Origin of the sequence: Weizmannia sp. CD-2023, assembly GCF_036225245.1 — a bacterium.
GTDB lineage: Bacteria > Bacillota > Bacilli > Bacillales > Bacillaceae_C > Weizmannia > Weizmannia faecalis.
Map to the genome: position 1 here is coordinate 1 of NZ_JARTJQ010000011.1, position 45322 is coordinate 45322.

The following is a 45322-nucleotide window of genomic DNA, read 5'->3' on the forward strand; positions in this document are numbered from 1 at the left end:
GTCAAATCTGGAATTTTTGCTTATTCAGCAAGCCCTACTTATTATATGGGGCGCAGTGGTTATATGAAAAGTGGAGAAAAAAGCGGCAAGTGCCGGCCTAAAGGGCGGTATTCTCTTCTCATCATTTGGACTGTGTCAGAGTAAAAGAACAAGGAAGGCTTTGGCTGCAGCAGCCGGGCGATGGGGACGGCGACCAACACTAGCACACGGAAAAAGTAAGAAAGATGGAAATGGGGAGGCATGCATTGAAAGTGGAGTCTTCACTCTTCAAGAGTGGGGATTTTTCAATGTCCATTACTTCCAGTCATATAAAAAATTGTAAGGAAATCTTGCAAAGTAAGATTGCTTTTAGATAAAGATTCCAATACGATAATGGTATACATTTTTTTAAAGGAGGTATACCAGTGGGAGAAGAAGCTTATATTGTTCGCCAAATTGGGGAATTTTCATTTATTGCTGATCTCGATTTCGCCAAAGAGCATTCAGTAAAATATGAAATATTAAGAAAAAACGTACAAGAGTGTAACCGATATATCAGTAAGATTTTAGAAATACCGCTCGCTTCAAAAATTTTTTATCTGGAAAGAGTGAGATACGTAGAGGAACAGCCAAGGGCAATTGAAAAAATATATATAGATTATAAAAAAGTTCCGGGCATCGAAGAAATGGACTTCAATCATGAACCGCTTTTTTTAATTTTAAAAAGAGAATTCGGACTGGAGATTTTACAGACGGATGAGGAGATCTTAATTGTCAATGCAAATGAAAAAGAGAAGCAGTTGTTGAATTTACCGGATGATGCGGAAGTTTTAATGTTAAAGGAAACAATATTGATTCAAAACCATGAACCGTTACAGTACACCGAGATCATCTCGGATCCGGACTTTTACCGGTTTAAAAGCGAGATGAATTTAAGATGACGAATGACACCCTGTACATTCAATTAATGAACAGCATTAAAGAGAAAATTATGAATGGGGAGTATAAAGTCGGTGATAAAATTATGTCTGAAAGGGAAATGGCAGAGTTGTACGGCATTAACCGGCTTACTGTAAGAAAAGCAATTAAATGCTTGCGGCAAGAAGGGTACTTGAAGGCGATTCAGGGAAAAGGCACCTTTGTCGAAAAAATACCTGATCTCCAGGATAAGGTTGAGCTTGGCAGCGGAGACGTCAGTTTAAGCATGTCAATCCGGAAAGGCGGATTAAACTCTTCCAGAATTGTGCTCTCATTAAAACAAATCGATGCAGTCGGTGAGCTGAAAAATGCGTTTCCGGATTCTCACCAAGTTTATGAACTGATCAGGCTGTCGTTTATAAATGGAAAGCCATATGCAGTGCAGGAAAGTTATTTCCCTTGCAGTTATTTCAAAGAAACCGACCGGTATGATTTTGCAAATAATTCTCTATATGATTATATGGATTTGCATGGCCATTATCCTGTTAGATTGACTTCTGATTTACAAATCAGGGATGTTCCGGATAACTATGCCCCGGCATTGGAAATCAAGAAGGGGAAAAAGGTCTTTTTTTTCACCTACTATGGGTATGACAAAGAGGGACATTTGGTGGAGTATACGTTGTCTTATAATAAACCGGAATTTACATCGTTTCAGTTTTCAACAAAAAGAAAAATATAGAATAAGAAGATAGATGGAAGAACGTCAGATGTTACAAACGGAACGCTCTTCCATTTTTTCTGAAATAAAATTTTGTAAACACTTACATACAGACTGAAATAAACTTTCAAAAATTTTTTATAAAAAACCATTGCTTTCTTTAACAAATGGATTATAATGATAGTAACTGGTATGGTATATATACCAGTTAACCAAACTCTGATAAAGGAATGGAATCTTAAAGCGGGGTGATTTACAGTTGTAAACGCTTAAAATGTGTACACTTTACTTTCTGAAATACTCTAAACAAAGGAGGAAGTGAAATGCATGTTACGCTGATCCAGGCAATTCTCATTGCCGGGGTTGTCGCATTGTCCAATCTGGATGGCAACTTTTTCGGTGAAATGAAGTTCCGCGAACCAATTGTTACTGGGTTCCTGGTTGGTTTGATTTTAGGGGATGTAAAACTTGGCCTTTTAATTGGCGCACAGCTCCAGATTATTTGGATGGGCGCAACGGGAATCGGACCGACCGCTCAGCTGGATATTGGCGCGGGAGGGACCATTGGAACGGCAGTGGCGATTTTAACCGGGAAAGGTGCGGAAGTTGCCATTACTTTCGGTTTGCCGGTTGCAGTGATTATGCAATTTTTGAATACTTTTCTCATGACTTCCTATTCTGTTTTGATGCACCGCGTTGATAAATTGATTGACGACTTGAAAGAAAAGCAAATGATTTTTATCCACATCATTTGCGGGATGATTACGGCATCCATGTATGCTGTTCTGACCTTTATTGTCATTTATTTTGGAAATAATGCAATTGAGTCCGTTGTAAAAGGATTGCCGGATTGGGCGAACAACGGCTTAAATGCAGTAGCGGTCATTTTGCCTGCATTGGGATTTGCCCTGCTGCTGAATATTTTAATGGAAAAAACCTTAATTCCGTTTTTTATTGCAGGGTTTGCTATTACGGCCTTCTCGGGGTTAAACACGATTGCAGTCACCCTTCTCGGGGTTGCGGCAGCACTGTTTGTGTACTTGCTTGGAACCAATAAAATTGCCGGTATCAGCAGTACTCATGCCGGAGGAGAGGAGGATGAAGAGCTATGAGCAATCAGGTTATCAGCGAAAAGAATAATATTACGAAAAAAGATTTTAGAAAAACATTTTGGCGCTCTTTTACGCTATTGAACTCATTCAACTATGAGCGGATGGAAGCCCTCGGTTACATGTTTTCCATCATGCCGGAGTTGAAAAAAATTTACAAAGATGATCCGGAAGGCTTAAAGCAGGCATACCATCGCCATATGGAAGCCTTTAATATGACGATTGCCCCCGCACCGTTTGTAATGGGAATTTCAGTTGCCATGGAAGAGCAGGCAAAAGAGGACCCGAATATGGACCGGTCTTCCATCAACGCTGTCAAAGTTGCATTAATGGGGCCGCTTAGCGGGATCGGCGACACCTTCTTTTGGGGGATTTTCCGGATCATCGCCTGTTCAATCGGGGTTTCATTTGCAAAGCAGGGGAATATCTTAGCGCCACTCATCATGCTGATTTTATTCAACATCCCGACATTTTTAACCCGCTGGTACGGATTGAAAATCGGATACGCCCAGGGCAGCAAAATCCTATCCGATTTACAGGAATCCGGAAAAATGCAGTTGTTTACTTATTGCGCTGGCATCGTCGGGGTAATGGCCATTGGCTGTATGATTGCATCACAGATCAACATTACTTCACCGCTGCATTTTGCCATTGCAGGGCAGAAAGTCGTGATCCAAACATATTTAAACCAAATCATGCCGAAGCTTTTGCCTTTATTGACAACTTTGGGGATCTTCTGGGCAATTAAAAAGCAAATAAAGGTCACGAAAATCATTTCATCTATTGTTGTTATTGGCTTTATCTTAGGCGTATTTGGGATTATAGGAGGTTAAATGAAATGGCGATTGTAGAAGTAAGAATTGATGACAGGTTAATCCATGGCCAGGTTTGCGGATATTGGATTCCTCATTTTAATGTTGACAAGATCGTTATCGCGGATGACAAAATTTGCAACGATGAACTGCGGAAAACGGCATTAAAGTTTGGCTGCCCGAGTAAAGTGAAGTTATCCATTTTAAGTGCGGCAACAGCGGCTGATAAGCTGAAAAGAAATTTGGACAAGGGCAGCAGAGTCATGATTTTGTGTGAAGGGCCGGCCCCGCTGAGAAAAATGGTGGAACTGGGTTATCCTATTTCTAAAATTACTGTCGGAAATATGGCCAATAAACCAGGTACAGAACATGTGAAAGGCACGGTATATGTTTCGGAACAGGATAAGGAAGATTTTAAATACTTATCCGGACAAGGGGTTCAATTGGTTTCGCAAATGGTGCCGAACGAACCGCCTGTGGATTTAAACCAACTAATCAAAGGCTTATGAGGTGAAAACAATGGAAAAAGCAACCGTACTTGGATATATCAAAGATCAGCCGAGGGCATTAAGAGAGGCACTGGAAAGAAAAGATGAATTTGTGGCCCCTTTTGTAGAAGTTTTTAAAAAGTATCCAATTAAGAAAGTATTGTTTTTTGGATCCGGCACTTCCTATAATGCTTCTGTGATTGCTGCCCACTATTTTAAACAAATTGTGGGAATAGATGCAGCGGGCAATTATCCGACTGTTTTTAAAAACTATGAAAAAGCGGACTGGACAAATACGCTGGGAAAAGAGGAAATTTTGTTTGTCGGCATCAGCCAGTCGGGGACATCGCGCTCGACGGTTGAAGTGATGGAGCATGCAAAGCAAAATGGGTATATCACCTTGGCATTAACAGAAAACCTGGAAAGCGAGATTACAAAACATGTAGACCATGTCGTCCACCTGCTCTGTGGCAAAGAGCTGACGCCGCCGGAAACAAGGGGATACACCGTTACGGTTCTCACCTTGTACTTGTGGGCTGTTTCAACGGCAAAAGAATTGGGCGTCTACAGCGGGGAACAATATAATCAGGCAATTGAGGAAGCAAAAGATCTAACAGACCGTTTTGAAGCGATGATTGAAGAAAGTGAAGCCTGGTATGATCGCAATAAAACCACGATTGTTAACAGTGACCGGCTTTATGTACTGGGGTATGGCGTAGACTTCGGCTCCGCTTTGGAAGGCATGCTGAAAATCGGTGAAATGCTCCGCATTCCTACGATCGGATACGAAATCGAAGAATATTCCCACGGACCGACGATGGCTTTGGACAAAAGGCAGACCATCTTTTTCATTGGCTCAGACGAAGCTGAGTTTGAAAGAATGCTGCTCTTTAGAAAAGCATTTAAGAAATATACGGACAGGGTCCATGTCGTCACTTATAAACAGATCGATGCAGATGAAAGAGACATCGTGTTTCATGTAAAAACCAATAAATACCTGGCGCCGCTCATGTTTACCGTTCCGTTTCAATTTGTTGCTGCAAAAGGGGCAAAAGATATCGGAATTGATACCAGTGTTAATCCTTTTGAGGAACCTTTAGCCCATTTGCCGGAAGAATAAATGATAGAGGGCGTAATCTTTGACATGGACGGCGTGCTTATTGACAGTGAAGTGCAGTACCGGCACCATTTTCATGAATTTCTGAAGTCCCAAAATATAGACTTGGAGATTACCGCGTTGAACTTTATTGCGGGCGCAAGCCCTCAGATGGAAGATGAATTTGTTGCCGGTCTGTTAAATATTTCTGCGGAGAAAGCAGGAAGGCTGAAAGATGCTTACTTCAGGGAAATTACGATTGATTATGCACAAATCCTTAAGCCTTATGTACATGAAACATTGGCATATTTGGCTTCATGCCACAAAAAGATCGGGCTTGCGTCATCTTCTAAAATGGAAATGATCCGCCGGGTGTTGGAGACATGCCATATTGATTATTATTTTCACACGGTTGTAAGCGGCGAAATGTTTAAAGAAACCAAACCGCACCCGGAGATTTACCAATACACTGCAAGAGAGATGCACGTCAATGTAGAGGCGTTGCTGGCTGTGGAGGACTCAAACTACGGCGTGCAAGCGGCAAAAGCTGCCGGCATAAAAGTAGCAGCGGTTCTCGACCCGGTATTCCGGTTTGATGTAAGTCTTGCGAATTACCAGGTTCATTCATTAAAAGATGTAATCGGGATCATAGAATTGGAAGAAAGGCGGTAGTCTGATGATTGGTATTATTGTAACGGGACATGGCGAATTTGCAACAGGCATTACATCCGCATTGGAGCTTGTTCTTGGAAAACAGGAATCATATGTCTGTGTAAACTTTCCAAACGGCGATACAGCGGTTGAATTGGAAAAAAACTTGGACCGGGCTGTTTTACAGCTGGAAGAATGTGATCATATGATTGTGTTTGCAGATTTACTAAGCGGATCCCCTTTTAATACAGCCATCATGAAGGCGATGAAAGATGACAGGATAAAAGTGATTTACGGCGTGAATTTAGGAATGTTAATTGAAGCAGTGATGACTCGGAATATGGGAACAAGCGTGGATGAGATTGTGCAAAATGCATTGGCAAACGGAAAGAATCAAATTGGGGTTTTTAAAACGGAAGCTGCCGGCAATATTGATGATGATGCATTGTAAAATTTATAGCAGATCTGTCCTATTGTAAAGGAAAATATTGCATATATAAATGGTATATACACTATACCATATAGTCCATTTGGAAATACGGAGGCTGGCTGGATGAAAAGCAGGATGTGGCAATATATAAAAGAAGAAGCGCAAGTTTTAAAGCATGCACTAGGAGCAGAAGATGTCCGGGAAGTGATGAGCCGGGTGGATACGGGGATAGAAGCAGTCTACTTCGTCAGCCACGGCAGTTCTTTTAACGCGGCAACCGTTGCTTCAAATTTTTTATCGTCTTATGCCAACGTGCGCGTCTACTGTTATACACCCGGAAATTTTTTGTCTAACTGTACGACGATCGATTTTGAAGACCGGGACAAAACATTGGTCATTTCCATTTCCCAGACAGGGACAAGCCGGGGGACACTCGAAGCGGTTGAAAAAGCAAGAAGGCTGGGATTTAAAGTTTTAGGCATAACGGATGTGCAGGCATCCCCTTTATATGCGGGTTCCGATTATCAATTGCTCCTCCATTGCGGAGAGGAAAAAAGCAATGCCAAAACAAAAGGATACAGTGCTACACTCGTTGTACTGCTGCGCTTTGCTGTGCATCTCGCCTGCAAAAAAAGAAAGATAAGCGCAAATCAATTCCATACTATTTACCATGAACTGTCGTCTTCCGTGGAGGAGCTGCCGGATATTTTTGCAAGCACAGTTGACTGGTGCAAGGCGACGAAATTCGGGAACGGGATGAAGAATGTGTTTGTAATCGGATCGGGAATGAATTACGGAACGGCTTTGGAGGGGCAGTTAAAATTAATGGAAACGATGTGCATGCCGGCTGCTTTTAACGATATTGAAGAATTTTCTCACGGAATGCACAGGGCAATCAATCAAAACAGCAGTGTCATCCTATTAAACAGTGAAGATTCCAACGCCCCTTTTATCGAAAAAACATTCCGCTATTTACGGACAAAAACAGATAAAGTCATGATGATTAATGCCCGGCGGAAAAAAATAAAAGATCCAATGGTGATCAATATACAGCATCACCCATATACCCAGTCCGTTTTAGGGATTACTATGGTTATTCAAATTCTTTCCGTATTCATTCCGGAAATCAACGGGTTTGATCCAAACAGAAATGCAAACAATGACTATACGAAATATATGAACATAAGGGTGAGCGTTTAATATTGGGAAACAAAGAAGGGGCTGTCCAAAAAGTCAGTCATTAGAGCTTGCTGAATAAGCGAAAATTTCAGATTTGACAAGGATCTCGGCTACTTTCGTCGAATATAAAGTGTAAGGATTTCATAGGAAACACGTAAAAAACCTTGCACTTGGAGGCCGTTACGATGTACAAAAAGACCGAGCATCAATTAACTTTTGTAGATGGTTTTTTCCTACTATTCGGTGGAAAATGAAATAAAGAAAATCGCTGGGTCCGTCTTGCTGAATTAATCCCGTGGTGGAAGGCCGAAGCAAAGTATGCCAAGTCCTTCAAGAAAAAATTCAAAGGAGAAAAGGCTTATTCTGTCAGAATCGCTCTTGGAGCTCTCTACATTAAAGAACGCCTTGGGCTATCTGACCGGGAAACGGTCGAACAGATCACAGAAAACCTGTATCTTCAGTATTTTATCGGTTTGCCTGAATTTCAGGAAAAAGCCCCTTTCGATCATTCTCTGATGACTCGTTTTAAAAAGCGAATATCATCAATGAACTGAATGAATGGATCGTTCTGGAAGAACAAGAACGCCAATTGGAAGAAACATCCAAGGAAAATGACAACGATGATTCTCATCAACCTTCCGGTTCTGCTTCTGAATAGAATAGAATTCAATTAAATCGGCTTCTCCCAAAACGAAGAACATAGGAAAGCTCATTTTGGACGCAACCTGTGGCTGGCTGATATTGTTTACCCCACAGACCTTGGGCTGTTAAACGAAGCCCGTGAGAAACTGGAACATATCATTGATGCCCTGCATGATAATTGCACTTTATTGAAGGAGTAAAATAAATGGCAAATGTTATTGGTATATTAAGCACCATGCTCGAACTGAACGAAAATATTACGAAACTGGAGGTATAACCGGATGGATGTCAAATATACACCTTCAGATTGGGAAAATACCAGAAGCGGGATTGGCAATTTAATCGGGCTTGGCGCAGTGGGCAAGGGCATGATCGGCAGCCTGAAAGACATCAGCGAAAACCTCGAGGACGCCCAGTCTGCCATCGCCAAATATGACGTCGACGGCGCCATTTCATTTTCCCATACCGGGCATAAAGGGGTTTACCAGGGGATTTACAAAGATTTCAAAGTGGATGTCGCTCCGGCATGATTCGCCCCAGCCGCCGTCATGGTTTTGTACCGATTGGATCCAGCCGGCTGCCCGTTTGAGTGCCGGGCGGGAAGCGGGGATCCCGGAAGCAGCCAAACCGGTGGATGCCGCCCATGTGCCGTACAAATAACAGATTCCCCAGCGGCCGTACCATGAGCCGTCTTTGCGCTGATGCCTGATCAGCCAGTCTGCGCCTTCTTCCATGGCGGGATGGCGATTTTCCAGATTCGTATAATTCCCTAAAAATTCAAGCGTCCTGCCGGTTAAATCAGCACTGGACGGGTCACCAAGCAAATATTCCGCTTTTTCAACCGGGATGAGTTTGAGCCATTTTCCGTGGACGTTTTTTTCAAATGCGGCCCAGCCGCCGTCCCGGTTTTGCATGGAAACTGTCCAGTTTACGCCGCGCTTCCATGCTTCACGCGTTCGTGTGTCACCCGACGCTTCCCGGATGAGCGCCCGCAAAGCCGCAGTGGTGTCGTCGACATCCGGGTTGATCGTGTTGATATCGGAAAAACCCCATCCCCCCGGCGCACTGTGCGGGTTATGGATTTTCCAGTCGCCGCTCCGGTTGTGCTGGCGGGAAAGCAGATACCGGTTGGCGGCAGCCACTGTCTCATCTTCTTTGGGCACGCCCGCATTTTGCATGGCGTAGCTGATAAGAGCCGTATTCCAGACGTTCGCGGTTGTATATTGCATATGGGGCAGGCCGTCAATCACTGTTGCCATGGACAGCAGGCCTTTTACGGCGTTTTGGATAATCGGGCCGTTTTTAAAATGGCCGAGTGAAAGGAGTGCGAAGATCATCAGAAATGTGGCGCTGAAATAGCTGTAAAAGGTGCCGTCCGGTTCGATGCGGGCAAGCATGTATTTTTTCGCGCGGTCGAGAGCTGATGCGTGCAATCTTTCCGGAAATTCGCTTATTTTTTTCAGTTCTTCTCCGATCAAATCCAGTAGGTCCCTGTTTTCCGGCCATGAATGCCCGGGGTGCCGCGCCGAAAATAGATCGCTTAAGTCCGGGCTGTTTTTCATTTTCATGCTGAATTTCCGGGATGCAAGAATCATGATGGGAATGAGGTTCGCCCGGCCGAAAATGGAAAATTGATAAAGGTTAATCGGGCAGGCAGCGGGCAGCAGGATCATTTCAACCGGAAAAGGCGAAAAAGCAGGCCATTTGTATTTCCCGGTGATGGCCAGCATGATTTTGGTGAACATGCTTGTATTTTGGATGCCGCCGTGTTCGAGAATGAATTTTTTTGCAGAAACAAGCCGCGGATCGTCCTTTTTGACAAATCTGGAGGCGAGCAGGGCGTAATATGCTTCAACTGTCGCAGAAAGATTGCCGCCGTTTTCTTCATCGGCGAAAAGCTTCCATGCCCCGTTATCGGACTGTTTGCTTAAAATTCTTTGCGCGAGCCCCCGGATCAATTGGTCTTCCTGAACCACCAGCGTCCTTAACAGAATGATCATGTAGGCATCGGTTGTGGTGCCGGTGTCGAACGGATAGGCCCATGAACCATCAGAAGACTGGTCCTGTTTAAGCCTGTTGATAAGCCAATCAATTTTTTGATCCCATTTTGTCATGGCGCCATTCCTTTCTTTTTTACGATACATATGCACAAAGCGGGGAAACATGATGGTTTTTTTGCGCGGTCTCTCCCGCAAAATGCATCTTTTCAGTCTGAAAAAATCTTCCCGCCGCCATCATCCAAATAAAAAACCAGCAGGACTGCGGTCGCCCTGCTGGTTTCTGTTAGTTTTTATTGACAGAAGCATCATAGATCGATTTTACTGCTTTTTCCAAAGCGGCATTAAATTCTTCATCTGTCTGGCTGGCGTTGAGTTCCCCGGTTAAAGCACGCGAAAAGCTTGCGATGATGCCATCGTTTTCTTTCAGTTTTTGATTGGCTTCATCGCGGGAATAGCCGCCGGAAAGGGCAACAACGCGGACAACGCGCGGGTGCTCAACCAATTCCTTGTATACGTTTGGCACTGTCGGAATGGTGAGCTTCAGCATCACATTATCATTTTCCGACAATTGGTTCAGATGGTTGAGCAGTTCTGTCTTCAACAATTCTTCGCATTTTTCTTTGTCTGCACTATGGATATCTACTTCCGGTTCAATAATCGGAACGAGGCCTGCCGCGAGGATTTGCTTTGCCAATTCAAACTGTTGGTCAACCACAGCTTTAATGCCTTCCGGGTTGGCTTCCTTAATGACAGAGCGCATTTTTGTTCCGAAAATATGGTGTTCATTTGCACGCCGAAGTGTGGCATCAAGATCCGGGATCGGCTTCATCAGTTGAACACCGTTTTCAAGATTTGCAAGCCCTTTGTCCACTTTTAAAAATGGGACAACGCCTTTTTTCTCAGCCAGGTATTCCGCAGTGTACAAGCCTTCAATCTGGCGGTCCATCGTTTGTTCGAATAAAATGGCGCCGAGGATGTATTTGCCGTCAAAAGCTGGCGAAGTGATGATTCTTGTCCGCATTTGGTGGATAAGATCAAACATTTCGTCTTCGTTTGAATAGGCATCTTCCGGCACGCCGTAGTTTGCCAATGCTTTCGGTGTGCTGCCGCCGCTTTGGTCGAGCGCCGCAATAAAACCTTTTCCGTTCTTGACTTTGTCGAACTGCGTTTGGTTCATCATGATCTCTCCTTATAAGGTTTTTTGAAGGGCTTCTTTTTCTTCATATCCCGATGAATGAAAAAGAAACCTCTATGCATAAGCATAACACTACTGATTGGGAGAAAAAAATAATATATTCATTCTAATTCGGATTCCTTTGCGTGCCCCTAAAAAAGAAGCCGGGCGGTTATCCCGGCACCCGGTTTTGCTCGCTGAATCTCATCCAGAAAACGAGCACAAGGCTTGCGAGGGCCACTTCCGAAAGGGACATAAAGCCGATCGCATAGCTTTTGGTTAGCCCGTGAACGAATGTTAAAAGGAGCGGGGGAAAGAAACCGCCGAGCCCGCCGGCAGCCGCGACAATGCCATTTACCGTGCCTGCCTGGTTTGAGAAATAAAGCGGAACAAGCTTGAAAACTGCACCATTGCCGACCCCTGCGCAAAAAGCGATGGCAAGGCAGCCGATCGTAAACAGCGTAATCCCGAGGCTGAAGGAAAGCAGGATGCCGGAAAGGGTCAGTCCTATAAAAGTAAACGCCAGCACCGTATACGGATTAAATTTATCGGACAGAAATCCGCCGAGTGGCCGCAGCAATGTTGCCAGCAAAATAAATCCTGCTGTCCGCATGCCGGCATCCACTTTGGTGAGGGAAAAATTCGACACCAAAAAGTTTGGCAGGTAGACCGTAAAGGCGACGAACGAACCGAATGTAATAAAGTAAAAAATACTGAGGAACCAGAGCCGCCTGTCACAGTACACTTTTTTAAATTCTTCCGCAAACGAAACTTTGACTTTTGGCTCATGCCGGTCTCCAAAGAAGAAATTCAGCAAAGCAAAGACGATCAAAAGAATGCAGAAAAGCTTGACAGTGGTTCGCCATCCCGCCATATTGGCAATGACCGGCGCGGCGAAGGTGGTGACAGCGGTGCCGAGATTCCCCATACCGTAAATCCCGTTGATCGTCCCGTGCCGCTCTTTCGGGTAATATTTCGGAAGGGAAGTGACACCGATCGAAAAAGTGGCGCCTGCAACCCCGATTAGAAATCCGCTGACCACAAGGCCCCAGAAAGACTGGGCAATGCTCAGGTAAAACACCGGAATCAAAAGGAACAGGAAACTGAATGTAAACAGCACCCTTGCTCCGAGCCTGTTTGCATAAAACCCGACCGGAACTCGGAACAGCGATCCGAGAATAACCGGAATAGAGGTCACCCATGAAGTCTCGCCCGGTGTCAGCGGGATGTCCCCTTTTATATAGGTAAGAAGAGAAGAGAGGATGACCCAAATCATAAAAGCTGCCACTAAACTAATTGTCTGTAATGGGAGTTGAATCTTTTTCATATGCTTATCCTTTCATCTCATTTTTCCGGTATACGCTTGTAACCGGCGCGGGACCGGTATTGCTGTGGTGCGCGTACCGGATAGCGCGCCGGAAAGCTGAACAGGTGGACAAGGCGCGTAAACGGGATCGAAGCGAACAAGAGAAACGCCGCAATAACATGCACTTTAAAAAGCGTTGGCACATCGTTCATCAGTTCATGTTTCGGCCGGAAGACAAATAAGCTCCGGAACCATGGGCCGATGGTTGTCCTGTATTCATATGCCGTGACCGTCGTATTGTACACAATGGTCATATAGGCGCCAAGCCCGCCGACTACAAGCAGGGCAATGATGGAAAAAAATTCGGCGAATGTGGCGTGGATTCGCACCCGTTCAAATTTGATTCTCCGGATCAGTAAAATGACAAGCCCTGCGACGACCATCAGCCCGGCAATGCCGCCGCCGATAATGGCACCCGTGTGGTAAAGCTCATCGCGTACGCCAATGGCTTCATAAAATCGCTTCGGGATAAGGACACCCATGAGATGCCCGATAAAGGCAAAGACAATGCCCCAATGAAAAAGGGGAGAGCCGATGCTGAGCCATTTTTTCTCGAAAATTTCAGTGGAGGGTGCCGCCCAGCTGATCTGTCGGAACGCATACCGGTACAACAGCCCGAAAATCATGATGGTGCCCATTACATAGGGGAAGATGACCCATAAAAAGATAGAAGCCATGTATGTACCTCCTTTAATACATGATCGGGTAAGGCAGATTTTCAAGATCGGCCTTTTCCCTCTGTTGTTCCAATGCTTCAATCTCTTCTTTGCTCGGTTGTTCAAAAATCTGTTCCATCAGCACGGAGAAAACCGGCATATATAAGCTTTCCTCTGATAAATGGCCGGCAATCCGCTGGACGGCATAGGCGAGCCTTTTGCACAGGCGTTCCGTTTCGCGTGACGGCTCCGATACGGCCAGAAATTCAAATAGCATTGGCATATAATCGGCCAATTCCCCGTCGTTGCGTTCAAAACCGGCCTCGTTGATCATTTTCTGCAGTTTAATGAAAGCGGCGCCGCGTTTCGGGCTGTCACCAAATTCATGGTACGTTAAGTACAGTCCGTTTTTCTCTTGAAGGTCGAATGTGGACACATACAAAGACTGTATTTCGGAAAGTGGGAGGCAAAACAGGGCGGCAGCAGCTTTTTCAAGCGCCGCGTCTGTTTCTTTCGCCGCCGCGATGACCGCCTCTTTTTCCTCGTAAAGCGTCTCTGTCGGATAGGTAAGCATCCGCGAAGCAATGGCCAACATCAGTTTTTCACGATCATTCATTGCTTGCTCCCCTTTCAAACGGATACGTAACCATGCCTTCCGGTGGGGCGAGTTCTTCAATGCTGCAGGAGCCTTGCTTGTAATACAGGTCACCGTTCATTTCGCGGCGGCCGGTCGGGATGACGAACCGTTCCCTGTATTTGGCAACGGCAAGCAGGCGTGCCATATCTTCCACTTCTTCTGCAGTCATGCCGGCTTCTTCAAGCAGTTTGCTTTTGTTCAGTTCATCCACGCCGCCGACCGTTTTGGCGCGCATATGGACGCGCATCGCCGCCATTTTCAGCAGCACCTTCCGAATCACTGCCGTATCGCCTGCCGCAAGCAGTGAAGCAAGATATTCCATCGGGATCCGCATCTGGTCAATGGCCGGGATGTAGCCGTCCGTGGTTAACTCGTTTTCATTTTCAAGATGGTTCATAATCGGGCTGAGCGGCGGCACGTACCATACCATTGGCAGCGTCCGGTATTCCGGGTGGAGCGGAAGCGCAATTTTCCATTTCATCGCCATTTTATAGACCGGGGAATCCTGCGCGGCTTTCACCCATGCGTCGGTTATGCCGGCTTTATGGGCTTCCTCTATCACTTCTGGGTCAAACGGATCAAGGAAGACGGACAGCTGGGATTCGTACAATGCTTTCGGATCCGGGGCCGATGCAGCTTCCTTCACTTTGTCCGCATCGTAAAGCAACACGCCGATGTAGCGGATCCGGCCGACGCATGTTTCCGAGCAGATCGTCGGCAGGCCGGCTTCAGTACGCGGATAACAGAAATTGCATTTTTCCGCTTTATGCGTGTTCCAGTTGTAATACACTTTATGGTACGGACAGCCGTTCATACAAAAACGCCAGCCGCGGCATGCTTCATGGTCGACAAGGACAATCCCGTCTTCATCGCGTTTGTAGAGCGCGCCGGTCGGGCAGGAAGCGACACACGACGGGTTAAGGCAATGTTCGCAAATGCGCGGCAAGTACATCATGAACGTTTTTTCATACTCGCCGGTGATATGGTTTTGCAAATTTTCCATATTCGGGTCAAGCGCCGTCGTCTCGCTCCCGCCGGCAAGGTCATCATCCCAGTTTGAACTCCACCGGGGCTTGTCAATCGGTTTTCCGGTGATCATCGAGCGCGGTCTCGCAACAGGAATATGGTCGCTTTTCGGACTATGGATCAGATGGTCATAATCATATGTCCATGGTTCGTAAAAATCATCTATTTTAGCCATGTTCGGGTTGTAAAAAATTTGCGCCAGTTTCGTGACGGGGCCGCCTGCGCGCAGCTTCAGTTTCCCGTCTTTGTACACCCAGCCGCCTTTAAAACGGTCCGTGTTTTCCCATTGTTTCGGGTAACCGGCACCGGGCCGGGTTTCGACATTGTTAAACCAGATGTATTCCATCCCTGGCCGGTTTGTCCACATGTTTTTGCAAGTGACGGAACAGGTGTGACAGCCGATGCATTTATCAAGGTGCATCACCATTGCGACTTGTGCTTTTACTCTCAAAGCCAGTTAACCTCCTTTAGCGGCCGGATGATGGCGATGGTATCCCGCTGGCTTCCGGTCGGGCCGTAGTAATTAAAACCGTAGCTGAGCTGGGAATAACCGCCAATCATATGAGTCGGCTTTAGCGAAATGCGTGTGACGCTGTTATGGGTACCGCCGCGCTTTTGGCTGACGGCCGTGCCCGGAACGCCCAATACCCGGTCCTGGGCGTGGTACATATATGCCATCCCCTGCGGAATCCGGTAAGTGAGGACGACCCGCGCGGCAATCGCGCCGTTCCGGTTGTACACTTCAATCCAGTCATTGTCTTTAATGCCGATGGACTGCCCGTCACGCTCGTTCATCCAGACCGTCTGGAATCCCCTGAACAAATGGTTCATCTGGGTCGTATCCGTAAACATCGTATGGATGCCCCATTTTTGGTGCGGTGTCAAGTAGCGGAGCGTGATCGATTTGCCGTTTTCAGGTGCCGCTGTTTCGCCTTTTAAATACGGCCCGTGCCGAAGCGGCGGCAAATAAAGCGGCAGCCCTTCACCGAAGTCGAGCATGACTTCATGATCCAGGTAAAAGCTTTGCCTTCCTGTCAGTGTCCGCCACGGGATGTTGTATTCCTTGTTCATCGTAAACGGCGCGTAACGGCGGTTATCATTTTCAAGCCCGCTCCAGACCGGCGCGGAAATCGTATGGCGCGGCTGGGCGGTAATATCCAGCAGGGTGAAGTCTTCGTCTTCGCGGCCTTTGGCAATGTGTTCCAGTTTTTGTCCTGTTTTCTTTTCAAGTGCTTTCCATTCTTCAACCGCTCGTTTTCCGTTGGTGGCGCCGGACATAAAGAGAATTGCTTCAATTGCCTGCTTATCGGACGATAAATCCGGGAGCCCTTTTCCAACCCCTTCCCGCCGCGATTTTCCAAGGCGGGAAAGCAAATCTTTATAAACGCCTTCACCGGGTATCTGAATGCCTTTGCTGCCGTATCCGTTTTGAATGTTCGGGCCGAGGGTGGTCATTTTTTGAAAAACGTTCGGGTAGTCGCGCTCGACAATGACGAAGTTCGGCATCGTTTTTCCCGGCACCGCTTCGACTTCGCCTTTGCGCCAGTCTTTCACTTCTCCGAACGGCTGGCCGATTTCATTCGGTGTGTCTTTGCCGAGCGGCGTCATGACAAGGTCTTCGCACGCCGGCAAATGCTCTTTTGCGAGTTCCGAAAATGTTCTTCCGATCTCTTTAAACGCTTCCCAGTCGCTTTTCGATTCCCACGGCGGGGAGATCGCCGCGTTAAACGGGTGGACGAACGGGTGCATATCGGTGCTTGAGAGGTCAAATTTCTCATACCATGTGGCAGCCGGCAAAACAATATCCGAAAACAGGCCGGAACTGGTCATCCGAAAATCCATGCTGACAAACAAGTCGGCTTTTCCGCGCGGCGGCTCACCCTCTGTTTTAATCGTTTCCGGCTGCCACGAGTTGGCCGTATCGGTCATTACGGCATCGTCACCGCCAATAAAATGTTTGACGAAATATTCATGGCCTTTTCCACTGTCACCCAAAAGATTCGAGCGCCAGTTGAAAAATACCCTTGGAAAATTGCGCGGATCATCTGGGTTTTCAATTGCCCATTCGAGTTTTTCCTGCTTTAACTGCTCCACCACATATTGGATGACTTCCTGGTCGTCTTTTGCGCCGTTTTCGCGGGCTTCTTTGACAAGGTCAAGCGAATTTTTTGTAAACTGCGGGAAAGAAGGGAGCCAGCCAAGCCTTGCTGCAAGGGCATTGACGTCTGCCGGATGCATGTTTTTAAAACGGCCGCCCCAGCCTTCCTGGTTGTCGTTGATGCGCGCTTCATACCGGTACTGGTCGGTTACAAAGTAGAAAAAGGATGTACCGTTTTGGAAGCGTTGCGGTTTTGTCCAGTCATTGGCAAAGGCGATTTGCTGCCAGCCTTCGAGCGGGCGCACTTTTTCCTGCCCGACATAATGGGCCCAGCCGCCGCCGTTTACGCCTTGTGATCCCGTCAGCATGACAAGGTTTAAAATGCAGCGGTAAATTTGGTCGCTATGGTACCAGTGATTGGTCCCGCCGCCCATGGCAATCATTGATTTTCCGTTTGTGCGGGCGGCATTGTCGGCAAACTCGCGCGCGACCTGGATGACGTGCGCTTTTTTCACGCCGGTAATGCTTTCCTGCCAGGCCGGGGTGTACGGTGCGTTTGCGTCATTGTAATCCGCCGCGAAATCGCCGGGCAGGCCGCGATCCACGCCGAGGTGCGAGCAGAAAAGATCAAACACAGTGGTAAACTTCACCGTCTGCCCGTCTTTTGTCTTTAACCGTTTAGCTGGCACCGCCCGCTTGATCGTGCCGCCTTCTTTATCAGCAAAGTAAGGGAACGTAACCATGACGGGTTCATCATAGTCATCGATAAAACTTAACTTCGGATCGATGGCACTGCCGTCGTCTTTTGTCAGCTCGAGATTCCATTTGCTGCTGCCGTCCCAGCGGAAGCCCTGGCTGCCGTTCGGAACTTGGGGGCTGTTTGTCGCCTTGTCCCAGACAAGCGTTTTCCATTCGCCGAGTTTTTCGCCGTCCGTGAGATCCGTTGCCCGCAGAAAACGGCCGGACCGGGCATCCCCGTTTTTTTCGTCAATTTCAACGAGAAAGGGGAGATCCGTATATTTTTTTGCGTAATCGGAAAAATATTGCGTTTCGCGGTCAATGTAAAATTCTTTTAAAATGACATGCGTCATCGCAAGGGCAAGCGCCCCGTCCGTGCCGGCGCGAGCAGGCAGCCAAATATCCGCAAATTTGTCGTATTCGGCGTAGTCCGGGCTGATGCCGACAATTTTTGTCCCATTATAGCGGGATTCCACCATAAAATGGGCATCCGGCGTCCGCGTTTGCGGCAGGTTTGTGCCCCAGATGATGAAGTATTTGGCATTATACCAGTCCGCGCTTTCGGGAACATCCGTCTGTTCTCCCCAGATTTGCGGGGAAGCGGGCGGGAGGTCGGCGTACCAGTCGTAAAAGCTCAGGATTGTACCGCCGATCAAGGATAAAAACCGGGTGCCGGCGGCATAGCTGACCATCGACATCGCCGGGATCGGACTGAAGCCGGCGATCCGGTCGGGACCGTATGTTTTTATCGTGTAAATCGAGGCGGCACCGATGATTTCGCACGCTGTTTTCCAATCGGTGCGGACAAAACCACCTTTTCCTCTGGCTTTGACATACCGGGCGCGTTTTGCTTCGTCTCCGGCAATGTTCGCCCACGCCGTGACAGGGTCATAGCCTTTTTCCTTTTCCGCCCGCCACAGTTCGATTAAGTCCTGGCGAATATAGGGGAATTTTACGCGGGTCGGGCTGTACGTATACCAGGAAAAACTCGCTCCCCGTGGGCACCCTCGCGGCTCGTATTCCGGGAAGTCGCTGCCGGTTGTCGGATAGTCGGTGTGCTGCGTCTCGGCTGTGATGATCCCGTCTTTCACGTAGATCCGCCAGCTGCAGGAACCGGTGCAGTTGATCCCGTGCGTGGAGCGGACAATGTTGTCGTAGCCGTAACGCCTGCGGTAATATTTTTCTGCATCACGCGAGCGCGGGCTTTCTTCCGTCCAGCCGTCGTTGATCCGTTTTCCGCGTTTTAAATGTCGCAGCCGCTGAAGCAGCTTGTTGTCTTTATACATGGCCGTCATTTCCTTTCCCGAATGGATTGAAGCGTTCGCCCGTTAACCGGATACTGCCGGATTCGGCCCGGAGTTCTTCTGCCACAATTTCGAAGTCCGGGGCATTGGCGCTCGCCAGAATCAGCCGCTGCAGGGTATTCGGATCGTTCAATTGATAAATGGTTTCAATGAATGCCGGGGGGATATCGCCGAAACGCATGCGCATGATGGCAATCAAATCTTCGCGGTCTTGGATTAAATCTGCGTCTTCAAACTGGAACATGTTTTCACCTTTCCTTATCAGCTTTTCATCATTTTGTAGTAATCTGCAATCAGCACTTCTTTGCATGATTCCGCCGCTTGTTTGAAAAATTCCGCCACTTCCGGCGCTTTGTTTTCAATATCGGAGAAGGAGAAGCATTTTCTTGTTTCATGTTGAAAACGATCGCCGTAGCGTAACACCACTTCAATCCCGTTTTCCTTTTCAACGCCCGCCGGATCTGCGTCATACAGATGAATATGATGCAGTTCAAATGTCTGCATGAACGTATGGTAAAGTGGCGGGGAGACGGAAAACAGCGGTTTTTCCTGCTGTTCTTTCATGACTTCACCTCTTTAATGATGGGGGAGTACGCTTTCTTCTTCGTGATTATGTATTTCATCGATACAAATCAATGCATAAAATTGACGGACGGTTTGCCGGCCCAGCTTTTCCTGCTGCAAATCCTTTTTCACTGCCTGTGCCAGTTTCCGCATCAGATCATGGTCGCGGGCAAGGGCGGTGAGCTTATCTTTCATGTTTTCATTTTCGGCAAGCAGTTCCGGGTACAGGCCTTCCTCTTCTGCCTGGGCGTGCGCGAGCGTCCTTGTTTCCCAATGTTCAAGCAAAATCAAAGCGGTTTTCAGCGCCTCCGCGTGCATCTTTTTCCCGAGCAGCTGTGCAAGCAAATCCGTTAAATCGCGGGCTTCATTTAAAGCCGCTTCATGGATGGACGAATGGCTGTCGGCGCGCCTTAAAGATGGTCCTGACATGTTTTCGCTCCTTTATGTTGGATGTGGAATCGTTTCCCATATTCTAATGTTAAGATTGTCCTAAAGGCTCCAATAATAAACAAAAAAATGGAGAATAGGGCGGATTTTTGCAGGTTTTAAAGAAAAATGAAAGTGACCACTCACTTTTTTATTGACAGCCAACTTTCATCATGGCAATATAATAAGTGAGTCATTACTCACTTTTCTAAAAAGAGGGAGGCCCAGGGATGGAAGCTGCGGTTGTGATGGAACATATAAGCAAGCAGTTCGGGAAAAAGCCTGTGTTAAACGACATCCGTTTGGAAATCGAAAAGGGCCGGATTTACGGTTTGATCGGGCCGTCGGGGGCAGGGAAAACCACTTTGGTCAAAATGATGGTCGGGATGGAAAAAACGGATGCCGGCACGGTCCATGTGCTGGGAGAAAAAATGCCTGACCTTGAAGTTTTACAGCATATCGGCTATATGGCGCAGTCAGATGCATTGTATATGCAGCTGACCGGGAAGGAAAACCTGAAATTTTTCGCATCACTTTATAAAATGGGGAAAGCGGAACGGCATGAGCGGATTGCCTACGCGGCGGACCTTGTCCATTTGCAGGATGACCTTAATAAAAAAGTGTCTGCCTATTCCGGCGGGATGAAACGGCGGCTGTCGCTTGCGATTGCGCTGATCCAGGATCCGGAATTGCTCATTCTGGACGAACCGACTGTCGGCATTGACCCGGAATTAAGGGCGAGTATCTGGGATGAACTGCTCCGCCTCAAAAACGAAGAAGGCAAAACGATGATCGTCACGACGCATGTGATGGACGAAGCGGAAAAATGCGATACGGTCGCCATGATCCGGGAAGGAAAAATTTTGGCGCACGGCTCACCGGGCGAGTTGAAAGCAATGTATGAAGCAGCCGACTTGAATGAAGTGTTTTTGAAAGCGGGGAGGACCAGGCAATGAGGACAGCCGCACTCATCAAAAGAATTATGTTGGAAATGCTGAGGGACAAACGCACATTGGCGCTGTTGTTTCTCGCGCCGCTATTGATTTTGACGCTCATGTACTTTTTCTTTAACGGCAGCTCAACCAGCCCGAAACTCGGGATCAGCCATGTGGACGCAAGCCTTGTAAAAGTGTTGGATAAAGCGGATATGAAAATCAAACACTATGAAACGGTAAAAGATCCGGAGCAAACCGTACTGGATGGAAATCTTGACGGGCTGCTTGTGAAAAAAGGCGGAGCGTACGTCCTCACTTTGCAAAACAATGATCCGTCTACTGCCAAATCGCTGCAGATGAAAGTAAAGCAGGCAATCGCGGCGGAATCCGGGCAGCAGCTGGCCAAACAAATCGAAGCACAGGCAAAGACGCTCCAAGGTGTGCAGAAAATCATTGCCTTGCAAAATGAGGCGCAGCATATATTGATGAAACAGGTTCCCGCGCAGTCACCGGCCTTTGGGAAAGTGCAGCAGCTGGAAGAACAGGCGGAAAAAACGAAACAACAGTTGCAGGCGCCGGTCAAAGTGGCCTTTTCTAAACCGGATGTATCGGCAAAATATGTATACGGCAGCAGCCATACGGTATTTTTTGATGTGCTGAGCCCAATTTTGGTTGGTTTCTTCGTTTTCTTTTTCGTATTTTTAATCTCCGGCATCGGACTTTTAAAAGAACGGACATCTGGCACGCTCGACCGCCTGATGGCAACGCCGGTCAAGCGGGGCGAAATTGTGGCTGCTTATTTGGCGGGTTTCGGCATTTTTGCCGTCATCCAGACCGTGATTGTCGTGTTTTACGCGGTGAACGTGCTGGATATGGTGCTTGCCGGTTCACTCTGGAATGTCTTGCTCGTTAATTTGATGCTCGCGCTTGTGGCACTGTCTCTCGGGATTTTATTATCGTCTTTTGCGGCTTCAGAGTTTCAAATGGTACAGTTTATTCCACTTGTTGTGGTGCCGCAGATCTTTTTCTCCGGCATCATTCCGTTAAAAGGGATGGCCGTCTGGCTGCAGGCGCTTGCAAAAGTGATGCCGATTTATTACGGTGCCGATGCCTTAAAGCGGGTCATGTATGAAGGCATGGGCCTTGGGGATGTATGGAAAGACTTGACGGCGCTTGTTGTTTTTGCAGTGATTTTTATTCTGCTCAATATTGTCGCGTTGCGGCGTTACCGTGCGCTGTAAAGGGGGAGAAAATTTGCCAAAATATAATCTTCTGGAAGCAATGAAGGAACAAACGAAGACGGACGCAAAGCTGACGGATAAAAAACAAAAAATCATGGAGGCAGCAATTTCTCTGTTTGCAGAGAAAGGATATGGCAATACGCCGACAAGCGAAATCGCAAAAGCGGCCGGCGTTGCAGAAGGGACGATTTTTCGGCACTTCGGCACGAAAGACCATTTGCTCGTTTCGCTGATTGTCCCGTTTTTAAAAGATTCGATTCCTTTGATGGCGGAAGAGCTTTTTCAAAAACTGCTGTCAAACCAAGACCTCCGTTTTGAGGACTTTTTGCGAAACCTGCTCCGAGACCGGCTTCTTTTTTTAAAACAGAACAGGGAGATTTTCCAAATTATCGTAAAAGAATTTTTTTATAATGAAGAAATCCGCCATGAACTGATGCCGTATTTTGCGGAAAATATCGGTTCCCGGTTGGTGCAGGTGATCCGCGCTTTCCAGGAACGCGGGGAACTGGCAGACCGGCCCGCGGAAGCGATGGCAAGGCATATCTTTTTTTCAATCGGCGGCACATTTATTTTTAAGTTTGTTTTCGGGCTGAACGGATCCCAGGATGAAGAGGCTGAGATTGAATCCGTTGTCCGGTTTGTGATGGACGGGGTGCGGAACAGATAAAGGAGGGCGGTCCCTGAATACCTTGTGCACCGTTCGCTCCCTTATGCAGAACAGATAAAAGCGCACGTTGTGGTCCGGATGCCCGGATCGGTGAAATGTCTAATTAGGGCTTGCTGAACGAATCCGATTCTGAGTTTGTACTCAATTTGTCAGCAAGCTCTGTCTTAAAATATAGAAGAATCCATCTTTGAAAATGCGATTCTTTCTTCTCTATACATTGAATCAGCTTTCAAGCGTAAGCTTTTCTCTGGATTTTTCTAAAACCCTTGCACCTTGCATTAAATTTTTCCAAATCTAGGAATTTTGGTTATTCAGCAAGCCCTATGTTAAGGAAGTGTGGAAAATTGAAGGTCTTCCTTCACATAGGAGGCGTCTACGTTAAGGAAACGCGAAAAAAAGTGTTGTTCCTTCACATAGAGACCGTCTATGTGAAGGAAGCATGAAAAAATGACGTCCTTTCTTCATATACGGTGCGTTTCAAGTGCAAGCTTTTCCCTTTTTTATAAAAGTATGTTCATCCGGAGCTGCTAAGCCTGGGACTTTAGAGCCCGGTTTATTCATTGGGTTCTGTAATCTCATGGAAATCGTGTGCATCAAGCGGCACGATTTTTGTTTTTCTTGCGATTTTGTATCCGAACCACAATACGAGAAAGAATGGAATGCCGAGATAGGCCGCAATGACATTTCCCCAGTTGATATGCGGGGCGAGGAATGCCTGGTAGTCCTGGGCGAGTGTCACAATCAGGCAAACGGCAATGGCAAATATCGGACCGAACGGATACCATTTCGCTCTGTAAGGAAGTTCAGCGAGCGAGTGCCCTTGCGCGAGAAAAGCTTTGCGGAACCGGTAATGGCTAACGCAGATGCCAAGCCAGAAAATAAAGCCGGTGATGCCGATCGAATTCATAAGCCAAATATACACAACACCGTCCCCGAAAATGGAAGTGAAAAACGCAAGCATGCCGACAACTGCGGTTAAAATCATGGCCGGAACAGGGACGCCGCGCCTGTCAAGCTTTGAAAAAATGCGCGGGGCCTGTCCTTCTTTTGCCATTGCGTAAAGCATGCGCGTGGATGCGTACAGGCTGGAATTGCCGGCTGACAGAACGGCGGCCAGGATCACGGCATTCATCATCGAAGCAGCAAATGAAAGGCCGGCTTTTTTAAAGACAAGAGTGAACGGGCTGACGAGAACATTCTCGCTTTTCAGACTGCTGTTTGTATACGGGACAAGGAGCCCGATGACAAGGATGGCAAGCACATAGAATAATAGAATTCTCCAGAAAACATTTTTAATCGCTTTCGGCACATTTTTCGCCGGATTTTCGCTTTCCCCGGCGGCAACCCCGACAATTTCCGTCCCCTGGAACGAAAAACCGGCCGCAATAAAGACGAGAAAAGTGCCGAGAAACCCGCCCGGAAACGGTGCATTCCCTGTTGTGAAATTTTTTACGCCGGTTGCTTCCCCACCAAGAAGGCCAAAAACCATCAATAAGCCGACAACGATGAAAAGAATAATCGCCGCCACTTTAATGAAAGAAAACCAGTATTCCCCTTCGCCGTAACCTCTGACAGTCAAATAATTAAGTAGAAAAATAAGTACAAAAAAAGACATGCTCCATAATAGTGACGGGCTGTGCGGAAACCAGAATTTCATGATCATAATTGAAGCAGTCAGTTCGGCGGCAATTGTCATCGCCCAGTTGAACCAGTATGTCCAGCCGAGTGCAAATCCGAAAGCGGGATCGACGAATTTTGTCCCGTATGTGCTGAATGCGCCACTTGTCGGCATGTAGGCGGACATTTCCCCGAGGCTTGTCATGACAAAATACACCATTGCGCCAACCAGTGCGTATGCCACAAGTGCTCCGCCCGGTCCCGCCGAATGGATCGCCGCGCCGCTCCCGAGAAACAGGCCGGTTCCGATGGCGCCTCCGATTGAAATCATAGTTAAATGGCGTGCCTTCAATCCTTTTCGGAGTGTTCTGCCCTGCTGCTTTGGAAGATGGATGTCCTGCTGTTTTTCCAATTCCATTTTTCTTTTCCCCCTTCGTTCGTTTCATGAGAACGATTGCAAAAATGTATATATTCTCATATCAGGACTTTTTGCAATTTTCATGCCAAAGGCGGAGGAGCTGTTTTTCGTGAAGCAAACGCGGCGCATGCAAAATTTTTTTGCACATGCGCGAACCATGATTTGGCGCCGGCATGATTATGTTGCGGGCCGCGAGTGCATTTCCCTTCAGGATGCAAAATCCATTTGCATGCGGCTAAAATAATGTCAAAAAGAGGGTCACACACAGACGTGGCGAACATGAGACCCCGGCGGCCCGATTTCTGCCGGGATGCTAATAAAAATGCCATTGTGTTTGTAAATCAGGGGGCATTTTGTACACCTTAAAGTTGAGCACAGTTGAAAACGTCATCACAGACTCTCTTTTACGCAAAAATAAAGGGGATATATGTTCAGCCACCCAGTATTTTGATTCAACCCAATGACAACGTTTCCCTGTGCGCCCAAAGTATAAATAGTTTGTTGTATAATAAAAGCAAAGTAAAAAGAAAACGGTGATGAAAGTGAAAAGCAACTTTTCATTTTTTAAAGGGAAATGGGATGTGCTTGCAAATTTGGGCGAGACGGCTGAGAGAAATATTTATCAGGATCCCCATACAACGATTATGAAGCTTAGGTTGTTTGCCGAGACGTTGACCAAGTTCGTACTGGCAGCCGAAAATATTAAGGAAGCATACGGGACATCCCAAGTGGATCGTATCAATACGCTGCGCAGAGAAGGTTTGATTGAGCCGGAGCTGGTGGATATTTTTGAAACGCTGCGCCGCAAGGGCAACCAGGCGATGCACGAAGCGCTGAAATTTACAACGGAGGAAGCAAAAGCACTGCTTAGGCTCGCTTTTCGATTGTCCATTTGGTTTATGGAAGTATACGGAGAATGGGATTTTCAAGCGCCGGAATACATAGAGCCGAAAGAGCAGAAGAAAGTCGATACGGAACAGCTTCAACAGGAATACGAAGAGAAGCTGAAAAAGCTTGAAGACGAGCTAGAATCCATTAGAGCAAAAGCTTCTGAAGAGAATGCGGAAGAGAAAACGAAACGGAAAAAGAGAGCCGCAACTTTTATGCGCCGCCACGAACTGACGGAATCGGAAACACGTGCCATTATTGATGAGAAGTTGCGTGCGGCCGGCTGGGAAGCAGATACAACGTTGTTGAATCATTATACACATGGTACAGTGCCTGAAAAGAACCGGAATATGGCCATTGCGGAATGGAAAGTGGGCAGCGGCAGAGCGGACTATGCTTTATTTATCGGTTTAAAATTGGTCGGGCTCATTGAAGCAAAGGCGAAGAAAAGAACGATTCCAAGCGCGCTGGAAAGCCAGACAAAAGCGTATGCAAGGCAAGTGCGCCAAATTGAAAATGAAGAGATTTTGCAAACGCGAAATGAATATAAGGTGCCTTTCCTATACGCAACCAATGGCCGGCCTTTTCTCAGGCAGCTTCAAGAGGAATCGGGCATTTGGTTTTGGGATTCCCGTAAGCCGCTTGAACACGCCCGCCCGCTTGAAGGCTGGCACTCTCCCGATGATTTGCTAATGTTACTGGGCCAGGATGATGAGGATGCCAATCAGCGGCTCGAAGAAGAAAGCATCTCGATATTCGGATTGCGCCCGTATCAGGAAAAGGCGGTGCTGGCTGCCGAAGAAGCGCTGAAAGCCGGACAAAGAAGGATGCTCATCGCCATGGCAACAGGGACCGGGAAAACCCGTACCGCGATTGCGCTCATGTACCGGCTCATTAAATCGAAAAAATGCAGACGCATTCTTTTTCTTGTCGACCGCAACTCACTCGGGAAACAAACGGAAGATGCCCTGAAAGATACCAAGATTGAAGGTTATTCATTCTCTGATATTTATGATGTGAAGTCGATCGGGGACATTTCACCGGAAGTGGCAACAAAGGTGCATATTGCAACGGTGCAGGGAATGGTGCGCAGGCTTTTCTACAGCAATGAAGAAAAGATTCCGAGCGTCGGGCAGTACGATTTTATCATTGTAGATGAAGCGCACCGCGGCTATACAAGCGACAGGGAAATGTCCGAAGAAGCGCTTTTGTTCAGGGATCAAAATGATTATGTCAGCCAGTACCGGCGCGTTCTTGACTATTTTGATGCAGCCTGTTTAGGGCTGACTGCGACACCGGCGCTTCACACGACGCAAATTTTTGGCATGCCGATCTTTAAATACTCGTACAGTGAAGCGGTACTGGACGGCTATCTGGTTGACCATGAGCCGCCTTATGTATTCAAAACGGAACTTTCGCAAGCGGGGATCACTTTTGAGAAAGATGAAGAAGTCGAAGTGTATGATGCAGAAAACGGCGAAATTCAATTGGAAAAAATGGAAGATACCCTTCATTTTGAAGTGGAACAGTTTAACAAAAAAGTGATCACCGAATCTTTTAACAGGGCGGTGCTGCATAAACTGGCGGATTATATTGATCCGTCCGGCAAAGAAAAAACCCTGATTTTTGCTGCTACCGACCAGCATGCAGACCTGGTTGTCCGTTTATTGAAAGAGGCATATGCCGAACGCGGCGATGAGATAGAAGATGACGCCATTATGAAAATTACGGGGTATATTTATAAGCCGCTCGATGCCATTAAACGTTTTAAAAACGAAAGGCTGCCGAATGTTGTTGTGACGGTTGACCTGCTCACGACCGGTGTAGATGTGCCGGCCATTACGAATCTCGTCTTTCTGCGCCGCGTTCAATCCCGTATTCTGTATGATCAAATGCTCGGCCGCGCCACCCGCCTTTGCCCTGAGATCGGGAAAAGCCATTTTAATATTTATGATGCTGTTGGGATTTACGATAAACTTCAGCCTTATACAGAAATGAAGCCAGTCGTGAAACAGCAACATGACAGCATTGGCGAGCTGTACGAGTCGCTTGTGAACGCGCAAACGGAAGAAGAAGCCAAATTTTACCGCGATCAGTTGGGCGCAAAAATCCAGCGGCGCAAACAAAGGCTCAGTGAAGAAGCAAAACAGAAATTTGAAGAGCTGTCCAATGGCAAAAATATTGAAGACTGGGCGAAAGAAATTCAATATTACACGCCGCAGGAAGCAAAGCAAAACAGCCTCTTGTTTGAGTACATGGAAAATTACCGGACAGGTGGAGATAAACGCTATATTTCCAATCAGGCAGACCGGGTAACAGCAGTCATCCGGGGCTATGGTGAAGGGAATGAACGACCTGAAGATTACCTGGATGGATTTGTAAAATTTATTAAAGAAAATATCAATGAAATTCCCGCACTCCACCTCGTTTGCACGCGCCCGAAAGATTTAACAAGGCAGGACTTGCGTGAATTAATTACGATACTGGAGACAAAAGGGTTTAAACAATCCCACTTGCAAACGGCCTGGAAACAAACGAAAAATGAAGATATTGCGGCCGATATCATCAGTTTCATTCGCCAGGCTGCATTAGGCGAATCGCTTATTGACCACGAAACCCGGATCAGGCGGGCGATGCAAAAGGTGTACGCCCTGCATGACTGGACGCCACGGCAGAAAAAATGGCTGGAGCGGATTGAAAAGCAGTTGCTGCAAGTTCCCGTGCTGGCGCCAAACCCGGAAGAGGCGTTTGGGGAAGAACCGTTCCGCAGCCAAGGCGGGTATAAGATTTTGAAACGCGAATTTGGTGATGAAATTGATAGGATTGTGGATACGATTAATGACAATCTGTATGTGATATAAATACACCCAGTTCATCCATTTGGATTTTGGCAGTTGGATGAACTGGGTGTAATTATTTTGGAAGACCCGATATTTAAAGCTTGTCGGGAAAAACTTGATAGAAACATGGACTTTTTGAGGTTTGTGCATATATAATTAATTACATGCAATTATTTATATGCTACGGAGGTGATTGTAGTGTTCAATAAACCCCCAATAGAAATTGAATTTGAAACAAGGCAGGAAAAAGTAGCTTTTATCAAATAGGTTTTGTTTTGTTGGAACCAAGTGTGCCATCAGAAGAGCGAAAATGCCTGAGTCAAATTCGGGAAAAACAAAAACAGTACAAATGCTGCAAAACCAATCCGTGCAAATTTTTCAAACCAAAAATGAACGAAAGTAAAGGCAGCCTATATCATATACAGGCAGAACCCAGCTCCTTTGAATGCAAGCTCCCAAAAAGTGACTGGGTTCTTTTCTTTGGAATATAGAAGGGTTTGTTTCATTGCAAGTAACATGTGCAGTAAAAACAGGAGGAGAAAAATGAACAACCAGGAAATCGTACAAAAGCTTTGGAACTTATGTAATGTTTTGCGGGATGACGGGATTACATATCAGCAATATGTGACGGAATTAACGTATCTGCTGTTTTTAAAAATGATGAAAGAACAAGAAAAGGAGTCTGCCATTCCGGAAGGCTATCGCTGGGATGACCTTGTGGCCAAGGAAGGAACGGAGTTAAAAACATTTTATCAGCATTTGCTGCTGCATTTGGGCACAAGCGGCAATGAAATGCTGCGCGATATCTACAGCGATGCAGCGACCAGCATTTCAGAGCCGAAAAACCTTGAAAAAATCATTAAATCGATTGATGCCCTCGACTGGTACAGCGCAAAAGAAGAAGGGCTCGGTAATCTGTATGAAGGACTGCTGGAAAAAAATGCGAATGAAAAGAAATCGGGAGCAGGGCAATATTTTACACCGCGCGTCCTGATTGATGTCATGGTGCAGCTGGTCGACCCGAAAATCGGCGAGCGCTGCGCGGATCCGGCAGCCGGCACTTTTGGCTTTATGATTGCAGCGGACCGTTATGTAAGACAGAAAACGGATGACTATTTTGATCTGGATCCGCAAATGGCGGAATTCCAGAGGAAGGAAGCTTTCTCCGGGATGGAGCTGGTAAAAGACACGCACCGTCTTGCATTAATGAATGCCTTGCTCCACAGCATGGAAGGACGCATTGAGCATGGCGACTCTTTATCCAACAACGGGAAATGGATGAAAAATCTGGATGTCATTTTAACAAATCCGCCTTTTGGCACAAAAAAAGGCGGCGAACGGGTATCGCGTGATGACTTGACGTTTGACACATCGAACAAGCAATTGAATTTCCTGCAGCTGATCTACAATGCCTTAAAAGATGATGGCAAAGCGCGCGCAGCAGTCGTTTTGCCGGATAATGTGCTGTTTGAAAGCGGCGTTGGTGCGCAAATCCGCCGCGACTTAATGAATAAATGCAATCTGCACACGATTTTAAGGCTGCCGACCGGCATTTTCTATGCACCAGGCGTCAAAACAAATGTCCTGTTCTTTACGAGAGGAAAAACCGACCGGGACAACACAAAAGAAGTGTGGGTGTATGACCTCCGCACGAACATGCCGTCATTCGGCAAACGCAACCAGTTGACGATGGCGCATTTCGAAAACTTCATGAAAGCCTACGAAGCCGAAGACCGGTCGAAAGTGGAAGACGAGCGCTGGAATGTATTCACACGGGAAGAAATTGCGAAAAAAGGTGACAGCCTCGACATCGGCCTGATCGCGGATGCGTCATTGTCCTCCTACGAAAACTTGCCAGACCCGGTTGAATCGGCAGAAGAAGCGATCGCAAAACTGCAGCAGGCGATGGACTTACTGGGCGAAGTGGTAGACGAACTGCGCGCTGTGGAAGCGGATGAGGTGGCTGTGAAGTGAGGAAGAAGCAAAAGACCATGGAGGAGTTATTGGAAGAAGCATTGGTGCCGGAAGAAGAGCAGCCGTATGAAGTGCGTAAAAATTATAAATGGGTAAAATTGGGAAGTGTCATTTCTCTTATATCCGGGAGAGATGTAAGTTCAAAGCTTTGTAATAATGATGGTAAAGGTATTCCTTATATTATGGGGGCAAGTAATATTATCGATGGAAAGTTGAACGTTGAGAGGTGGATTGAAACTCCTACTGTTGTTGGATTAAAAGGAGATGTTCTAATTTCAGTCAAAGGCACGGTAGGTAAAACTGTAATTCAAGAGATAGAAAAAGTGCATCTTAGCAGACAAATAATGGCACTAAGATGCACTGGTATTGTCTGTAATAGATATCTGTACTATTACATTAACACTTATGTAAAACAATTAAAGGAGAATTCAAAGGGTATCATTCCCGGAATATCCAGAGAAGATATTTTAAATGCTCCATTCCCTCTGGCATCATTAAAAGAGCAAAAACGGATTGTTGACAAAGTAGAGCGGCTTTTAAGTAAAATCGACGAAGCAAAGCGGTTGATTGAGGAAGCGAAGGAAACGTTTGAACTTCGCCGGGCGGCTATTTTGGATAAGGCATTTCGTGGGGAGTTGACGAGGAAGTGGAGAGAAGCTAATCTAAGTACCACTATCACTAACAATGAACTAAACGAGGAACGCTATATCATTCCCAAAGAATGGAAATGGACAACCATAGGTGAAATAACTACTTTTGTTGGGAGTGGTAGTACCCCTAAAGGTGGCAGTGATATTTATCAAACAGAAGGTATTCCTTTTATAAGAAGTCAAAATGTGCTTAGAAATAAGATGGACATAGAAAATATTGTATATATATCAGAAGAAATTTATTCTAAAATGAAACGCACACAAATGTGTGGAGAAGAAACATTATTAAATATTACTGGGGCGTCTATTGGTCGTGCAGCAAAGCTTAGCATTAATTTAATACCTTGTAATATCAATCAACATGTTTGTGCATTAAGATTTGTGGATAATATAAACAAGGACCTACCACAGTATTGGCTGAACTCCCCATATATTCAAAAAATCATTCGTGAGTGGCAAATTGGGGCAACAAGGCAAGCACTTAACTTCCCTCAGGTTAGAAGTTTACCTTTTCCTCTAATGCCTAAAGAAGAGCAAGATGAACTCGTTAAAATTATTTCAGGATTATTAGGTAAGGAGGATAAGATGAGAATCTTAACAGAACTGGATAAAAGTATTAGCCAGCTAAAAGATTCTATTCTTTCAAAAGCCTTCCGCGGCGAGCTTGGAACGAATGACCCGGACGAAGAAAGTGCAATTGAATTATTAAAAGAAGTGCTGCAAGAGCAAACCAATTAACGAGTTAGAAAGGCAGGGGCTAGTGAGCAACCCCTGCTTTTTTTGAGAATCTCTCCGAATCAACAGATATGTTTGGAGTCATTTTTCTGGTACGTGTATTTGATTCGTTCAGCAAGCCCTTACGCAGATCTATTTTGATTTCTCCATCATGAAGTATTTCAATGGCCAGTTTTAGCCAGCACTTCTTCGATTTCTTGATCATAATTAGCCTTGTCCCTATTCATTTCTATTAACACAGAGTCCTCATCAGTCGCAGGCTCATACCCAATAAAAATTTTGGGAATATCGTAAGTTTGTTGAAGGGAAACAAGATAATTTACTAGTTTTTTTAATCTTAACTTCATATCAGTTTTGTCACCGATTAACAATTCATTTTCGGGAAAGTTTAAAACAATATCACCATATTTTTCATCAAAAGAAAGCAAAATAACCACATTTTTTAATAAGATACCTAACTCCAATTCCGCTAATACAATATTCCCAGTGCCTTTAGGGACTAATGTTTGTTCTATGCTCTTTAACTCACAAAAATCCAAATCCTTCTTAGAAATATTGTCAAAAAAATGCGAAGACACTGGTTTCAGTCTATCTAATTTAAGATCATTGTAAATAAATTTATCAATTTTACTTTTATTAAAACCAAATAAAATAATTTCTAAATTTTCCACTTTTGCTTCCCCTTTTTTAGTTTACTGATCAATAAACCCTTTAAATGTTCCATCCAGATTTAAGCGCACTCCACGACCATCAGGCAGTTTTTTCTCTAAAAACTTAATTCCTCTTGGATTTTTAACTTCCATAAATTCCCCAGGTCCTTCTAGTATTTCTTGAAGATGTTTTAAAGCAGTTTGATTAATTTGATTAGGTCCGCCTTTTATCTCTCCCCATATATCCGGCCTTCTTCCAGAATGTTTTTGTAAAGCATGGCCTGCAACAGTCTCTCCGCCCTTTTTGGGTACAGTTGCTGAACTTATTATTTTTTTGTTATTAACGTTCACAAATTTATCTTGTCTTTTACTATCATTCCAATTTTCCCTAGTTGTTTTCTGTAATCTTGCCCCTAGCTCATCCCAAACATTATAAGGAATTTTTTCGGGGCCGGCTCCGGCTGCCTGAAGTGCTGGCATTCCGGCGGTATTCACCCGCAGTTTCCCGGCTTTTTCCGCGAGTCTTCCTCCTTTTACAGCTGGACCGATTTTGCTAATTCCTTTGTCGCCCAAGAGAGACAGGCCGATTGTGCCGATGCCGTGGGTGAGAAATTCTGTCCGGGTTTCGGCGTTGCCGTGAAAGAAGTCACGTTCGAAAGCCAGTTCAACTGCTTGGCGCATGTATTTTGCCATATCGATGCCTTTGTGGACGGTGCTGTATAAATATGTTTTTGGCGAGGGGGAGGAGAGAAGGTGATCTGCAAATTCTGCCCCCTTGTAACCGATCGTATAAGCGAGCTTTGGCAAGCCTGCAACCGTTTCAATGAGATCTCCAACTACTTCGCTGGCCCCTTTGTAAAAACCATTCCAAATTTCAAGCAGGAGCGGGTCATCCGGCTTTTCTTTCGGGATAGCGGCTTTCGGGATGCTGTCCACCCGTTCATAAAAAACCTGGCTGGACCCAGGCTTCCGGAATGCCATGATAACCGTGCCGTCTTCGTAAAAATGGAACTTGACGGACAAATGGCCGTTAAAATCCTGTCCCTTTACTATGCGGGCAGGCTTTACACCGGCTTTTTCGATCAGTTCGCCCTCAAGGCTGCGGTACGCTTTGGTAACGGTAAACTTGTTCGGGCTGTAGGTGGTGATGTCCACGCTGTTGAACATGGTGTCCATCTGCTGGACAAATTTATTCATTGCGTCCAGGTTATGTTCAAGTTTTTCAAGCGTATTCACGGCTTTATTGTCAAAGTCGTACAGGTCTTCAACGGTTTTGTTTACCCTCTTCCGTGCTTTCACGATTGGATGCAGTTTTTCGTCGATATCAATGGTTTTTATGTCGACCAAATCTGAAACTTTTCGGATGGCCGCATTGGCATCTTCCAAAATTGCGCCAATCGTGTTTTCCAGCTTTTTCAGGGCGGGGGAGAGGCTGCCGGTAAGAAAAGTTTCATCGATATAGCCGTTTGGGTCAGGTTCGAATGCGGACAAGTCTTTCCGGATTTGGTCCAATGCCTCGTTGTAATCCGCTAAAAATGTCTGTAGGTACAAAAGAAACGGCTGGTGGAAATCGCGGAAATAACCGCGTATCGCGTTGCCGGCTTTGCCTTTGAAATCATCTTCCATATTTACAAACGCATCGATGACCTTCTGGATGCCTGCAATTTGGTCGAATTTTGACTGCAAGTTTTTTGCGTGTCCGCTATGACCTGTTCAAAGAACTGCACATCAAGAATTTTCATCATTTCACCTGCTCATTGGGCGGCCTTCGAAGCTTTCTCCGAGCTGTTCATCGTATGCCTTTATCTCCTGCACAGCTTTTTTGGCCGCGGCTTCGTTTTTCAGCGTGACAGATTGGTAGGATGCAAGAATTTGTTCCAGGCGTTGATCTACTTCTGCAATATGATTTAATGCAGACAAATGATATTGCGCACCGGCCTCTTCCAATTTAGAAATTTCAAGGCTCTGTGACTTGGAACGGATGTTTGCAAGCGATATTTCAACTGCATCAAAGTGAATTTTTACTTCCATGCTCATTGCCCCTTTTTCTGTATTTTCAAGCGTTCGGCCAGAATAGCTTTTTTTAATGTCTGCATTGGTGGAAGCTAATTTTTTGATTTTCTCGTCCAGCAGTTGGATGGTAGTGCTGATTTGATTTTCAGTATTTTGATAGCCTTCAAGCACTTGCGGATGCCCTGTAATTGGCAGTGGAAATTCGTTGAATCCCCTGCCTTTTTGTTTTCTTACTCTCTGGCTAGAGGTGATCTCAAAGCCGGCCAAAAAGCCGGCAAGCATAGTTGTAGTGACATGCGTCAAATCCCGAGCCGTTTCATCCGGTACTGGAGACTTTGCCGGCTTAACCCGAGCTGTTCTGCTGCTTTTGATATATTCGACCCGTTTGCCTCAAGCGCTTCTAAAATACAATGCTTCTCGTATTCAAACAGCCGGTCTTTTAAAAGCGGTGATTTTTCCGCCGGCGAATTGAAGTGGCCGGACTGCCGGTACTGCATGGGCAGATGGCGGAGTTCAATCATGTCTTCATCGAGCATGACATTCATCGCTGCCTCAATCATATGCTCCAGCTCGCGTATATTGCCAGGCCAGCGGTACGACCGGAAGAAAGTGAGCACTTCCGGTGTGATCCCCCTGACATTCATTTGAAAAAGGGGATTGTATTTTTGAATAAAATGGCCGGTGAGAAGGGGCAAATCTTCCAGCCGGTCCCGTAACGGCGGGATAAACAGCGTCACGACACCAAGCCGGTAATACAAATCTTTGCGCAGCCGGTGATTTGCAATCGCTTCGTAAGGCGTTTCGTTCATGGTGGCGATCACGCGCACATCCACTGGCTTTTCCTGCGTGCCCCCGATCCGTTTCACTTTTTTCTCTTGCAGCACGCGCAAAAGCTTTGCCTGCAAATGAATGTTCAACGCATTGATTTCGTCGAGCAGAAGCGTGCCGCCGTCCGCCTGTTCGAACAGCCCTGCGCGGTCAACAGCACCTGTAAATGCCCCTTTCTTCGTGCCAAATAAGATACTTTCAATGAGATTGTCGGGAAGCGCAGCGCAGTTTTGCGCGATGAACGGTCCCCGGCTTCTTTCGCTTTCATAATGGATGCTTTGCGCGAACAACTCTTTTCCCGTCCCGGTTTCACCGATAATCAGCACATAGGAGGAAGTGCGGGCGGCGCGCCTTGAAAATTCAATGACTTCGGAAATCGCCTTGCTTTTCCCGATAATATGGTGAAATGTATATCCGGTATGGGGCTCGTGGTTTCGGCGGATGAGGCGCTCAATTTTCGTAATGTCCTCCGCAATTTCAACAGCGCCCGCCAATTTTCCTTTATAATAAAACGGATACGTATGGTTGACGGAAGTAATTTCGCGGCCTTTATTATTAAAGTACGTCTGTTTGACAAGATGGCTTTCTTCTCCGGTTTTGAGCGCCTTTAACAAGGTGCTTTCTTCACTGCTGCGAAAGCGGAAAACATCTTCCAACTTTTTATACAGTACTTCACGGCTGTCCATCCCCTCAATATCCCGCATTTTTTGATTGTAAATCATCGTGCGCCCTTCTTCATCCACTGCATGAATGCCGGCATCGACGAGATTCATCATTGTTTCGTACAACGCGAGGAGTACATCTTTTGTTTCTTCCATGTTGCGTCCACCCCCTTCGATGATAAAAATTTTAAAATATTTTGCGGCTTTATGCAAAAATTTTTTGCATTTTCACTGAAAAAACCGCACGAAGGCCTTTTTTTCATGATGGCATTCTTTTTGCATATGAATGGATAGGGACATTGAAAAGAAGGGAGAAACAAAATGGCACAAGTAAAAGAGCAAGCGAAGCAAGTAATTGAAAAAACGGAACAGTTCGGTGCGCATAATTATGCGCCGCTTCCGGTTGTCATTTCGGAAGCGGAAGGGGTGTGGGTGAAGGATCCGGACGGCCGCCGCTATATGGATATGCTGAGCGCTTATTCGGCACTGAACCAGGGGCACCGCCACCCGAAGATCATTCAGGCATTAAAAGACCAGGCGGACCGTGTGACGCTCACATCACGCGCGTTTTATAACGACAAACTTGGCGAATGGTACGAAAAAGTGTGCCAACTGACGAAAAAGGATATGGTGCTGCCGATGAACACCGGGGCGGAAGCGGTGGAAACGGCGGTCAAAGCTGCACGGCGCTGGGCATATGATGTGAAAGGCGTGCCGGACAATAAAGCGGAAATCATTGCCTGTACCGGAAATTTCCATGGCCGTACGTTGCTTGCGGTGTCGCTCTCATCGGAAGAAGAATATAAACGCGGCTTCGGGCCGATGATTGAGGGCATCAAGCTCATTTCGTACGGGGATGCGGAAGCGCTGCGGGAAGCCATCACTCCGAATACGGCAGCGTTCCTTGTTGAGCCGATCCAGGGGGAAGCTGGCATCAACATTCCGCCGGCCGGGTTTTTAAAAGAAGCAGCGGATATTTGCCGCGCGTCCCGGGTGCTTTTCATGGCAGACGAGGTGCAAACCGGGTTAGGCCGGACCGGCAAGTTGTTTGCGGTTGACTGGGAGGGTGTTACCCCGGATGTGTTCATTCTTGGGAAAGCGCTTGGCGGCGGTGTCATGCCGATTTCCTGTGTAGCTGCAAATAAAGAAATACTGGGTGTATTCAACCCGGGGTCGCACGGCTCAACGTTCGGCGGCAATCCGCTTGCATGCGCGGTATCGATCGCAAGCCTTGAGGTGATTGAAGAAGAAAAACTGGTGGAACGCTCGCTCCGGCTTGGACAGGTGCTCCTGGAGAAACTGCGTGAAATCAAGCACCCGTCGATTAAGGAAATCCGCGGCCGCGGCCTTTTCATCGGCGTGGAGCTCACGGAACCGGCGCGCTCCTATTGCGAAGCATTGAAAGAGGAAGGGCTGCTTTGCAAAGAAACGCATGAAAATGTCATCCGCTTTGCCCCGCCGCTTGTCATAACGGAAGAAGAGCTGGAATGGGCAATTGAACGGATCCGGAAAGTTTTCGAGGAGAAAAAATGATCAGGAGCCTGCTCTGCCAAACGGCGGGGCGGCTTTTTTAATTGGGAAGTATATAAGAGGCGCCCGCACATGCGAACTGTTTTTTGATGGCATGCCAAAAGTCACTATACATTGCCGGCAGGGCCACGCCATACATTCATTTGGGAAATCATATGCCGTTCGAGTGGGGTACTCGAAGGACATTTAAAGGTTTGTCTCCTGGGTAGCAAAAAGTATTTGAAAGCGGCGGTTCGCTTATGATTTGTCTTTCATAACCGTGATGAAGGACATTTCATTGCAAGGGAGCTGTTCATTTGTCCTTCATGACCGTGATGAAGGAGAATTCACTGCAAGGAAGTTGTTCATTTGTCTTTCATCTTCTCAACCATGAAAGAAAATGGCGGAGCTTTTGTGCGCAAATTTCGGCACAACGAATGGTCTCTTAGAAACTATTAAACAGATTTATTTCATACGTGCTGTACTTTAAAATCCATCAAAAAAGAGGGACTCCGCGTAAAATGCCTACATATTAGAAGTACTGCCAAAAAGACAAAATGAAATGCAAAGCTCTGCATGTGGAACGACCTCCCCTGCCGTCCATGCAAAGACGGTTGATTGAAAACGCCAGGAAAGGTACAATGAAATATGTAAACGCTTTCAAAAATCAAGTCCGTAACTTCAGCATGGAAAAGGGGAATGGCATGATCAGTGAAAAATTTCTCAACACCAGGTTGTTGGACATCGTGTTTGAAAAAACATATTCTGGCACATTGATCGTGGACCAAGAAGGATACATCCGTTACATGAGCCGCAATTTTTGCGATTTTTTGAAAGTGGAACGAAACGAAGTGATTGGCGAACACGTGACCCATGCAATTGAAAATACGAGAATGCATCTTGTGGTGAAAACGGGAAAAGCCGAACTTGCCCAGCTGCAGTTTTTAAGAGGCGAATATGTCATTGCAAACCGGATTCCAATTATTGAAGATGGAAAGATTCTTGGGGCTGTAGGGATTATCATTTTCAGGGATCTGTATGATTGGAAAAAGCTGAACACCCATATCCGGCATATGCTGTCGCAAAGCCGGTTTTTACTTGAGAAGCAGCCCCGTGCAGCCGGCGTGAAATATATGCTGGGCGATCTGATCGGCGGCTCAGGGCAAATGGCGCTATTGAAAGAAAAAATCAAAAAGGTGGCGCGCGGGGATATCACCGTTTTGATTACCGGGGAGAGCGGAACCGGAAAGGAACTGGTTGCCCATAGCATTCACAGCTGCAGCGACCGGAGCGGCGGGCCGTTTATCAAAATCAACTGCGGCGCGATTCCCGAACACCTCATGGAATCCGAGCTGTTCGGGTATGAAGAAGGATCGTTCACCGGCGCAAAAAAAGGCGGCAAGCCCGGCAAGTTCCAGGCTGCGGAAGGAGGGACGGTTTTTCTCGATGAGATTGGCGACATGCCGGTGATGATGCAGGTAAAACTATTGCGCGTTCTGCAGGAAAAAGAAATCGAACCGGTCGGCGCGATCCATCCAAAACCGATCGATGTCCGTATCATCGCGGCGACAAACCAGCCGCTTAAAGAACTGGTCGGGCAAAACCGTTTCAGAAAAGATTTGTACTACCGCATCAATGCCGTCCAGCTGGATATTCCCCCGCTCCGCACCAGGGCGGAAGATATCCCGCTCTTGGCCCGGCATTTCTTAAAAAAAGCATCATCCGGCCTCGGCAAAAGGGTCACCGGCTTCAGCCCTGAGGCTCTTTCTGCACTCGAAAGGTACAATTGGCCGGGAAACATCCGCGAACTGGAAAATGCCGTTCATGCAGCGGTCTACATGGCCTCTTCGGACAGGATCGGGTTAGAGGACCTGCCTGACGGAATCCGCGAACATGCAAACAGAAAAAAAGAATACAGTTTGAAAGAAAGGATGGAGGCAGCAGAGAAACAGATCATTGAGGAAGCGCTGCGGGCTGCCTGTTTTGATAAAAAACAGGCGGCTAAAGCCCTCGGGATTGGCCACTCCACGCTTTACGACAAAATGAAAAAGCTTCGTATTGAGGTAAAATGAACGCAGTTTTTCACGTCAAACGATCAGGATAGATATTGCTTCTATGTAAGTTTTGACATCAAGCCCAAACATCCACTTGCATGAGCACTATTTTTTGCGCCAGACAATATTTTTTTAGTCATGTTTCGTCCAGCTGATATAGATCCGGAAATCCGGATTGGCCTTCTGAAATTCCGAATCTGTTTTTCTGCCATAAAGCCGCTGTTTGCATCATAAATTGGTAAAGGAACGTTTCGGAAATCGGGAAACCCGGCCGCCTTTTCCAACACGTACATGTTGTTTTCCGCTTCTTTTCAAGCTGGCATGGTTCTTGCTTTTTACAGGGCATCAACGTGTTGGAAAGGGGGAAGATGGTTGCACGTAGGCTGGATGATCAAGAACATTGCAGAAGATCCGGATCCAGCTGTTTCCGGAAAAACTGCGGTGCAGGAAGAAACCGGAAGAGCATGGACTTTCAAGGAATTGCACGCGATTTCCAATGCTTATGCAAACAGGCTTGCCCGGCTTGGCGTCCGGAAAGGGGACCGGGTCGGTATTTTGCTCTACAACTGCCTTGAGTATTTCGGCCTTTATTTTGCGGCGGCGAAAATCGGGGCAATTGCAGTCCGCTTGAATTTCCGCTTGTCAAGCCCCGAACTGGTCTATTGCTTAAACGACTCCGGCACAAAAATATTATGTTTTCACGCAGGTATGACCGGGCGGATTGAGCCGATTCAGCACGAGGTGCCGGTTGAACAATTGATCTGCCTTCAGGATGGAGCATCAGCCGTTCCGGGATGGGCGCAGCCGTTTTCCGTGCTCGGGGAAGGGGAGCAGGAAGACCCCTTGGTGCCGTCCATCCACTTAAATGACCCGGTGATGCTGATGTATACGTCCGGGACGACGGGAAGGCCAAAAGGTGCAATTTGGACGCATAATACGGCATTCTGGTTTTCAGCCATTCAAGCTTTGAAATGGGGGTTTTCAGCCCGGGAAACGGCCATGACAACAGGGCCGCTCTACCATGTCGGCGCAATGGAAGACATTGCTTTGCCGGTTCTCATGCGGGGCGGAACCGTCATCATTACAAAAAGCAAAAACTTCGAGATCCGGAGAGTCCTGTCCGTCATGGAAAAGGAAAGGGTAACATGCTGTTTTTTATTCCCATTTATGATCTATGAAATGCTGCATTTGCCGGATTTGGCGAAGTACCGGCTGGAAGCGCTGAAGACGATTTACACCGGCGGAGATCCGCTCATGCCGTGGGCTTTGGAGAGCATCCGGGCGCATTTTCCGCACATTGGCGTCGTCCAGGTGTACGGTTTGACAGAAGGGCAGCCGATTGCCGCTTCACTCGACCCGCAGGATGCCGCAAGAAAAGGCAGTACAGTCGGAAAACCGATGCCTTTGACTGCGATTCAAATTGCAGATGATGCCGGGAACCCGCTTCCTGCAGGAGAAGTAGGGGAAATTCTCATTAAGAGCCCTGCTGTTTCAGAAGGATATTGGAAAAAACCGGAAGCGACAATGGAGACGTTTGCGGATGGCTGGTGCAAAACAGGGGATCTCGGCTTTTTTGATCCGGAAGGGTTTTTGACCGTTGCCGGCAGGAAGAAAGATATGATCCGGAGCGGCGGGGAAAACATTTATCCTGCCGAAATAGAAGATGTGCTTTACCGCCACGAAGCGGTGAAAGAAGTCTCTGTGATCGGCATCCCTGATCCGAAGTACATTGAAGCGGTTTGCGCCATTATTGTAAAAAAAGATGGCGCGCGGCTGACAGAAAAAGAAGTGGCCGAATTTTGCAAACGCCATCTTGCAAGCTATAAAAAACCGCGCAAGGTCATTTTCGTGAAAGAAATTCCGCGCACGCCTTCCGGAAAAGTGCAGAAATTCAAACTCCGCGAACAGTTTGGCGCGGGATAAAGATATAAAAAAGATTTTTAAAAAAATTAAATTCATTTTTCCGACCGATCACCGGAAAGGAGCATGTCCATGGAACAAAGCGGCATTGCCAAAAGCAAACTCGTTTATCCAAGTGATGATAAAATCCGTTCAACCGAAATCGGTTCAAGTGAAGCATTCGAGGAACTGCTGCGCCTGTCGCAAACGGATCCGGCAGTATTTTGGGGGCGCGTTGCCAATAAGCTCACCTGGTATGAACCGTGGAAGGAAACAATGGCAGGCAGCCTCCCCGGGTTCCGCTTTTTTGAAGGCGGGGTGAGCAACCCGTGTGTGAACCTGCTTGACCGCCATGTCGAAAACGGCGCCGGCAATCGGACGGCGCTCATATGGGAAGGGGAAAACGGCGATTCGAAGTTTTTCACTTATCATATGCTGCTTGCAGAAGTAAACCGGTTCAGCAATGTGCTGCGCGGGTTCGGCGTAAAAAAAGGCGACTGCGTGGCGATTTTCCTGCCAAACTTAGCGGAAGCGGCAATCGCCGTGCTTGCGTGCTTCCGGATTGGCGCGATTTACAATACCATTTTTTCCGGATACTCGGAAAAATCGCTGAAAGACCGGCTTGTGAATTTTGAACCGAAAGTCATCGTGACGGCCGATGCAACCGAACGGAGAGGGAAAAAGATTTTTCTCAAGGAAAAAGTCGACCGGGTTGTGCCGGACATTCCGTCTGTCAAAGCGGTCGTCGTGGTGGACCGGCTCAGGACGGATGTTAATATGCAGGCGGGACGCGACTATTGGTGGCATGAAGAAACAAGGAAGGCAAGCATCCATTGTGAGCCGGAGCGGCTGGAAGCAAATGAGTACGGCATTGTGTTCTACACAAGCGGCACGACCGGGAAACCAAAAGGTGTAGTCCATTCCGGCATGGCGTTTGTTGTGCAAAATTACATTTACGCCAAGTACCATATGGACCATCGCGATGACGATGTGCTCTGGTGCTCGGCGGATATCGGCTGGCTTACGATGCATATTTGGGGCATTGCCGGCGCGCTTTCAAACGGTGTCACAACCGTCTTTTACGAAGGGGCGATTGATTATCCGGAAAAAGACCGGTTTTACCGGATCATTGAAAAGTACCGGGTGAACAAATTGTTTACAGCTCCGACCGCACTGAGGATGTTGAAAAGCATGGGGGAGCATCCGCTTGAAAAATATGATTTGTCGTGCCTGGATGTCGTCTCCCTTGTCGGCGAGCCGTTTGATGCGGAAACATGGCAGTGGACATATGAAGTGCTCGGGAGAAAAAAGATTTGCGTGAATAACACATGGGGGCAGACGGAAACAGCCGGATCGCCGCTTGCCGGTGCCGCCTGGCTGACCCCGATGAAACCGGGTTCTGCGGGCAGGCCGTTTTTAGGCGCTGTAATCGATGTCGTCGATCAGGAAGGAAATCCGGTGCCGCGGGGGACGCTCGGAAACCTTGTCATTCAAAAGCCGTTTCCGATGCTGTGCCGCACGCTTTGGAAAGAGCCGGAACGTTATCTCGGCTCGTATTTCAGCCAGGTGGACGGCTGCTACTATGCAAGCGACCTGGCGATGATTGATGAGGACGGCTACGTATGGGTCACCGGCCGTTCGGATGATGCGTTCAATGTTGCAGGGCACAGGCTGAGCACGATGGAAATGGAAAGTGCGGTGCTCGAAACCCCGGGTGTATCTGAAACCGCTGTCATTGGCGTGCCGGATGAAATCAAGGGCGAGGTGCCGGTCTGCTTTGTGCGTTTGAGCGACGGGACGGAGGAAAGTGAAGAACTGAAAGAAGCGATCAAGGCCCGGATTGTCGATCAAATCGGGAAAATTGCCGTGCCGAAAGCGATTTTGTTTACGGACACGTTGCCCAAAACAGTGAGCGGGAAAATCATGCGCCGCTTGTTAAAGGAAATTGTCGTAAACGGTGCGGCTACAGGGGATATGACCGGCCTCGAGGATCCCGCAACCATTGCGCGCATTGAACAGCTGGTGGCCAGCCGCAGGGCGGAAAGATAAACAATGCTTAAAAAGGAAGGTTTGCCCTCCACATTTTTGACAGGAAACCGGCCGGGCCGCCAGTAAAAAGAAGGGCGTTACTGTTTGCCCGCCGGTCCCTTGCAGCGTTTTACAGGGAATCGGAAGCGAACTGGAAAAAGGAGTATGCGGCGGTTGATTTTTTCGCAATCCCGGCGGCTGCACCTGAAAAGTCAGCAAGAATGCAAAAAAACCGGCGCACCGGATTATCCTGCGCCGCAAAAGGAGGAAGCCTATGGATTTCGAATTGTCTAAAGAACAGATTATGCTGCAGGAGATGGTTCGGGACTTTGCTGAGAAGGAGATCGAACCGTATGCAAGAGAAGTAGACGAAACCGGGAAAATGCGGATGGAGACGTTTCAAAAGCTCGGCAATCTCGGCCTTTTAGGCATCCCTTTTCCGGAAAAATACGGCGGAGCAGGCGGGGATACCATCTCTTATTGCATCGCGGTCGAAGAAATCGGCAAGGCATGCGGGGGAACAGGGCTCAGCTATGCCGCAAATACAAGCCTCGGCGCAAGCCCGATCTACTATTTCGGCACCGAAGAACAGAAGCAGAAGTGGCTCGTTCCGATGGCAAAAGGCGAAGCGCTCGGCGCATTCGGGCTTACGGAACCAAACGCCGGATCCGATGCCGGCGGAACAAGGACAAAAGCGGTGCTTGACGGCGATGAATGGGTGATAAGCGGCGAGAAATGCTGGATTACAAACGCCGAATACGCCCGCCAGGTGATCGTGACAGCTGTAACCGGCAAAAGGGAAAACGGTCGTAACATCATTTCCGCCATCATCGTGCCGGCCGATGCACCGGGCGTGGCGATTACAAGCCCGTATGAAAAAATGGGCGTCCGCGGATCCAACACGTGCCAGATCGTGCTCGAAAACGTCCGTGTCCCGCGTGAAAACCTGCTTGGCGACGAAAACAAAGGATTTAGCCAGTTTTTGTATACGCTGGACGGTGGGCGCATCTCCATTGCCGCATTATCGGTCGGGATTGCCCAAGCTGCATTCGAAAAAGCACTTCGATATGCGAAAGAACGGATGCAGTTCGGCCAAGCGATTTCAAAATTCCAGGCGATCCAGTTCAAACTTGCCGATATGGCGATGGAAATCGATCTTGCCCGAAATGCCGTGTACAAAGCGGCATGGCTGAAAGATCAAGGAAAACCGTTCAGCAAAGAAGCCGCTTATGCAAAACTGTTTGCGTCGGAGATGGGATTCCGCGTCTGCAACCAGGCGATCCAGATCCACGGCGGGTCCGGTTATATGCGCGAGTACGACGTGGAGCGTCATCTTCGCGACATCAAACTGATGGAAATCGGCGAAGGCACATCCGAAATCCAGCGGCTTGTTATTGCCAGAAAGCTTGGCTGCTAGGATAGAAGAGAAGATTGGAAGACTTGCGTCGCACAAGTTTGCATTCGAATGGAAAGGAGCGTTGCCATTTGTTCAAAAAAATTCTGATTGCCAACAGGGGAGAGATTGCGCGGCGGGTAATCCGTACGTGTAAAAAGCTCGGTATTAAGTCCGTAGCGGTGTATTCCGAGGCGGATGCGGGGGCCCTTTTTGTCCGCGAGGCGGATGAAGCATATTGCATCGGCAAACCGCCTGTCAATCAAAGCTATTTAAATGCCGATGCGATCATCCGGGCGGCCAAAGA

The 45322-nt window shown here is 47.2% G+C and carries 37 protein-coding genes and 1 pseudogene; 23 read left to right on the plus strand and 15 right to left on the minus strand.

Features of this window, described 5'->3' with window-relative positions; all coding sequences use genetic code 11:
• The first annotated feature begins 404 nt into the window (after positions 1-404).
• From P9687_RS01385 to P9687_RS01435, 11 genes and pseudogenes are all read left to right on the plus strand, one after another.
• Entirely contained in the window at positions 405-920 is a 516-nt protein-coding gene (locus P9687_RS01385) for a GntR family transcriptional regulator (RefSeq protein WP_061574214.1), read from the plus strand.
• Complete coding sequence (locus tag P9687_RS01390) at positions 917-1639, plus strand: GntR family transcriptional regulator (RefSeq protein WP_328228494.1); 723 nt, start codon at positions 917-919, stop codon at positions 1637-1639. The genes P9687_RS01385 and P9687_RS01390 overlap by 4 nt, the downstream gene beginning before the upstream one ends.
• Before the next feature lie 302 nt (positions 1640-1941).
• The gene (locus tag P9687_RS01395; RefSeq protein WP_168985600.1) at positions 1942-2730 is read left to right on the plus strand and encodes a PTS mannose/fructose/sorbose/N-acetylgalactosamine transporter subunit IIC; all 789 of its coding nucleotides are present in this window, start codon (positions 1942-1944) and stop codon (positions 2728-2730) included.
• A complete protein-coding gene (locus P9687_RS01400) occupies positions 2727-3560 on the plus strand; it encodes a PTS system mannose/fructose/sorbose family transporter subunit IID (RefSeq protein WP_161655819.1) in 834 nt (277 codons plus the stop codon). The genes P9687_RS01395 and P9687_RS01400 overlap by 4 nt, the downstream gene beginning before the upstream one ends.
• Before the next feature lie 5 nt (positions 3561-3565).
• Positions 3566-4048: a PTS system mannose/fructose/N-acetylgalactosamine-transporter subunit IIB gene (locus P9687_RS01405; RefSeq protein WP_168985599.1), complete on the plus strand. Its 483-nt coding sequence runs from the start codon at positions 3566-3568 to the stop codon at positions 4046-4048.
• A 10-nt stretch (positions 4049-4058) separates the two neighbouring features.
• Positions 4059-5147 (plus strand): SIS domain-containing protein, encoded by a 1089-nt coding sequence (locus P9687_RS01410; RefSeq protein ID WP_168985598.1) that lies wholly within the window; start codon positions 4059-4061, stop codon positions 5145-5147.
• Complete coding sequence (locus tag P9687_RS01415) at positions 5148-5795, plus strand: HAD family hydrolase (protein ID WP_168985597.1); 648 nt, start codon at positions 5148-5150, stop codon at positions 5793-5795.
• A gap of 4 nt (positions 5796-5799) precedes the next feature.
• The gene (agaF, locus tag P9687_RS01420) at positions 5800-6225 is read left to right on the plus strand and encodes a PTS galactosamine/N-acetylgalactosamine transporter subunit IIA (protein WP_168985596.1); all 426 of its coding nucleotides are present in this window, start codon (positions 5800-5802) and stop codon (positions 6223-6225) included.
• A 102-nt stretch (positions 6226-6327) separates the two neighbouring features.
• The gene (locus P9687_RS01425) at positions 6328-7404 is read left to right on the plus strand and encodes an SIS domain-containing protein (RefSeq protein WP_168985595.1); all 1077 of its coding nucleotides are present in this window, start codon (positions 6328-6330) and stop codon (positions 7402-7404) included.
• 239 nt (positions 7405-7643) lie between these two features.
• Positions 7644-7925: pseudogene (locus P9687_RS17280) on the plus strand (transposase); the annotation flags it as partial.
• A 381-nt stretch (positions 7926-8306) separates the two neighbouring features.
• On the plus strand, positions 8307-8555 hold the full coding sequence (locus P9687_RS01435; RefSeq protein WP_168985594.1) for a hypothetical protein: 249 nt from the start codon (positions 8307-8309) through the stop codon (positions 8553-8555).
• On the opposite strand, the gene P9687_RS01440 is transcribed toward P9687_RS01435, so the two are convergent.
• From P9687_RS01440 to P9687_RS01485, 10 genes are all read right to left on the minus strand, one after another.
• A complete protein-coding gene (locus P9687_RS01440; protein ID WP_237340419.1) occupies positions 8478-10139 on the minus strand; it encodes a terpene cyclase/mutase family protein in 1662 nt (553 codons plus the stop codon). The genes P9687_RS01435 and P9687_RS01440 overlap by 78 nt on opposite strands.
• 169 nt (positions 10140-10308) lie before the next feature.
• Positions 10309-11202: a fructose bisphosphate aldolase gene (locus P9687_RS01445; protein ID WP_168985592.1), complete on the minus strand. Its 894-nt coding sequence runs from the start codon at positions 11200-11202 to the stop codon at positions 10309-10311.
• Positions 11203-11371: 169 nt separating this feature from the next.
• The gene (locus tag P9687_RS01450; protein WP_061577157.1) at positions 11372-12526 is read right to left on the minus strand and encodes a nitrate/nitrite transporter; all 1155 of its coding nucleotides are present in this window, start codon (positions 12524-12526) and stop codon (positions 11372-11374) included.
• A 17-nt stretch (positions 12527-12543) separates the two neighbouring features.
• Positions 12544-13242 (minus strand): respiratory nitrate reductase subunit gamma, encoded by a 699-nt coding sequence (gene narI / locus P9687_RS01455; protein WP_014097119.1) that lies wholly within the window; start codon positions 13240-13242, stop codon positions 12544-12546.
• A gap of 13 nt (positions 13243-13255) precedes the next feature.
• On the minus strand, positions 13256-13837 hold the full coding sequence (gene narJ / locus P9687_RS01460; RefSeq protein ID WP_026684107.1) for a nitrate reductase molybdenum cofactor assembly chaperone: 582 nt from the start codon (positions 13835-13837) through the stop codon (positions 13256-13258).
• Entirely contained in the window at positions 13830-15335 is a 1506-nt protein-coding gene (narH, locus tag P9687_RS01465; RefSeq protein WP_046720894.1) for a nitrate reductase subunit beta, read from the minus strand. Before narH ends, narJ begins: the two co-directional genes overlap by 8 nt.
• Positions 15332-19006 carry a nitrate reductase subunit alpha gene (locus P9687_RS01470; RefSeq protein WP_046720895.1) on the minus strand — a complete coding sequence of 1225 codons (3675 nt, stop codon included), beginning with the start codon at positions 19004-19006 and terminating at the stop codon, positions 15332-15334. Before P9687_RS01470 ends, narH begins: the two co-directional genes overlap by 4 nt.
• Entirely contained in the window at positions 18999-19268 is a 270-nt protein-coding gene (locus P9687_RS01475; RefSeq protein WP_035183524.1) for a hypothetical protein, read from the minus strand. Before P9687_RS01475 ends, P9687_RS01470 begins: the two co-directional genes overlap by 8 nt.
• A gap of 17 nt (positions 19269-19285) precedes the next feature.
• Complete coding sequence (locus tag P9687_RS01480) at positions 19286-19588, minus strand: hypothetical protein (RefSeq protein WP_035183526.1); 303 nt, start codon at positions 19586-19588, stop codon at positions 19286-19288.
• A 12-nt stretch (positions 19589-19600) separates the two neighbouring features.
• Positions 19601-20017, minus strand: a complete 417-nt coding sequence (locus P9687_RS01485) for a hemerythrin domain-containing protein (RefSeq protein ID WP_014097125.1) — start codon at positions 20015-20017, stop codon at positions 19601-19603.
• 227 nt (positions 20018-20244) lie between these two features.
• Between P9687_RS01485 and P9687_RS01490 the strand changes: the two genes are divergently transcribed.
• From P9687_RS01490 to P9687_RS01500, 3 genes are read left to right on the plus strand one after another with little or no spacing between them, the layout of a single operon-like run.
• Entirely contained in the window at positions 20245-20970 is a 726-nt protein-coding gene (locus P9687_RS01490) for an ABC transporter ATP-binding protein (protein ID WP_046720896.1), read from the plus strand.
• Positions 20967-22190, plus strand: coding sequence for an ABC transporter permease (locus tag P9687_RS01495; protein ID WP_017551825.1), 1224 nt, complete (start codon positions 20967-20969; stop codon positions 22188-22190). Before P9687_RS01490 ends, P9687_RS01495 begins: the two co-directional genes overlap by 4 nt.
• 13 nt (positions 22191-22203) lie before the next feature.
• Complete coding sequence (locus P9687_RS01500; protein WP_276210568.1) at positions 22204-22857, plus strand: TetR/AcrR family transcriptional regulator; 654 nt, start codon at positions 22204-22206, stop codon at positions 22855-22857.
• 553 nt (positions 22858-23410) lie between these two features.
• Here P9687_RS01500 and P9687_RS01505 read toward each other — a convergent pair.
• The gene (locus tag P9687_RS01505) at positions 23411-24892 is read right to left on the minus strand and encodes an amino acid permease (RefSeq protein ID WP_328228495.1); all 1482 of its coding nucleotides are present in this window, start codon (positions 24890-24892) and stop codon (positions 23411-23413) included.
• A 536-nt stretch (positions 24893-25428) separates the two neighbouring features.
• Between P9687_RS01505 and hsdR the strand changes: the two genes are divergently transcribed.
• From hsdR to P9687_RS01520, 3 genes are all read left to right on the plus strand, one after another.
• On the plus strand, positions 25429-28641 hold the full coding sequence (hsdR, locus tag P9687_RS01510) for a type I restriction-modification system endonuclease (protein WP_035188606.1): 3213 nt from the start codon (positions 25429-25431) through the stop codon (positions 28639-28641).
• A 522-nt stretch (positions 28642-29163) separates the two neighbouring features.
• The gene (locus tag P9687_RS01515; RefSeq protein WP_211062233.1) at positions 29164-30594 is read left to right on the plus strand and encodes a class I SAM-dependent DNA methyltransferase; all 1431 of its coding nucleotides are present in this window, start codon (positions 29164-29166) and stop codon (positions 30592-30594) included.
• 17 nt (positions 30595-30611) lie between these two features.
• Positions 30612-31982: a restriction endonuclease subunit S gene (locus P9687_RS01520; protein ID WP_328228852.1), complete on the plus strand. Its 1371-nt coding sequence runs from the start codon at positions 30612-30614 to the stop codon at positions 31980-31982.
• Positions 31983-32140: 158 nt separating this feature from the next.
• Here P9687_RS01520 and P9687_RS01525 read toward each other — a convergent pair whose 3' ends face one another.
• The 4 genes from P9687_RS01525 to P9687_RS01540 are packed head-to-tail and all read right to left on the minus strand — an operon-like array spanning position 32141 to position 36288.
• Positions 32141-32650 (minus strand): hypothetical protein, encoded by a 510-nt coding sequence (locus P9687_RS01525; protein WP_211062235.1) that lies wholly within the window; start codon positions 32648-32650, stop codon positions 32141-32143.
• Between the two features lie 21 nt (positions 32651-32671).
• Positions 32672-34315, minus strand: coding sequence for an LXG domain-containing protein (locus P9687_RS01530; protein ID WP_328228185.1), 1644 nt, complete (start codon positions 34313-34315; stop codon positions 32672-32674).
• Between the two features lie 60 nt (positions 34316-34375).
• Entirely contained in the window at positions 34376-34945 is a 570-nt protein-coding gene (locus tag P9687_RS01535; RefSeq protein WP_247664008.1) for a DUF5344 family protein, read from the minus strand.
• A complete protein-coding gene (locus P9687_RS01540; RefSeq protein ID WP_211062237.1) occupies positions 34942-36288 on the minus strand; it encodes a sigma-54 interaction domain-containing protein in 1347 nt (448 codons plus the stop codon). The genes P9687_RS01535 and P9687_RS01540 overlap by 4 nt, the downstream gene beginning before the upstream one ends.
• Before the next feature lie 165 nt (positions 36289-36453).
• On the opposite strand from P9687_RS01540, the gene P9687_RS01545 reads away from it, so the two are divergent.
• The 6 genes from P9687_RS01545 to P9687_RS01570 all read left to right on the plus strand — a co-directional run.
• Positions 36454-37665, plus strand: coding sequence for an ornithine--oxo-acid transaminase (locus tag P9687_RS01545; RefSeq protein ID WP_211062238.1), 1212 nt, complete (start codon positions 36454-36456; stop codon positions 37663-37665).
• A gap of 680 nt (positions 37666-38345) precedes the next feature.
• Positions 38346-39713: a sigma-54 interaction domain-containing protein gene (locus tag P9687_RS01550; RefSeq protein WP_211062239.1), complete on the plus strand. Its 1368-nt coding sequence runs from the start codon at positions 38346-38348 to the stop codon at positions 39711-39713.
• Between the two features lie 354 nt (positions 39714-40067).
• Positions 40068-41618 carry a class I adenylate-forming enzyme family protein gene (locus P9687_RS01555; protein ID WP_211062240.1) on the plus strand — a complete coding sequence of 517 codons (1551 nt, stop codon included), beginning with the start codon at positions 40068-40070 and terminating at the stop codon, positions 41616-41618.
• A 69-nt stretch (positions 41619-41687) separates the two neighbouring features.
• Positions 41688-43643, plus strand: coding sequence for an acetate--CoA ligase (locus tag P9687_RS01560; RefSeq protein ID WP_035188623.1), 1956 nt, complete (start codon positions 41688-41690; stop codon positions 43641-43643).
• Between the two features lie 253 nt (positions 43644-43896).
• A complete protein-coding gene (locus P9687_RS01565; RefSeq protein WP_035188626.1) occupies positions 43897-45039 on the plus strand; it encodes an acyl-CoA dehydrogenase family protein in 1143 nt (380 codons plus the stop codon).
• 68 nt (positions 45040-45107) lie between these two features.
• Positions 45108-45322: biotin carboxylase N-terminal domain-containing protein (locus P9687_RS01570; RefSeq protein WP_328228853.1), on the plus strand; the 215-nt coding region annotated here is incomplete at its 3' end.

Coding starts and splice junctions, on each gene's coding strand:
- P9687_RS01390 (WP_328228494.1), top strand. CDS start 917: ATGACGAATGACACCCTGTACATTCAATTAATGAACAGCATTAAAGAG.
- P9687_RS01395 (WP_168985600.1), top strand. CDS start 1,942: ATGCATGTTACGCTGATCCAGGCAATTCTCATTGCCGGGGTTGTCGCA.
- P9687_RS01400 (WP_161655819.1), top strand. CDS start 2,727: ATGAGCAATCAGGTTATCAGCGAAAAGAATAATATTACGAAAAAAGAT.
- P9687_RS01405 (WP_168985599.1), top strand. CDS start 3,566: ATGGCGATTGTAGAAGTAAGAATTGATGACAGGTTAATCCATGGCCAG.
- P9687_RS01410 (WP_168985598.1), top strand. CDS start 4,059: ATGGAAAAAGCAACCGTACTTGGATATATCAAAGATCAGCCGAGGGCA.
- P9687_RS01415 (WP_168985597.1), top strand. CDS start 5,148: ATGATAGAGGGCGTAATCTTTGACATGGACGGCGTGCTTATTGACAGT.
- agaF (WP_168985596.1), top strand. CDS start 5,800: ATGATTGGTATTATTGTAACGGGACATGGCGAATTTGCAACAGGCATT.
- P9687_RS01425 (WP_168985595.1), top strand. CDS start 6,328: ATGAAAAGCAGGATGTGGCAATATATAAAAGAAGAAGCGCAAGTTTTA.
- P9687_RS01435 (WP_168985594.1), top strand. CDS start 8,307: ATGGATGTCAAATATACACCTTCAGATTGGGAAAATACCAGAAGCGGG.
- P9687_RS01440 (WP_237340419.1), bottom strand. CDS start 10,139: ATGACAAAATGGGATCAAAAAATTGATTGGCTTATCAACAGGCTTAAA.
- P9687_RS01445 (WP_168985592.1), bottom strand. CDS start 11,202: ATGAACCAAACGCAGTTCGACAAAGTCAAGAACGGAAAAGGTTTTATT.
- P9687_RS01450 (WP_061577157.1), bottom strand. CDS start 12,526: ATGAAAAAGATTCAACTCCCATTACAGACAATTAGTTTAGTGGCAGCT.
- narI (WP_014097119.1), bottom strand. CDS start 13,242: ATGGCTTCTATCTTTTTATGGGTCATCTTCCCCTATGTAATGGGCACC.
- narJ (WP_026684107.1), bottom strand. CDS start 13,837: ATGAATGATCGTGAAAAACTGATGTTGGCCATTGCTTCGCGGATGCTT.
- P9687_RS01470 (WP_046720895.1), bottom strand. CDS start 19,006: ATGTATAAAGACAACAAGCTGCTTCAGCGGCTGCGACATTTAAAACGC.
- P9687_RS01475 (WP_035183524.1), bottom strand. CDS start 19,268: ATGTTCCAGTTTGAAGACGCAGATTTAATCCAAGACCGCGAAGATTTG.
- P9687_RS01480 (WP_035183526.1), bottom strand. CDS start 19,588: ATGAAAGAACAGCAGGAAAAACCGCTGTTTTCCGTCTCCCCGCCACTT.
- P9687_RS01485 (WP_014097125.1), bottom strand. CDS start 20,017: ATGTCAGGACCATCTTTAAGGCGCGCCGACAGCCATTCGTCCATCCAT.
- P9687_RS01490 (WP_046720896.1), top strand. CDS start 20,245: ATGGAAGCTGCGGTTGTGATGGAACATATAAGCAAGCAGTTCGGGAAA.
- P9687_RS01495 (WP_017551825.1), top strand. CDS start 20,967: ATGAGGACAGCCGCACTCATCAAAAGAATTATGTTGGAAATGCTGAGG.
- P9687_RS01505 (WP_328228495.1), bottom strand. CDS start 24,892: ATGGAATTGGAAAAACAGCAGGACATCCATCTTCCAAAGCAGCAGGGC.
- hsdR (WP_035188606.1), top strand. CDS start 25,429: ATGAAAGTGAAAAGCAACTTTTCATTTTTTAAAGGGAAATGGGATGTG.
- P9687_RS01515 (WP_211062233.1), top strand. CDS start 29,164: ATGAACAACCAGGAAATCGTACAAAAGCTTTGGAACTTATGTAATGTT.
- P9687_RS01520 (WP_328228852.1), top strand. CDS start 30,612: ATGGAGGAGTTATTGGAAGAAGCATTGGTGCCGGAAGAAGAGCAGCCG.
- P9687_RS01540 (WP_211062237.1), bottom strand. CDS start 36,288: ATGGAAGAAACAAAAGATGTACTCCTCGCGTTGTACGAAACAATGATG.
- P9687_RS01545 (WP_211062238.1), top strand. CDS start 36,454: ATGGCACAAGTAAAAGAGCAAGCGAAGCAAGTAATTGAAAAAACGGAA.
- P9687_RS01550 (WP_211062239.1), top strand. CDS start 38,346: ATGATCAGTGAAAAATTTCTCAACACCAGGTTGTTGGACATCGTGTTT.
- P9687_RS01560 (WP_035188623.1), top strand. CDS start 41,688: ATGGAACAAAGCGGCATTGCCAAAAGCAAACTCGTTTATCCAAGTGAT.
- P9687_RS01565 (WP_035188626.1), top strand. CDS start 43,897: ATGGATTTCGAATTGTCTAAAGAACAGATTATGCTGCAGGAGATGGTT.